Source organism: Streptococcus sp. HMSC034E03 (genome assembly GCF_001811505.1).
Lineage (GTDB): Bacteria > Bacillota > Bacilli > Lactobacillales > Streptococcaceae > Streptococcus.
Map to the genome: position 1 here is coordinate 20,758 of NZ_KV804982.1, position 44,952 is coordinate 65,709.

Annotated in this window: 40 protein-coding genes; 6 read left to right on the forward strand and 34 right to left on the reverse strand. The window is 37.4% G+C overall.

Annotated features, from left to right (window positions below):
* Positions 1 to 117: 117 nt before the first annotated feature.
* The 7 genes from HMPREF2805_RS04920 to HMPREF2805_RS04950 all read right to left on the reverse strand — a co-directional run bounded on the left by HMPREF2805_RS04920 (position 118) and on the right by HMPREF2805_RS04950 (position 11,101).
* Positions 118 to 840, reverse strand: coding sequence for a TipC family immunity protein (locus tag HMPREF2805_RS04920; RefSeq protein ID WP_075231635.1), 723 nt, complete (start codon positions 838 to 840; stop codon positions 118 to 120).
* A 264-nt stretch (positions 841 to 1,104) separates the two neighbouring features.
* Complete coding sequence (locus HMPREF2805_RS04925; protein WP_075231636.1) at positions 1,105 to 1,863, reverse strand: ABC transporter ATP-binding protein; 759 nt, start codon at positions 1,861 to 1,863, stop codon at positions 1,105 to 1,107.
* Positions 1,860 to 2,726, reverse strand: coding sequence for an ABC transporter permease (locus HMPREF2805_RS04930; RefSeq protein ID WP_075231637.1), 867 nt, complete (start codon positions 2,724 to 2,726; stop codon positions 1,860 to 1,862). Before HMPREF2805_RS04930 ends, HMPREF2805_RS04925 begins: the two co-directional genes overlap by 4 nt.
* Before the next feature lie 61 nt (positions 2,727 to 2,787).
* A complete protein-coding gene (gene trpX / locus HMPREF2805_RS04935) occupies positions 2,788 to 3,789 on the reverse strand; it encodes a tryptophan ABC transporter substrate-binding protein (RefSeq protein WP_000792189.1) in 1,002 nt (333 codons plus the stop codon).
* A gap of 434 nt (positions 3,790 to 4,223) precedes the next feature.
* Positions 4,224 to 7,049 carry a phosphoenolpyruvate carboxylase gene (gene ppc, locus HMPREF2805_RS04940; protein WP_075231638.1) on the reverse strand — a complete coding sequence of 942 codons (2,826 nt, stop codon included), beginning with the start codon at positions 7,047 to 7,049 and terminating at the stop codon, positions 4,224 to 4,226.
* Positions 7,050 to 7,074: 25 nt separating this feature from the next.
* Positions 7,075 to 8,286: a cell division peptidoglycan polymerase FtsW gene (gene ftsW, locus HMPREF2805_RS04945; RefSeq protein ID WP_075231639.1), complete on the reverse strand. Its 1,212-nt coding sequence runs from the start codon at positions 8,284 to 8,286 to the stop codon at positions 7,075 to 7,077.
* Positions 8,287 to 8,446: 160 nt separating this feature from the next.
* Positions 8,447 to 11,101: an SEC10/PgrA surface exclusion domain-containing protein gene (locus HMPREF2805_RS04950; protein ID WP_075231640.1), complete on the reverse strand. Its 2,655-nt coding sequence runs from the start codon at positions 11,099 to 11,101 to the stop codon at positions 8,447 to 8,449.
* Positions 11,102 to 11,240: 139 nt separating this feature from the next.
* Here HMPREF2805_RS04950 and HMPREF2805_RS04955 point away from each other — a divergent pair, with 139 nt between their 5' ends.
* Positions 11,241 to 11,579: a helix-turn-helix domain-containing protein gene (locus tag HMPREF2805_RS04955; RefSeq protein ID WP_075231641.1), complete on the forward strand. Its 339-nt coding sequence runs from the start codon at positions 11,241 to 11,243 to the stop codon at positions 11,577 to 11,579.
* Positions 11,580 to 11,625: 46 nt separating this feature from the next.
* Here HMPREF2805_RS04955 and prsA read toward each other — a convergent pair whose 3' ends face one another.
* The 20 genes from prsA to ybeY all read right to left on the reverse strand — a co-directional run bounded on the left by prsA (position 11,626) and on the right by ybeY (position 31,205).
* On the reverse strand, positions 11,626 to 12,567 hold the full coding sequence (gene prsA, locus HMPREF2805_RS04960) for a peptidylprolyl isomerase PrsA (RefSeq protein ID WP_075231642.1): 942 nt from the start codon (positions 12,565 to 12,567) through the stop codon (positions 11,626 to 11,628).
* A 73-nt stretch (positions 12,568 to 12,640) separates the two neighbouring features.
* The gene (locus HMPREF2805_RS04965; RefSeq protein WP_075231643.1) at positions 12,641 to 13,354 is read right to left on the reverse strand and encodes an O-methyltransferase; all 714 of its coding nucleotides are present in this window, start codon (positions 13,352 to 13,354) and stop codon (positions 12,641 to 12,643) included.
* 5 nt (positions 13,355 to 13,359) lie between these two features.
* Complete coding sequence (gene pepF, locus HMPREF2805_RS04970) at positions 13,360 to 15,162, reverse strand: oligoendopeptidase F (protein WP_075231644.1); 1,803 nt, start codon at positions 15,160 to 15,162, stop codon at positions 13,360 to 13,362.
* Positions 15,163 to 15,180: 18 nt separating this feature from the next.
* Positions 15,181 to 16,137, reverse strand: coding sequence for a competence protein CoiA (locus HMPREF2805_RS04975; RefSeq protein ID WP_075231645.1), 957 nt, complete (start codon positions 16,135 to 16,137; stop codon positions 15,181 to 15,183).
* Positions 16,138 to 16,228: 91 nt separating this feature from the next.
* Positions 16,229 to 17,377 (reverse strand): DUF1887 family protein, encoded by a 1,149-nt coding sequence (locus tag HMPREF2805_RS04980; RefSeq protein ID WP_075231646.1) that lies wholly within the window; start codon positions 17,375 to 17,377, stop codon positions 16,229 to 16,231.
* Positions 17,378 to 17,566: 189 nt separating this feature from the next.
* The gene (gene tehB / locus HMPREF2805_RS04985) at positions 17,567 to 18,427 is read right to left on the reverse strand and encodes an SAM-dependent methyltransferase TehB (RefSeq protein ID WP_075231647.1); all 861 of its coding nucleotides are present in this window, start codon (positions 18,425 to 18,427) and stop codon (positions 17,567 to 17,569) included.
* Between the two features lie 14 nt (positions 18,428 to 18,441).
* Positions 18,442 to 18,909, reverse strand: coding sequence for an SsrA-binding protein SmpB (smpB, locus tag HMPREF2805_RS04990; protein WP_001051741.1), 468 nt, complete (start codon positions 18,907 to 18,909; stop codon positions 18,442 to 18,444).
* Positions 18,872 to 21,214: a ribonuclease R gene (gene rnr / locus HMPREF2805_RS04995; protein WP_075231648.1), complete on the reverse strand. Its 2,343-nt coding sequence runs from the start codon at positions 21,212 to 21,214 to the stop codon at positions 18,872 to 18,874. The genes smpB and rnr overlap by 38 nt, the downstream gene beginning before the upstream one ends.
* Before the next feature lie 98 nt (positions 21,215 to 21,312).
* Positions 21,313 to 21,546, reverse strand: coding sequence for a preprotein translocase subunit SecG (gene secG / locus HMPREF2805_RS05000; RefSeq protein ID WP_000282514.1), 234 nt, complete (start codon positions 21,544 to 21,546; stop codon positions 21,313 to 21,315).
* A gap of 39 nt (positions 21,547 to 21,585) precedes the next feature.
* Complete coding sequence (rpmG, locus tag HMPREF2805_RS10650) at positions 21,586 to 21,735, reverse strand: 50S ribosomal protein L33 (RefSeq protein WP_001809104.1); 150 nt, start codon at positions 21,733 to 21,735, stop codon at positions 21,586 to 21,588.
* On the reverse strand, positions 21,735 to 22,934 hold the full coding sequence (locus tag HMPREF2805_RS05005; RefSeq protein ID WP_075231649.1) for a multidrug efflux MFS transporter PmrA: 1,200 nt from the start codon (positions 22,932 to 22,934) through the stop codon (positions 21,735 to 21,737). The genes rpmG and HMPREF2805_RS05005 overlap by 1 nt, the downstream gene beginning before the upstream one ends.
* The gene (gene coaE, locus HMPREF2805_RS05010) at positions 22,921 to 23,526 is read right to left on the reverse strand and encodes a dephospho-CoA kinase (protein ID WP_075231650.1); all 606 of its coding nucleotides are present in this window, start codon (positions 23,524 to 23,526) and stop codon (positions 22,921 to 22,923) included. Before coaE ends, HMPREF2805_RS05005 begins: the two co-directional genes overlap by 14 nt.
* A complete protein-coding gene (gene mutM / locus HMPREF2805_RS05015; RefSeq protein WP_075231651.1) occupies positions 23,526 to 24,350 on the reverse strand; it encodes a DNA-formamidopyrimidine glycosylase in 825 nt (274 codons plus the stop codon). Before mutM ends, coaE begins: the two co-directional genes overlap by 1 nt.
* Before the next feature lie 64 nt (positions 24,351 to 24,414).
* Positions 24,415 to 25,944 (reverse strand): DNA cytosine methyltransferase, encoded by a 1,530-nt coding sequence (locus tag HMPREF2805_RS05020; RefSeq protein WP_075231652.1) that lies wholly within the window; start codon positions 25,942 to 25,944, stop codon positions 24,415 to 24,417.
* A 3-nt stretch (positions 25,945 to 25,947) separates the two neighbouring features.
* Positions 25,948 to 26,715 (reverse strand): hypothetical protein, encoded by a 768-nt coding sequence (locus tag HMPREF2805_RS05025; RefSeq protein WP_075231653.1) that lies wholly within the window; start codon positions 26,713 to 26,715, stop codon positions 25,948 to 25,950.
* Entirely contained in the window at positions 26,705 to 27,823 is a 1,119-nt protein-coding gene (locus HMPREF2805_RS05030; protein ID WP_186822558.1) for an AAA family ATPase, read from the reverse strand. Before HMPREF2805_RS05030 ends, HMPREF2805_RS05025 begins: the two co-directional genes overlap by 11 nt.
* A 34-nt stretch (positions 27,824 to 27,857) precedes the next feature.
* Complete coding sequence (locus tag HMPREF2805_RS05035; protein WP_075231655.1) at positions 27,858 to 29,120, reverse strand: DUF262 domain-containing protein; 1,263 nt, start codon at positions 29,118 to 29,120, stop codon at positions 27,858 to 27,860.
* Between the two features lie 295 nt (positions 29,121 to 29,415).
* Positions 29,416 to 30,315 (reverse strand): GTPase Era, encoded by a 900-nt coding sequence (gene era, locus HMPREF2805_RS05040; protein ID WP_075231656.1) that lies wholly within the window; start codon positions 30,313 to 30,315, stop codon positions 29,416 to 29,418.
* Between the two features lie 16 nt (positions 30,316 to 30,331).
* Positions 30,332 to 30,727, reverse strand: a complete 396-nt coding sequence (locus HMPREF2805_RS05045; RefSeq protein WP_075231657.1) for a diacylglycerol kinase family protein — start codon at positions 30,725 to 30,727, stop codon at positions 30,332 to 30,334.
* Complete coding sequence (gene ybeY, locus HMPREF2805_RS05050; RefSeq protein WP_000275150.1) at positions 30,708 to 31,205, reverse strand: rRNA maturation RNase YbeY; 498 nt, start codon at positions 31,203 to 31,205, stop codon at positions 30,708 to 30,710. The genes HMPREF2805_RS05045 and ybeY overlap by 20 nt, the downstream gene beginning before the upstream one ends.
* A 104-nt stretch (positions 31,206 to 31,309) precedes the next feature.
* Here ybeY and HMPREF2805_RS05055 point away from each other — a divergent pair, with 104 nt between their 5' ends.
* A complete protein-coding gene (locus HMPREF2805_RS05055) occupies positions 31,310 to 32,965 on the forward strand; it encodes an Rqc2 family fibronectin-binding protein (RefSeq protein WP_075231658.1) in 1,656 nt (551 codons plus the stop codon).
* Positions 32,966 to 33,027: 62 nt separating this feature from the next.
* Positions 33,028 to 33,885: a YitT family protein gene (locus tag HMPREF2805_RS05060; RefSeq protein ID WP_075231659.1), complete on the forward strand. Its 858-nt coding sequence runs from the start codon at positions 33,028 to 33,030 to the stop codon at positions 33,883 to 33,885.
* Positions 33,886 to 33,979: 94 nt separating this feature from the next.
* Here the strand turns inward: HMPREF2805_RS05060 and nox are convergent, their stop codons facing one another.
* A complete protein-coding gene (gene nox / locus HMPREF2805_RS05065; protein WP_075231660.1) occupies positions 33,980 to 35,359 on the reverse strand; it encodes a H2O-forming NADH oxidase in 1,380 nt (459 codons plus the stop codon).
* A 318-nt stretch (positions 35,360 to 35,677) separates the two neighbouring features.
* Here nox and HMPREF2805_RS05070 point away from each other — a divergent pair, with 318 nt between their 5' ends.
* From HMPREF2805_RS05070 to HMPREF2805_RS05080, 3 genes are read left to right on the forward strand one after another with little or no spacing between them, the layout of a single operon-like run.
* Positions 35,678 to 36,598, forward strand: a complete 921-nt coding sequence (locus HMPREF2805_RS05070; protein WP_075231723.1) for an FAD:protein FMN transferase — start codon at positions 35,678 to 35,680, stop codon at positions 36,596 to 36,598.
* A 34-nt stretch (positions 36,599 to 36,632) separates the two neighbouring features.
* Positions 36,633 to 37,238: an NADPH-dependent FMN reductase gene (locus HMPREF2805_RS05075; RefSeq protein ID WP_075229439.1), complete on the forward strand. Its 606-nt coding sequence runs from the start codon at positions 36,633 to 36,635 to the stop codon at positions 37,236 to 37,238.
* Between the two features lie 17 nt (positions 37,239 to 37,255).
* On the forward strand, positions 37,256 to 38,491 hold the full coding sequence (locus tag HMPREF2805_RS05080) for an NAD(P)H-dependent oxidoreductase (RefSeq protein WP_049525810.1): 1,236 nt from the start codon (positions 37,256 to 37,258) through the stop codon (positions 38,489 to 38,491).
* A 240-nt stretch (positions 38,492 to 38,731) separates the two neighbouring features.
* On the opposite strand, the gene HMPREF2805_RS05085 is transcribed toward HMPREF2805_RS05080, so the two are convergent.
* From HMPREF2805_RS05085 to HMPREF2805_RS05110, 6 genes are all read right to left on the reverse strand, one after another.
* Positions 38,732 to 38,989, reverse strand: a complete 258-nt coding sequence (locus HMPREF2805_RS05085; RefSeq protein WP_000187071.1) for a DUF896 family protein — start codon at positions 38,987 to 38,989, stop codon at positions 38,732 to 38,734.
* 29 nt (positions 38,990 to 39,018) lie between these two features.
* The gene (gene glyS / locus HMPREF2805_RS05090; RefSeq protein WP_075231661.1) at positions 39,019 to 41,055 is read right to left on the reverse strand and encodes a glycine--tRNA ligase subunit beta; all 2,037 of its coding nucleotides are present in this window, start codon (positions 41,053 to 41,055) and stop codon (positions 39,019 to 39,021) included.
* A gap of 282 nt (positions 41,056 to 41,337) precedes the next feature.
* A complete protein-coding gene (glyQ, locus tag HMPREF2805_RS05095) occupies positions 41,338 to 42,255 on the reverse strand; it encodes a glycine--tRNA ligase subunit alpha (RefSeq protein ID WP_060955620.1) in 918 nt (305 codons plus the stop codon).
* Between the two features lie 913 nt (positions 42,256 to 43,168).
* Positions 43,169 to 43,591: a hypothetical protein gene (locus HMPREF2805_RS05100; RefSeq protein ID WP_075231662.1), complete on the reverse strand. Its 423-nt coding sequence runs from the start codon at positions 43,589 to 43,591 to the stop codon at positions 43,169 to 43,171.
* A 74-nt stretch (positions 43,592 to 43,665) separates the two neighbouring features.
* Positions 43,666 to 43,989, reverse strand: a complete 324-nt coding sequence (locus HMPREF2805_RS05105; RefSeq protein ID WP_075231663.1) for a hypothetical protein — start codon at positions 43,987 to 43,989, stop codon at positions 43,666 to 43,668.
* A 416-nt stretch (positions 43,990 to 44,405) separates the two neighbouring features.
* Entirely contained in the window at positions 44,406 to 44,822 is a 417-nt protein-coding gene (locus HMPREF2805_RS05110; RefSeq protein ID WP_075231664.1) for an immunity 70 family protein, read from the reverse strand.
* Positions 44,823 to 44,952: the final 130 nt, after the last annotated feature.

Genomic DNA, 44,952 nt, shown 5'->3' on the forward strand with positions numbered 1-44,952 from the left:
GTTATGAGTATGATTTTTAAAATTTTTTTCATTGACTTTTTCCTTACTTAAATCTTGGAGAAACTGATAAACAACATTATTCTTCTCTTTTAACAGCTCCATTGCTTGGGTATCATCCTATTCAGAAAAACTTAGTGGCACAATCTCTACATCCCCAAGATTATCAACGGAGTAACGTTGACTACCATTTTTAAACCAGCGTTCTAGAACAACATCATAGAGCATAAAGTGGGATTTTTCTTTAATCCAAGCTTTATCAATCCCATAAGGCTTTAAATACTCTAGTACTTCGTTGGGATTTGTTAGGTAAAAATTGGGTATCGAGTCCCCTGTTTTTGACTGACGTGATAATTCTTTATATGCCTCTAAATCTAGTTTTCCCCCATCCTTGTGTAGTATATTGTAACTAGCTAAGTCATATGCTACCGACCATTTAGAATCTGAGATTTCGACTGATTGGCTGAGTTTCTTATCATTGTAGTCATATTTTATATAAAGATATCTCCCATCAGATAATAGTTGCTGATATTCAATAATAAAAGTTTCTTCAAAACCTACAATCACTTCTAAACTTTCATTTTCAGACAAGCCTGCATCAAGTCCTATGGAAATTATCCTGTCTGGATCTCTAAACGATTGACTCCCGTCAACAGCTTTACTAAAATCAGCGAGACCAGGTAAAATACCACTATGGGTTTCTGCATAGTTCATTTCTAAAAAGACATTACTTAAAGATTCATACACTCCCTTATAATAATTCTTTTGATAGACACGATCTAGACTAAACAAAGTTAGAAAACCTACTACAGTTATGAGTATGATTTTTAAAATTTTTTTCATGACTTTTTCCTTATCTAGAACTTATTATAATTTACAAAGTAAAAATACATTTTAGATACCTTATTTTAGAGACAAGATAAAATTTAGACGCAAAACCCTTTTTTATAAGTTTTTTATCTTTAGCAACATTTTCCTTATAATCATTATACTATAAAATCTTAGACGGTGGAATCCAGACCATTTTTAGATAATCTCCCTTTAATACAAAAAACTTAGAAGCAAAAGCCTACTTCTAAGTTTTTTATCTCAATTATTTAAAATCAATTACTCAAACAGTTGATAGTAATCAGAAATTTTCATCTTGGCTTTTTCATCCTTGTTTAAATCTTGGATGATTCGCCCTTCCTTCATGACAATGAGGCGATTTCCATACTTGAGAGCATCTTCCATATGGTGAGTAATCATCAAAGCTGTTAGATGGTCCTTGTTGATAAAGTCATTTGTCAATTCCATCAAGGCGACACTTGTTTTAGGGTCAAGAGCAGCTGTGTGTTCATCCAGTAAAAGGAGCTCTGGACGCTTCAAGGTCGCCATCAATAGACTCAAAGCCTGTCTTTGTCCACCTGACAAAAATTCAATCGGTGTATCCAAGTGTTTTTCTAGACCATTTCCCACCTTCTCAATGGTTGCTTGAAATTCTTCCTTGTAAGCTGAGAGTCTTCTTGGAAAGAGACCACGTTTTTCTCCACGGAACTTTGCAATCAAGAGATTTTCTGCAACGGTCATACGAGGGGCAGTTCCCATTTTTGGATCTTGGAAGACACGAGAGAGATACTTAGCACGTTTCTCTGGGCTGAAATGAGTCACATCCTCACCCATGATACGAATGCTACCACTAGTCAAGGGTAGCGTTCCTGCAATGCTATTAAAGAGGGTTGACTTCCCTGCACCATTTCCCCCCAAGATTGTGATGAAGTCATGTTCATAAATATCAAGTGAAACATCGTTTAGAATAATCTTTTCTTCGTCAAAGCCATTTGTCACAATTTTTGTGGCATTTCTTAATTCTACAATTGCTGTCATTTGCTTAACTTGACTCCTTTCAAGTATTTATCCTTAAGGGTTGGAATTACCAAGCAAGTTGCTAGGATAAGAGCACTGTACAAACGGAGGTAGCTAGTGTTAAAGCCAAGAGCAATAACTCCCCATACCAAGAATTGATAGCTGATGGAACCAACTACAATAGTAACCAAGCGTTCTGCTAGGGTAAGACTCTTGAAGAGAACCTCACCGATAATCAAGCTGGCAAGACCAACTACGATAACTCCGATACCACGAGAGACATCCGCATAACCTTCTTGTTGAGCGATAAGTGCGCCAGCAAGTGCGATTACACCATTTGACAAGACCAAGCCCATAAGCTCCATACGTCCAGTATTGATACCAAAACTACGAGCCATATCTGGATTATCCCCCGTAGCGATATAAGCCTGTCCAAGTTTGGTATCTAGGAAGAAAAGCATGAGAAGGATAACCAAAGTCACAAAGATTAAACCTGTCAGTAATTGATTAACCTCAGATGAGAATGGAAGAACATCTTGGATTTGCTTGGTGTTTAAGAGTCCAAGGTTAGCCCGTCCCATAATCATGAGCATGATAGAATGACAAGAAGTCATGACTAGAATTCCAGACAAGAGTGTTGGAATTTTCCCTTTGGTATACAATAGTCCAGCTGCTAAACCAGCAAGACAACCTGCTCCTATGGCTGCTAAAGTAGCAAGAAAAGGATTGACTCCTTGGGTAATTAGAGTAACTGCTACTGCTCCTCCAAGTGGGAAGGAACCCTCAGTTGTCATATCTGGGAAGTTCAAGATTCGAAAGGTCATAAAGATTCCTAAACCTAGGATAGCCCAGACCAATCCCTGTGAAATAATAGATATTAGCATGTTTGATTCGTTTCCTTTATTCTAAAAATTGGAGGAGATGTCTCCAACTCCTCCTTTATTCTTATTCGATTACTTGACCAGCTTCTTTGAGAACTGATTCAGGAATAGTGATTCCAAGTTCTTGAGCAACTTTTTTGTTGATCACTGATTTACCAGTTGAGAAGACATTGACTGGTGTATCTGCAGGTTTTTCACCCTTCAAGACTTTGGCAATCATTTTACCAGTAGCAACACCAAGATCGTGTTGGTCAACAACGACTGATGCCAAACCTCCAGCTTCTACCATGGCAGTCGCACTTGGGTAGATTGGTTTTTTAGCTGTTTGGTTACTTGATACTACAGTTGAGAATGCAGATGCGATTGTGTTATCGATTGGAACCCAGATTGCATCTACTTTACCAGTCATAACGTTCACTGTTGAAGCAATTTCGTTAGTTGATGGAACTGCAAATGTTTCTACTTTCAAACCAGCTTTTTCAGCGTAGGCTTTGAATTCTTCAACTTGTGATTTTGAGTTATCTTCGCTACTTGAATAAAGCGCTCCAACCGTCTTGACATCAGGAGTCAATGTTTTGATCAATTCAACTTGTTGTTCAGCAGGGTTGTGGTCAGACACCCCAGTGATGTTCCCACCTGGTTTTTCCAAGTTTTGTACAAGGTTAGCACCAATTGGGTCTGTGATAGCTGCCATGATAACAGGAAGGTCTTTTGTTGCACTTGCAAGACCTTGAGCTGCTGGTGTTGCAATACCGACAACGACATCATTTCCATTTGCCACCAATTGTTTACTCATTGTCGCAACCTTACTTTGGTCACCTTCTGAGTTCATAAAGTCGATTTTGACTTGGTCACCTTTATAACCTTCTTCAGCAAGTCCATCTTGGATACCTTGGTAGATCAAGTCAAGCGATGGGTGGCTTACAAACTGAAGAACACCAACCTTAGCTGTTTTATTAGCTGTCTCAGTTTTAGTTTCTTGTTTCGTTAAGCTAGAATATACCAAGCTTCCTCCAACTACAAGTGCTAATGCTACGATAATACCGAGTAGACGTTTGTTTTTCATAATTTTCTCCTTATTTCTTCTTAACTTATTATTTTTTATTCAATCACTTATTCAAGCGACGCCATCGTTTGATTTCCATAATTTTTTCCTCCCCATAGAAAAAGTCCTCACACAAAAAACTTGTGTGAGGACGTCGATGCGCGGTGCCACCTCAATTATAGGAACTAGTCCTATCGCTCTTACTCGCTAAAACGAGTTGCACTGTAAGGTGTGCTCACCGAATTCTTATGATTTCAAATTCTTAATAACATTCAGCCCAATTTTCATCACTTTCACCTATCTGTTTCCACCAACCACAGACTCTCTAAAAAATTTCAATGATTACTTTCTGAATGCTTAAATTATATCATTTTACTAAAACTTGTCAAGGGTTTTCATAAAATATTTTAAAAAATTACGAAAATTCCTACGGTTTTTGGAAAATGGAGCTTATATCAACCTGAATTACGTAATCCTGTAGCAATTCCGTTGATAGTTGTATGGATCAATCGTTCTTCATCTGAAGATAGCTCACCACGACGTTGACGCTTAATCAATTCCAACTGAATATAGTTAAGGATATTGAAATAAGGCATGCGGTAGTTGAGACTGTCTTTCAAATAAGTATTTTCTGCCAACAGCTCCTCATGGCCTTCAATAGCCAAGATAACATCCTTAGTCAACTGCCATTCATCCAAGATAGTATAGTAGATTGCTTGTACTTCTTCACTTTCACACAGTTTAGCGTATTCAAAGGCAATGTTCATATTTGATTTTGACAAGACCATATCGACATTGGATAGGAGTGATTGGAAGAATGGCCAATTTTGATACATATCACGAAGGAATTCGATATTTTTAGGATCTTGATCGATAAATTCCTTAAAGCTTGAACCAACTCCATACCAACCTGGGAACATGACACGACTTTGTGACCATGAGAATACCCAAGGAATAGCACGTAGACCACCAATTTCAGTGATTGTTTTACGAGCTGCTGGACGAGAACCAATATTGAAACTTGAAATAGCCTTGATTGGACTAGATTCAAAGAAATAATCATAGAAATGGTCATTTCCGAATACGAGTTCACGGTAGATATCGTAACTACGTTCTACTACTTGATCCATGATTGCTTCATAGCGATTTGACGTATTGGTATCACTCTTCTTCTTGGTAATCATACGGTTGATAGCTGCTGAAACCAACATTTCAAGGTTATAGTAAGCTGCATCCTTGTTTCCGTATTTGTTTCCGATAACTTCCCCTTGCTCTGTCAATCGAATACGATCCTTAATTGACTTGAGCGGTTGAGAAGCAATGGCATCATAAGTAGGGCCACCACCACGGCCAACGGTACCACCACGACCATGGAAGAAGGTTACTTTGACTCCAAATTCGTCACCAATAGCTGTCAATTGTTGTTGGGCCTTATAAAGTGTCCAACAAGATGATAGATAACCGCCATCCTTATTACTATCAGAGTAGCCAAGCATGATTTCTTGGTAATTGTTTTTAGAAGCAATCCATTTCTTAGCAAGTGGTAGAGAGAAATACTTTCTCATTGTTTCTTCAGAATGGTCCAAGTCCTCAATTGTTTCAAAGAGTGGAACAATCTGAACACGCGCTTTTTCAGCATCTACCAGACCAACTTCTTTGAGCATGATAGCCAACTCAAGCATATCTGACACGCTGGTTGCATGAGAGATAATCGTTTGACGAATGACATCTTCTCCTAAACGGTCTTTTAATTCACGTGCCGTTTTGAAAATAGCTAATTCTTTTTCGAGAAGTTCAGACTTCTCAGCATGAGTTGCAGACAAGATTCGAGGATCTTCTAACAATTCATGTAAAAGCAAGTCGCATTTTTCATCTTCTGATAAATCACTATAGTGGTCATTGATTCCAGCAGATGCCAACAATTCTGCTACACAGGCTTCGTGGACGCTTGAATCTTGACGCATGTCGATGGAAGCCAAGAAGAAACCAAATACTTCTACAGCTTCTAAAAGTTCTGCAAATTCACCTGTGAGTAAGGACTCTGCCTTGTTTTCAAGTAATGAATCCTTAATGGTATATAGATCTTTTTTAAACTCTTCAACTGTTTCGTAAAATGGTGGACGATCTTCAGCTAGCTCTTGAATAGCTCCTGAAAGTCGATTGCTAATATAATCTGTAATCACTCCTTGTTGATGCCCTTGAGTACCAAGAAGACGTTCAACAGGATGACGTTCATCAGCTGACGAGCCAACAACAGACCATTCTTTTAAATTCAAGAGAGTTTGAATCAATTTGGACTGAATCAAATGAAAGGCACGACGATAAGGTTCTTTTTCACGAAAGACTGATGTATCTCCAGACTGAGCAGCCATTTCTTCAACAGCTTTACTAGTTTTTGATAAATTCGTCGAGAGAGAGAAGGTACGATAGAGACTAGAAATCTTGCTAATATAGTAGTTCAAGATCACTTCACTTTGAATGGTAGCAGAACGCAGAAGTGTCTCAGCAGTTACAAAAGGATTTCCATCACGGTCTCCACCAATCCACATTCCCATAGTAATAGGTTTTGCTTGTTTAAGATCAATTCCTTGCTCTTTCGCTAGACGTTTGTACTCTAGCATCAAGTTAGGAACAGCCTGTAGGAAGGAACTATTGTAGTACTCCATCACATTAGTGATTTCGTTGGTTACTTTTAGTTTCTTCTCACGAATCATATCTGTCTGCATGATGATTTCAATATAGCGACGAAGATCATTATGCCATTTTTCCTTGTTAATGAGTCCCATTTTCACGTCACGATATTTACGTAAAAGGGTATGGATATGAGTGGTCAAATCCAACATACTCTTACGTTGAACCTGAGTTGGATGGGCTGTCAAAACTGGCACCACGTTCAAGTGTTCAAGAATCTCAGCAGCGTTTTCTTTTTCAGCCACCATTTTAATAGTTGTTGACAATTTACCCAGATAGTCTTGATCGACATTATTTAGATGGTTAATCTCATAAGCCAAGTCAACATCTTCTGAGATGTTAATTAAAAGAGGCAAAATAGAGAAGTATCTAGAAATGTAGACCATCTCATCATTTGAAAGCCCTGTTACTACTTTATCTAGCCCTTGATAGTCAAGTTTTGAAGAAAGTTCCTTCAAGTGCATAATCTTATCGAAGGTTTCAGCAGGAAGCATATTTTTTGTGATATCTTCCAGCATATCTGTCAAGATTTGCACTTCTTCTTGTACGACCGTTTTGTTACTATAATTTTCTAACTTTTGAAGAGACATTTTTTTCTCCTTGTTATATTATGTCTTAGAGTTGCGCTTCTAATTCGCGATAGAGTTTGGCACGTTTTTCACTGGCATCAATATTCAACACAAAAGCGATGGCTACTGATAGCACCAAGAGACTATTTCCTCCTTGCGATAGGAAGGGGAAGGTTACCCCTGTTGAAGGGATCAAGCCTGATATACCGCCAATGTTAACGAATACCTGTATCAGAATCATTCCACCAATACCGATTGCCACCATTGAGTTGAAAGGATCTCTCGCTCGAATACCTACCAAAATAATACGAAGAATCAAGAAGAATAGAAGAGCCAAAATAAGACTAGCTCCTACAAATCCAAACTCCTCTATCACAATCGAAAAGACAAAGTCTGTATGGGCTTCTGGTAGATAACCTCGTTTTTCAATGGAATTTCCTAAACCAAGACCAAACCAGCCACCATTAACCATTGCATAATAAGAATTAGCTAACTGATGTCCAGATCCTGCTAGGTCATTAAAGGGGTTGAAAAAAGCACTGAAACGCTTGGCAACATAACCAAAGACAGGAATCTTTGAGAATTTTTCAACACCGATAAAGCGAATGGCTGTTAAGGAAATCATAGAGACACCAGCTAGTAAGCCCAGAATAGTTGAGAACCAGCGATAGGCAATCCCACTAATGGTATACATGAGTAAGGATACTAAAATCAAAATGGTTGCATTTCCAAGGTCAGGGAAGATTGCCAAACTACCAATCATGACCAAGAGGACAAAACGCCAATCATTAAAGGCTCTTGGCAACCACTGATTGAGGGTTAAAACTTGGAAGTCATAAACTGCTATCTCATCTTGTTGTTTTGAAAAACGCTGAGCCAAGTACCAAATGATAATAATCTTTAGATACTCTGCTGGTTGAATCGTGATGGGACCAACCTTGATCCAGCCATATGCTCCATTGATGGGACTACCTATTAACCGTGCCAGAGCTAGGAGTATCAACTCGACAAACATAACGATAAAGAGCAACCGCTCATTACGAAGAAATCCTAATTTTAATTTATAGATTAAGGCTATTAAGAATAAACTGGCTATCCAGAAAATCCCCTGATTTCGCACTAGATATAATGCACTTTTCCCCTCCTGAATAAGGGTCGCACTAGTTGTCGAATAAACTACTATCAATCCTAAAACGGATAACAGTAAATAAGGAATCAAAATGGAATAATTCAGCAGGTGCCTTTTACTTATTTTCATATGTCACCTATCTTTCGGAAAAATATTTTTATTTTCCCTTATTATTTCTAGTTTTACATGCTATTATACCATTTTTTAGCCTAGAAAAAAACTCTTACAGTATAAACATTCGAATTTTACTCAAATATAGCATAAAAAGGGCAGTAACGCCCTTTCTATTTTATCTATATTTTCGTTTTCCAGCTAAAGCAAGTAGTCCAACACTTGCTCCAAGCAATGCTAAAAGTCCTGACTCTTTCGTTCCTGTATTTGGAAGCTGTTTCTTAGGTTCTGCTTTTGCATTTGTAGCTTGTGCAGGCGCTTGATAGGTTTTATCGTCTTTAGTTCCTACAGTAACTTGATCTACTGTGTAATCAACAACATTCCCTTTACCATCTACAACTGGTACTGGTTTGTAACCTGCTTTTTCAAGCTCTTTACGTTTTGCTTCTGCAAGTTCAGCCAAGCGTTTTGTTTCAGCTTCTTCAAACTTCGCTTTAGCAGTTTCGTAAGCAGTTTGAGCTTGGTCTGCTGCAAGGCTCTTAGCTTCGTAATCTAGTTTAGCTTTGTTTTGCGCCTTATACACATCTTTAAGCTCAGTTTCAGCTTTTTCAAGCTCTGCTTTCGCTTCGTTCAAACGAGTATGCGCACCTTTAAGATCTGCAAGCTCTTTTTCGGCTTGTTTAACTTCAACTTCAGCATCTTGAAGTGCTTTCTTAGCAAGAGATACCGCTTGAGCTTTGCTTGTAGCAACTGCTTCAAGCTCTTTCATCTTGTCTTCTTCTGCTTTCAGTTCATTTTGTGCAGTTTTAAGAACTTGCTCAGCATCTTTAAGTTTTGCTTGTGCATCTTTAAGAGCTTCTTCTTTTACAGACTGTGTAGCAGTCAATGTATTAACAAGAGCGTTCGCATTAGAAAGAGTTACCACTGCTTTGTCATGACGGTCTTTCGCTTCATCGAAAGCCTTTTGTGCATTCGCAAGTGGACTTTCACCATTCTTCAAAGCAGTCAAATTAGCTTCTGCGTTTGTAAGTGCAAGTTTAGCATCTGATTCTGCTTTTGTTGTTGCTTCAAGTTTGGCTTGTGCATTGTCGCGAGCAGTCATAGCATCAGCAAGGACTTGGCGAGCTTCGCTCAATTTACGCTCAATGACTTCATCACTTAGTGGGTTAGCAATAGGTGTTTTATCCCATTTAGAACCATCTACAAGAGAATCGTGAATAGAAGTCAAGAAGTGAGTAGTGTAAAAATCGTCTGTTTTACTTTGAGCGACTCCACCAAAATAGACAGTTTCTTTCGCATAGTCAAAATTAAGAATACCCTGAGTGTGTGCATAGTCACCTTTAGTTGACACAAGCATGATGAGATCATTATATAACTGCTCTTTCATTTCACCGAGAGTTTTACGATAAATCCCGTCAGCATCGTCAAAATCATGGAAAACATAAGTAGTTACAGTATTTTCATAATATTGTTCACCCTTGCTTTCTTCCTCGGCATCTGTTGTAGGCATGCCATATTCTTTGGCAACTTTGTTAACACCTTTAGCATAGTGACCGACACCACCTTTAGCGTAATAGCTTTCCTTCATAGCATTAGAGAAGTTCACTTTCAAATATTCTTTTGCAATCTTATCAGCAAACTCAAAAGAGGTTTTTGAAAGAACAACATCTGATAGTCCAAGTTGGTGGCGCATTTGGTTGATAAGGTCTACCACATAGTAATTCAACTCATCTTTAATCTCTTGTGGGAGATTGTTAATGTCATAACGAGTTTTATCGGATTGGTCTGCTTTGCTTGGAACATATTTATTGAGTTTCTTGTGTTCTACTTGTGAACCAACGATACGGTCATAAATGGCATCATTCTTAGCGTTACGCTCTTCCTCAGTCATTTCGACACCTGAACGGATTTGACGAAGGAACTCCATTTCATCTTTAACGGCTTGAATGAAAGCTGGTGAAAGAGTAATGGTTTGTTTCTTAGAGCTATCTTGAAGTGCGTCAAGAGTAGATACCGCTTGGTTGTAAGTAGCAAGAGCGTTATCACGATTTGTTTTCGCTTCTTTAGCTTCGTTTTCAGTACGCTCTACATCTTGTGTAGCAGTTTTAACAGTGGTTTCTGCTTGGTTCAGTTGTTCAGCAAGCTCACCATCCAACTTCTTAGCAGCATCAAGAGCAGTTTGTGCATCGGCTTGGGTTTGTTTGCTTGTAGCTTCTTCTTTAATCGCTGCGTCTTGCTTTTCTTTAGCATCAGCAAGACCAACACCCTTCAAAGCATCCTCTGCATTTTTAACGGTTGTTTTCGCATCAGTAACTCTGTTTTGTGCTTGAGTCACTTCTGCTTGTTTAGTCCCAACAGTTTTGCCTTGAATAGCAACGTTACGGTCTGCATCATCTTGTTCAGTTTGCGCAGAAGATACCCCTTGTTCAGCAGTTGGAACTTTTGCTTTAGCAGTTTCCACTTTCTTCTCAGCATCTTTGATAACTTCAGGTGTTGCTTTGTCAGCAGTCTTTTGAGCATCGTCTTTAGCTTGTTTTAAGTCAGCGACTTTCTTTTCTGCCTTATCAGAATTTTCATTCGCTTGATCCAAGACTTCTTTTGCTTTGTCTGTATCTTCTTGAGTTTGTTTAGCAGTAGCACCAAGTTCAGCGACTTCTTCCTTAGTAGGAGTTTTCACTTCCACTTTCTTAGGCGCTTCTTTCTCTACTAAAGCTGGTTCGGTTTGAGCAGTTGTAGGCAATGGAAGCTCTACCGTATCTGCGTGAGCTGTTCCGATTGTTCCGACAAGACCAGTTGCTGCGATGGCAGTCAAAGCAATCAATTCTTTTTTCATAGGTTTCCCCTTTTTATTTTTTTATACCTTCATTATACCACAATGTACAACTTTTTAAAGTTATTTTATTAAAATGTAACTATTTAAAGTCTAAAAAATGCAGTCGTTTGACTGTATCATGTAAGTAGCGAGGTACTACATGGTCAAAAATAAAAGTAATTTGCAAGACTACATTTCTAAACGCATCCGTTTACTCAGACTAGAAAGAGGATATACCCAAGAACAATTAGAGGAAATGGCTGACTTAGGAACAAATTATGTTTACAAATTAGAAAATCTATCAACAAACTTAAAGATTCAAACTCTAGAAAAAGTCATGGAAGCATTAGAAGTAGATTTAGACACTTTCTTTGATATCCAACTGAAAGAAGAAGACCCCAAAATATCCCGTCTGATTGACGAATTGAAACTTCTTCCTACAGAACAAAGATCTCGTGTACTAGATGCACTACTGCTAATTCTGAAAGAAGTCCAATAGAAAAAACTATCTACTTTCTAAAAAAGAAAGATAGATAGTTTTTTTATTAGTTTGAGGCGCTACTGCTGCTGTCAGAAGTTGTTTCGCCTTTGATGTATTGTGTAAAGATATTTTGGAAGGCCTGGTCTTTAACTTTAATGTTGGCATCTTGTAATTCTTTACTAATAACACCTTGAACAAAGGTTGCATCATTTTGTTTTTGAGTCAAAATGATTGTTTTAAGTTTTTCTTTATAATCATCCAAGTTAGAAGATTTTTCTGACTTCTTCGTCAACTTAACAATGTAGAAACTACTTGTATAAGCTTGAGTTCCTGGAGCAGTGATAACATCTGAAATTCCGTTGACATCAAGTGCAAAAGCTGCTTTCTTAACTACATCTGGTAATTCTGTTGATGCAGAGTCAAAAGTAATTTCTCCACCATTTTCTTTTGTCTTTTCGTCTGTAGAATTGTCTTTTGCAAGTTGTGCAAAGTCAGATCCAGACTCTTTTGCTTTGGCAAGAACTTCCTTAGCCTTATCTTCACTGTCAAGTTTAATAATTTGAGCCGTTACTTCTGGAGTATACTCTTCAAAAGCTTTTTTGTAGTTTTCATCTGTTAATTCAGCTTCAGCGGCTTTCTTAACAGCATACTCAACTAATTTACTTGTACGAATTTGAGCTTTACGGCTTTCTGCAGTCATACCTGAACGGGCGAGAATCGTTTGATAGCTATCACCGTATTTCTTTTGTTCTTCTGCAACTGCATCATCTACTTCTTTATCACTTACTTCTGAACCATATTGTTTTTCAAAAACTTTTTGAATGGTCATATTCAGCAAGACTTGTTGAGCAGTAGCATTATTTTTGACTTCTTCAAAGAATTGATGCTCAGTAATAACATCGCCTTTCATGCTAATCAAGTCAGTTCCTTCAGAACTGTTTGAACAAGCAGCCAAAGTAGCTACTGACAACAATGTGATGGCTCCTGCCATTAGTTTTTTCTTCATGTTTACTCCTTTTGTATACTAAATAAAGGTTTACCTTATCTATTTTACCAAATTGTCTTAAAAATATCTGAAATCAATCAATATCAGGCAGTTCTACTTCTGCTTGATTCTTTCTTAGCATGAGAATCCCATCTCCAAGAGGAACCAAAGTAGCGGTTAATCCTGGATTGTCCAAAGTCGCATCAAATAATCTTTGCAAGCCACGATAAATCGTCCGTTGTCCACGTCGGACTTCCATAATATCCCTCGCAATATCTCCTCCTTGGAAAATATCATCCAAGACAACGACTCCACCTACTTCGAGGTGTTTGAGGATTTCTGGTAGAAAGACGATGTATTTGGACTTAGCAGAATCCATAAATACAAAATCATAGGTCTCAGTCAACGTTGACAGGACATCTACCGCATCACCTTCTAAGAGAGTGATTTGTTTGCGGCTATCAAATTTTGCAAAATTTTCCTTGGCAAAACCAATCATCTCAGGATTTCGGTCAATAGTGGTAATTTTTGACTTAGGTAAATGCTCTGCCATTAAAAGTGCTGAAAATCCAATAGCCGTCCCGATCTCTAAAATGTTTTTTGGTTGAATGGTTTCCATAAGGAAACGAAAATAAGCGACGGTTTCATGAGGAATGATAGGGATATTCTCCTTGCGAGCAAAGTTTTCTAGCTCTTTTAGAGAACCCGTCACCTGCTTTTGTCTGTGGCGCATGAACTCGACAATCTCATGCTTGACAACAGGACGTCGCATGTTATGATTGGCATTTTTACTATAAGACTTTACCATCTGTCTTATGCCAATCCTAATTTTTCAACAAGAGCTTCAAACTCATCTAAACGACGTTCAAAGACAGCAAAGGCATCGTTGAGGTAGTCTTCCTTCTCCATATCAACGCCTGCTTTTCTCATGACATTAAGTGGATAGTCTGACTTCCCTGCCTTGAGGTAATCGATATAGCGATCACGATCTTCTTGGCTACCATGAACAATCTTTTCAGCCAAGGCTGAAGCTGCTGCAAAGCCTGTTGAATATTGATACACATAGTAGTTGTAGTAGAAATGTGGAATACGGGCCCATTCATATTGAATTTCAGGATTGTCTTCCTTACTCAAACCATAGTAAGCTTCATTCAAGTCGGCATAAAGCTCATTTAAGAACTCACTAGTCAAAACTTCTCCATTTTGGTCAGCTTGGTGGATAGCGTGCTCAAATTCAGCAAACTGAGTTTGACGGAAGACTGTACCACGGAATCCATCTAGGAAGTTGTTTAAGATTGCAAAGCGTGTTGCATCATCTTGAACTTCTTGCAATAATTTTTCTGTCAGGATGTTTTCATTAGTAGTTGAAGCAATTTCTGCTAAGAAAATTGAATAGTCTCCATAAACGTATGGCTGGGTTTCACGAGTATAGCTAGAGTGCATACTGTGTCCAGTTTCATGGACAAGAGTAAAGAGATTATCTAGATTGTCCTGCCAGTTAAGAAGCATGAAGGCGTTGGTATCATAAGAACCGCCAGAATATGCACCTGAACGCTTGCCTTGATTTTCATACACATCAATCCAGCGTTCGCTAAAGGCACGTTTAACACGGCTCAAGTAATCTTCACCAAGAACTGCCAAAGCATCTTCTGCCTTCTTTAAGGCTTCCTCGTAAGTAAAGCTGTAGTCTACTGAAGAAAGTGGTGTATAGACATCATACATCTTGAGGTCTGGAATACCCAAGATTTTTGAACGTAGTGCAAGATAACGATGTAAGAGTGGCAAATGCTTACGAACAGCAGATACTAGGTTGTCATAGACACTTTCTGGAACAAAGTTGGCTGCAAGAGCTGCTTCACGCGCACTCTTGTAGTTACGAACTTTAGCACGGTAGTTTTGGACTTTGACATTGGTCTGTAGAGTCTTAGCATAGGTGTGCTGGAACTGCTCGTAAGTTGCATAAAGTGCTTCATAGGCACAACGACGTACCTCACGATTTTTTGATTCCATCAAACGTACGTAGGTTCCGTGAGAGAGCTGCACTTCATTATCTTCGTCATCCAAAACGTAAGGGAAAGTAAGATCAGCATTGTCTAGAATAGCAAAGGTTTCACTAGCCGAACCAAAGATTTCACTGGCTCCTGCAAGCAATTCTTCTTCACGCTGTGAAAGAACATGATCTTTCTTTTGTAAGAGCTGATCAAAAAAGTGTTTATAAAGCTCAAGTTTAGGTTCAGCAGCCAAGAAAGCAGTCATTTGTTCCTCGGTAATCTCCATAAACTCTGGCTCGTAGAAAGAAAGTGCCTGATCCAGCTGGCTATAAAGCGTCATAGCCTTAGCATAGTATTCTTGATACTTAGCTTCGCGGGTGTCTTGGTCATTTTTCATATGTGCATAGACATATAGCTTTTCCAACTGGCGTTCTAACTCTAGAGAACGTTCAGTGATTTCAAGCAAGCTCTGAGCACTGTCTAAAAGATGACCTACATATTGGTCAACTGTTTCCACTTCCTCTGACAGTTGGTTGAGTGCTTCTTCCCAAGCCTGATCAGTAGCAAAGATCGTTGATAGATCCCATTTGTTTTTTTCATTTATTTCATTTCGTTGTAATACCATAAGATTCCTCCATCCTTTCTATTTTACCACATTTTTTAAGAAATATTGCTGATAAAAAGCTGGGGGATAGAGCTTTTGTAACTCTGTTTGAGGATTTTTTTGATAATAAATTCGAAAGTTACGATAATAATCACTAATATCCTGTTTAATTTGACAAAAAGATCCGTTTTCTATCGGCCTTACTTGAGGATACCAGTCCTGATTCTTCAGATTCAAAAGGTTCTCCCCTCTCAAGTAGGCCTTGGCTTGTTGCTTCATCCAATAGGGATTTTGATAGTAGAGTTGTTTTTGAATATACTGACAAATGTTCTTATCTTGTTCGACCGAAAAAGTGCTAAGATTTTGTTGCTGATAAGGAGTCCGTAATATTTCTAGAAGATTTCCTTTGTCATAAGAAAATTCCTTGACTTGATAATGGAGTTTCCCTTTCAAATCTTGATGAAGGAGGTACTTGAGTCTCAAAACCTGTTTTTTATGGTCTAACTCCCAAATATGAAAGCCCATGTTATTACTAAAGTAAAGAAAATCTCTCTGAAGTTGAGTTAGTCGCTCTTTTATCCATAGTTTTTCTCCAAGTAACCACAAAACTTGAATCCCGAGACTTCGATAACCATTGCTTCTCTCCCTTAAAAGTTCACAAGAAATGGGACTACACTGAATTTCTAGAGCTAGTTGCTTGTTGATAAAGATATCAGCAATCTGCTTCAGTTCAGGTATAGGATATTCCATCTCTACTTCAGCATCTTTCTTAACCCAATTAAAAAGTGCCACCTTATTTTCCAAATGTTCTGGTCCTTCATTTTCATGAAAAAAATCACATTTTTTGAGACTTTCATGCGCAAAATGCCTTCTCACATTTTTTCCTTTTCTCATGCGAACACTTGTTCCACAAGCTGGACAATAATAATCTTGTTTGACTAGTTCATCCTCCAAGGCATTGACTAGGCGCCCGTTTTTATCTCTAGCTAAAAACATAAAACCTCCTTTTCTACTTTATTCGAAAAGAATAAGAAAAAGGCTGAGAAAAACAGCCTCATGGATTATTTAACGAATTAATAGAGGAATCTTATCCCCTTTTTCTTTTTAATTTCTTTTCCAACATCGGAATGATGTTAGAAATCTGATCATTTTTTATGACCAAGACTCCGTATTCATGGCAACGATTGATGTATACTGGATTTATTTTCCCAGAACAAACAATTAGTTTTAGACAACTTTCCCCGGCAAAATGGGTGGCATAAAGTTCTAATTCATTTATAGCCTCTACTGATAAGTCTGTCATTTTACAGGAAATAAAAACAATGGACCTACCTTTACGAAGGACAACATCAATCTCATTTTGTACATTATCAGCCTCAGGGAAAATACCATTCCAATCAATTTCAGCCCCTATCATACATTCATCAAAATACTCTGACTCTAGCGCTAGAAGGTAAAGATAGAGTTCTAAAATATGGCCTTTGCTCCGACAAAGCAGTTGGGCCTCGGGGGTAGAAAAAGTATAACTAACCTGTTTAGAAGTTTCCTCTTCAATATGGAGCAAGTCAGCATCTGTTAATAGGGAAATGATAGATTTAGGGTAAGAATAACGTTTCCCATTATTCTCTAGCTCTTTTCCTGTTTCAGAATGAAGATTACTTGTCCTTGCCGAAGCAAAAAATTGTGTTACTTTTAACCACTCTTCAGGATTTGTAAGGGCAAAATTTGCCAGTTTTTTGATAGCAGCAATCTGTTTAGGTGTATGGAAAGGTTGCTTGGACTTTAGTAGTTTACCACCACGTAGGGCAATCAACTGCTGGATGGATAGAGTCGGAACCACCAGGTTCTTTTTCTCCAATTTTCCAAGCTTCCAGTCATACTGTAGACCATGGTCAACATCCATCGCAAGAAGTTGTATCTTTCTGTCCAAAGCATACTGATAAAGAGATAGAGCTAGTAAAGAGTCGCCTCCAAAAACATCAAAGGTTATTTGTTTGTCATTTGTGAGGATAATATCCAGATTCTCTGCTAGATTTTCAAGACTTAGTTGCCTAAAGTGAACCTGTTTTATACGTGGGACTTGCTTCGTCAAAAAATGTTTCAATGACAACTTTTCTTCTTCGGAGATTTTCTTCCTAGCAAGAAATAGGATCTCGTCATAGTCACTCACGAAGGCTGGATAAACATTTTTCTCTAAAGAATGGCGATCATAGATTTCTACTAGCAAACCGGTCATGCTACTACCTCCCTATACAAACATTGGTTGTTGGCATGGAAACTTCTAAATGTTTGAAAATATCCATAAAAATTCTGGCTACTTAAACTTTTTGCCTACACTTCTAGTATAGCATAAATTGAGAACTTCCTTTCTTATTAGGGTAACAAAAAAGGAAATAGAAAAATCCTTTTCTATTCCCTTAGTCTTTTATTTTACTTTTCTTGCCAACATGGTCGCAAAGCGTAGTTGGATACGATTTCCGTTTTCATCACGACGGTGCAAATGACCAGGATTTTCATTATACTTCACTAACTCCCAGTCCTGGTAGTAATTTGCTAATTCCCCCTCTTTAAAGGTAAAGGGAAAATTAACTGAACATGGATAATCTTCCGTATCCATGGCACAAACAATCAAATTGTAGCCACCGATAGAGGTTTGTTCCTGCATGTTTCGGATAATAGCAGGAATACGTTCTGCTTGTAAAAACATGAGCACAACCGTTGATACGATAAAATCATAAGTTTGTCCAATGCTAGCTGAATTGATATCGTAGAGACCTACAGGCATTTCTAAATCTTCTTGCTCTACGATACTTTGCAACATTTCAAGGGATAGCTCATTTTGATCTACAGCTGTGACATCAAATCCATGTTGAGCGAGAAAGAGGGCGTTTCTTCCTTGACCACATCCTAGGTCAAGTGCCTTACATGGCTTCACCGTCTGCATAGCTTCTAAAACCTCCGAATGAACTGGATTGCTATTGTATTTCTTTGGGAAATAATCCTCTGGTTTACAATAAAATTCCAGATACCATTCTACATCATCTGTGGCAGCTTCCACTCTGTGCCAAGCTTGAGGTTGCGCCATAGGATTATCGGCACCTGCTTCAAAGAGGTGCTCAGCTATAACTTCCCCCTCCTCAGTCAATTCAATAAACTTAAGAGCCCCTTTTAATACGGTAATCTTGCCCCAGGTTCCGACCTTAGTATTGTGTTTTCTTTGAACAGCTTCTGGCATGGTGTCTTTATTCCAGACAGGCATGCGTTTATAGGCAACTAGTTTTTCCATTTACTTCACTCTTTCTATCGATGGTTAACTGCTTTCATAACACGCGCGATATCACGATCTTGCTCGCGTCGTTTAATCGACTCCCGTTTATCGTAATCGTGTTTCCCTTTTGCAAGTCCTAAGAGTAACTTGGCATAGCCATCTTTGATATAGACTTTTAGAGGAACCAGCGTCATCCCTGTTCCCTTTGTTTCTTGCTCTAACTTCTGGATTTGCTTTTTATGAAGGAGAAGTTTACGACGACGTTCTGGTTCCTGATTCCAGATATTCCCTTCTTCATAAGGAGCGATATGGACATTACTCAGCCAGACTTCCCCATTTTTCACTTGGGCAAACCCATCTTTCAGATTGATGCGGGCTGCTCGAACACTCTTGATCTCAGTTCCTGTCAGGACCATTCCTGCTTCTAGCGTATCTACGATTGTATAATCGTGGTGCGCTTTTTTATTTTGCGCGACGACCTTTCCCTCGCCCTTTGCCATGCTTGGCTCCTTTCTTTGCTACTTCCTTGTAAAAAGGTTTCTTGCTCTTTTTCTTCTTGTCTTTTGGAGAATGCTTGCGCTTATCACCTAAGCGACCAGATTTTCTCTTGTCTTCTTTCTTATCTGAACGACGCCCTCTATCCTTACGGTCAGAGCCTTTCAAACTTTTTTCAATGACATCAAATTCACTTGGAATAAAGGAGAAATCAATCTCACCAGTCATCTTATCAGCTCTTTCAACGCGAATACGGATCTGCTGTCCCACTCGGAAGGTAATACCAGATTTCTCCCCACGAAGGGTTAAATCGCGTTCATTAAAATGGTAAAACTCAGGTAGATTGGTAATGTGAATCAATCCCTCAACTGTATTTGGTAATTCAACAAAAAGACCAAATTTAACAATACTTGAAACAACTGCATCGTACTCTTCACCAACATACTCTTCCATGTATTCAGCTTTTTTCATAGCTTCGACTTCACGCTCGGCCTCGATGGCACGGCGCTCACGGTTTGAAGATTGAGTCGCAATCTCTGGAATCACTTGTTCAAAATGCTCCGCTACTTCTTTAGAACGCCCATAGTCACGAATCATACGGTGAACAAGGAGGTCAGGATAACGACGAATTGGGCTGGTAAAGTGAGTGTAGTAGTCTGCAGCTAATCCATAGTGACCGTGATTATGCTCAGAATAACGAGCCTGCTGCATAGAGCGCAGAAGCATCATGGACAATACATCCGCATATGGCTCTCCTTCAACAGCACGCATGATATCTTGGAGGGCTTCCTGACTTATCTCACTGGCAGTCCCATAGATTCGTAATCCAAAACTTGAAGCGTAATCAATAAACTTCTGAACTTTCTCAGCCTTAGGTTCCTCGTGAATCCGATAGATAAAAGGTAGGTCCAGCTTACTAAAGTGCTCGGCAACTGTTTCGTTGGCAATCAGCATAAAGGACTCAATCATACGTTCTGCAGTCCCACGATGACGAAGGACAATATCAACTGGCTTACCTTTTTTATCTACTAAAATCTTAGCTTCATTGGTATCAAAATTAAGAGCTCCACGCTTAATCCGCATACTTTCCAAAGTCTCATGGAGCTTAGCCATTAACTCGATACTAGGAACGATTTTCTTATAGTCTTGTCTCTTCTTCTCATCACCTGCTAGGATATCATTGACATCGCTATAGGTCATACGAAAACTGGTCTTGATAACTGTTTGTGTAATGGTGTAGTTGACTACACGACCATGTTTATCAATCTCCATAATGGCAGACTGGGTCAGGCGATCAACTTGGGGATTGAGAGAGCAGACTCCATTTGACAGTCGTTCTGGAAGCATTGGAACTACACGATCTGTCACATAGACAGAAGTCGCACGATTAAGGGCTTCCTTATCAAGAGCAGAACCTTCCTTTACATAATAAGAAACATCCGCGATATGAACTCCAAGTTCAAAATTTCCATTCTTCAAGGGCTTGATGTGAACTGCGTCGTCCAAGTCCTTAGCATCTGCTCCATCTATGGTAAATGTAATTTCATCTCTCAGGTCCAGACGGCCTTCCAGGTCTTTTTGGGATGGAGCATCAGGTACACTTTCCGCTTCTTTAAGAACAGCCTCTGGAAATTCTGAGACAATATCCATAGACTCTAGGACTTCAAGAACATCAATCCCTGCATCTGTTGAATGTCCCACAACATCTAAAACACTCGCCACAAAGAAATCGTGTTTCTTACTTGGGTACTTATCGATAAAGACCTTGAGAACTTCTGTGCCTTCCAATTGAATAGCTGGTTTTTTAACGTAGATCGGTTGACTAATTTTTTGATTTTTTGAACGGATATAGCCCGCATACTTGGGCTTTTCCTCATCAAGAACGATTTGCCCAACAACTGTCGTTAGACTGTGCTCTAGGATGTCGATAATCTTTGCTTCTGCGGCGGTTCCTTTGTTACGGTCAGCAACTTTCTTAATGACAACTTCAACAGTATCGCCATCAATGGCATAGTTAACATCACTTTTCCCAACAAAAAGATCGTCTTCTTCGCCTTCAAGACTTACAAAACCAAAGCCATTTTTATGGGCATGAAAAGTTCCTTTAAGAGTAATCTCGTGTTTCTTCTTTTGGTTCAAGGTGAGACTACCATCTTCTTCAAAGCGAATTTGGTGCTTTCTCTCCATCAGTGAAAGAGTTTTGATTAACTCACGGAAGTCCTTGGAACCATCCTTTCCAAGAACTTGAGCCAAGTCATTGACTGTGACTCGCCCCTTCTCTTGTAAATATTCTTTTATTTTATCTTTCATGTTTACTTTCTAGATTTATAATATTTTCTTTTTGGTGTAAAACCTTATTTCTTTTAAAAATAAAAATAGGCAAAGACCTAGTCCCGCCCATTATTTTCTTATCTACTTGATAATACCGTCAATGCTAAGGCAATGGCTAGCCAGAAAAAGACTAAAATTCCTGTCAAACGTTGCATCACAGCTTCAAAACCGCGCGCTTTGCTACGTTCAAACAAATCACCTGCACTGGCATCAAATACATTGCTAGATTGGTTTTTAGTTGGTTGCATGAAAATTGCAATCACAATCACAACAGATAATACTAATAGAATGGTTAATAATAGGTTATACATATCAAACTCCTTAAAATCCCTATTATTCTACCATAATTTCTACTTAGATTCAAGATGTAGAGTCACTTTTCTTTCTTTAGGGCAATACTTTAAGACCTCAATCTTGTCTGGATGGGTTTTGGAGTTCTTACTGGTTAGATAATTGATGCTGCCACAAGAGGAGCATTTGAGATTGATTTTTACTCGCACTAGATTTCCTTCACTTTTAATAATGTTTTAAATTGGATAAGGTTAAATAAACAACTGAGAGCTACACAAAGAGCTGTTGCATAAAATACTGAGTGATAGCCAAATTGTCCCGCTACTGCTGATCCTGCTAAGGGACCTATCACTCCTCCTAGATAAAAGAAGACTTGATTAAAGGCAAATACCCTTGAAATGCCAACTTTAGGAGTCATTTTACTTAGGAGAGCATTGACACCAGGGATCAGAGCTCCTGTCCCCAGACCAAATAGAAAACGATAGAAGCCTAATTGGAATGGGCTAGTCGCATTTGCACATAATAGATATATGAAAACTGAATATACCTGAGCTACGACAAGGAGTCGATGATTCCCCACTTTATCACCTAGTTTCCCCATGACTCCTGCACTCATCATACTTGAAAATCCCATGCTGGATACAATCAAACCAGAGACAAAGAGGAGATTCTCTTTCTGTCCCAGATCTCGTACATACAGGGCAAGGATAGGACCGATAGATTGGGCAGCAAATTGAATCACAAAGCTAGTTAGAAATAAATTTATCAGGAGAAAAGGATATTTAACAGAAGCAAAGAGCTCTTTTGTAGGGAGTGCTTTTTCTTTCGGCACAGGTTGAAAGTCCTCTTTGATAAAAAGAATGGTTAAGATAGCTGCCAAAAACAAGAAACCGCCAACCAATAAAAAGACATTCCGAATGCCAAAAATTTCGGCAATGAAACCACCGACAAAGGGACCAGTCAAAGTTCCAGCGACAACACCAGTTGATAAAGTCCCTAGAGCGTATCCCGACCTATCTTTGGGGACTTGACTTGCAATTAAAGCTGTCGCATTGGGTACAAATCCTGTAAAAACACCATTAAGAAAGCGTAAGAACAAGAGCCAGAAAACGTTTGGAACAAAGGCCAGACCACCCATAGTAATAGTCATGGCTAGCCCTGCACGAATCATCATGGGTTTTCGACCATACTTGTCTGCTAAGATACCCCAAATTGGTGATACAACGGCTGCAGAAATGGCTGAGACTGATATAGCTAACCCTGAATAAAAGGCAACTTGATCTCCTTCAATTCCTAACTGTTCGACAAAAATAGGCATGAAAGGAACAACGAGAGAAATGCTGGCTCCTGTTAAAAAGCAACCAAACCAAGCAATACGAAGATTATCCTTCCAACTAATCTTTTGCATGGGCATCGCCTCCTTCAAGCAAGGTCACTACTTGACTCAAAAGCTGCTCTCGACTGTCATTATTGTCTAATATATAAGTAGCAAATTTCTTCTTTTCTTCTAAAGGCCACTGTGAAGCTAAACGAGTTTCAGCTGACTCTTTGGATAACTGATCACGGTTCATTAAGCGATCTAGTTGGGTATCTCGGCTTACATAAACTAGCCAAGTTTCATCAAACCAAGGAGCATAGTCCTGCTCAAAAAGCAGGGGAATATCCATGAAAAATACATTCTCAGTCTGAGCTAGCTTGTCTCTCAAAGAGCCCAATTCTTCACGGATGATTTGTCCTTGAGTTTCTTTAGACCATTCTCTCTCATCAGAGTTAGAAAAGATCAGACTGGCAAGTAATGGTCGATTCAATTCCCCATCTTCTAGAAGGACTTTTTCACCGAAATGCTCTACTAAAATCTGAAAAAGTCGTCCACCAGGTTTTTGAAGTTGGTGAACAAGAGCATCCGCATCTACCACTTCAAACCCTTTTTGTCTTAGAAAATTTGTGACGGTGGACTTCCCGGATGCAATACCACCAGTGATTCCAATAATTTTTCCCATCACTTTCTCCTTTGACATTTTGGGCAAAAATGGGTTCCACGACCACCGAGTTGAATCTTTTCGATCATGGATCCACAACGTGAACAAGCTTGTCCAGCTTTATCATAGACCTGATGAAAGTCCTGCATGGTCCCATCTTCGCCAAATGCATTGGTATAGGTGCGAATGGTTGAACCGCCTTTTTCAACAGCCTGTCCCAAAACAGCAATGGTCTGGTCATGAATGGCTGTCGCTTCTGCTACTGTCAAAGTTTGGGAAGCTCTAGCTGGATGAACCTGAGCCCGCCAGAGGACCTCATCCACATAGATATTGCCAAGTCCAGCCACCAAGGTCTGGTCTAGGAGATGGGATTTGATAGGCTTTTTAGATTTGGCTAGGGCAGCTTGGAAGGTCTGCAAATCAAAGTCCTTCTCTCTTGGTTCGGGGCCTAATTTTTTAGAAACAAAGTAGGCTTCCAATAGGTCGGGTGCCAGCAGTTCCATCGTGCCAAACTTGCGTACATCCTCATAAACAAGCGTGCCTCCATCTTTAAACCGAATGAAAACATGGGCATGCTTACGTTCAGGAACCTGGTCTGGATAGTAAAAATACTTGCCTTCCATTCGCAGATGGGAAATCAAGACCTTGTCTGTCAGGTAAAAAAGTAGATATTTTCCACGACGTCCCATTGACTCAACAATCTGACCAGGCACTTCCTTTTGAAACTCGTCCAAATCTGTCTTGATCATCTTAGGATAAGCAATCTCTATATTAGAAATCTTCTTTCCCAAAATCAATTTTTCTAAGCCACGACGAACCGTTTCAACCTCAGGTAATTCAGGCATAAGGCCTCCTTCTGTAAAAACAAGAAGCAGGCATGAGCCCACCTCTACTTAGTATTCTTTTTTATTATTCTATTAACAGTTGTCTTACTTTCTTTGCTATTATTGAGGCTAATAAAGGAGGGACTGCATTACCTACTTGTTGATATTGAGAATCTTTTGTTCCATAAAATACAAAACTATCTGGAAAAGATTGTAATCTTGCAGCTTCTCTAACACTTATTGATCTATCCAAGTTGGGATGAACCCACATTGATTTTCTAACATTCACAACTGTTCCTGAGACACTATTATAATCTAATCTTTGATAGATAGTATTTTGTGTCCTACCAGAATTAGTATATGTAGATTTTAGTTCAGCTGGCAAATCATGAAAATTTTGTCCTTGTTTAAGATTTTTAAAACGTTTTAAAGCAATCTCACTCGTTTCCGTAACTATGTGATTGTATATTAAATTGCTGTTTGCAATTCTCTTTAAATAATCATTCTGTCTAGAAATAGATAAATTTTTATATTTTGGAGGGGAATCCGCAATGTTTGTAGTTACTGGAACGTCTTCCAAATCTTTAATAGCATCTCCAATAGTATAGCTTTTGCTAGTACAATCCGTAAAATCAAGCTTTGTATCTTGACCAAAATATTTTTTGTTTTTACCTATTAGAAAGAAACGTCTTCTATTTTGTGGAATTCCATAATCACTAGCATTTAAAATAAAACTTTGTAGAAAAAAATCTTCCAAAACAACCTGTTCCATATATTCTCTAACAGTATAACTTTTTAATATGAATATATTATGACTTTCTTTAAATGAATATACAATATTATTTTCATAAAGTGATTTTAAAAATTTTATTGACTTATCTAAATCTATATATTTTTTTATGAGTATATCATTTTCTTCTGATATCAGTTGATTAGAAATGGACTCTTCTATAGCGACTTTATAGTCAAAAAACTCATCATGAAATTGTTGCTTTAAAATTAAAGATTCGATTTTAGAAAGATTCTTCTTGAAATAAGATTCTTTAGCATCTTCATTTTTTTTACATAATATTTTTAATATTCTTGCTAGATCTTCCTGAATCAAATAAGTAAATATTCTAGAATCTATACAATCATTTAATATAAATGTTTTTAAAAATTTATTATTTTCTTCAAATAATGATAGTTTAAACTCCTTATCAGTTGTTTTAATATTAAAATTCTTTTCATCTTCCTTGGTCATAAAGAACAAATGACTATCCGATAGAATGGAGCTAACATTTTCTAACACAAAAACTTTTGGAGAAATTTCTTTTACTACTCTAAAATACTCCTTAACTAACAAATTATTATTATTAATAAATTCCGATTTATTTCTATTTGCATTTGAAAAACCTTGACAAGGTGGTCCACCTATAACAACATCAATATCTTTATCACTAAAATGTAAATCAATAATATTATCAAAAATTTCTACTTCATTCGAGTGATTCTTTTTATAGGTTTCCTTTGCCCATTTATTATTTTCTACTGCTTTTTTTATCACAAACCCTGCTTGTTCGAACCCCAAACTTAACCCACCAGCTCCTGCAAATAAATCAATTACTTTATACATTTATTATGTCTTAAATCCTTTACTATCCAAAAATTTTAGAATCTTTTTGTGTAGCTTGTATTTTTTATCATGTTCATCATGCTTATATAATTCACAATCAGGAAAGTTCTTATCGATTAAAAATAAAGTCACACCATAATACGGTTTGTTATCTATAAAATGTATGTGAGGGAATTTAGAATGTTCCTTTGCATCTTTGAAATCAAACCTTTTTATGTCATTGTTAAATTCTTGTTCCAAAAAACGACCAATCTTTTTTGCATTTTCAAAATAAGATTTAATATATAGATTCTTGAAATTAATCAAATCTGTTTTTTGAATAATATGCTGATTATGTTTTATTGAAGAAAAACTCCCATTATCTAATGATAAAATTAATTGATTTGAAGATAATTGATTGAGTTTCAATTCTAAATCGTCCTTATCACTAATATCCTTTACAAAATTATATAAGTCACTATCTACATTTCCTGAATATTTTTTATATTGTTGTATACTAACAATCAGATGTTCTATATAAGTTTTATCTGGATTACTAGAATTTATTGTTTCGTATATAGTATAGAGGTTTTTATCTTCTAACCATAAATTATACAAAAAAGACATGTCCAAATTTATAATTTTATTTCTATCAAATTCAACAGCACCTATTATATTTGAAAAAGTTCGTATGGTGTTAAAAAAAACGGATTCATTCGTATATGTAATTTGAGAACTTTTATTAAAAGCAATCTCATATAATAAAGTGATTTTATTATAATCATTCGTCATCATCATCACCTAATAATTCTTCGAATTCTTTCTTTAATAGTGCGAACTCTTCATCAGACAACGTGTCTTCTTCTTCTGCTTCTTGGTGATCAAATGTTAAATCATCTTCAACATTAAGCAACATTTTTCTTAAATCCTTGCTAAACTGATCAAAAAGTTCTTCTTGCATATTTTCGATAGTTCCGAATTTTCCCATTTCAATATTAATAGAAGTTGTATTCCCATCTTCTTGATAGAAAAAGTAGACTTTCTTACTATCATCAGTTGGATTTTGAGATTTTGTAACACGTACTGCATTAAAAAAATGATCGCTATGCGTTTCTATAATGATTTGTCTATTGTGCTTAGACAACCAAAAGTAAAATTCAGCCAGTTCATTCTGTGCTTTTGGATGTAAATGCAGTTCTGGATTTTCAACAATAATAATATCACCTTCTTTTGATAATAAAGAAATAATCAATTGCTCAAGTATATACGAAACACCTGTACCTACATGCTGAGGACGATACTTAATAGAATATTCAAATTCTTTATTGAAAAGAACTCTGATAACATTAGTATCAACTATGTGTTCTACCTCAAAAATATAACCCGTTAATTTTTTTAACCAATAATTTACAATAGATTCATAGATAGGTTTTTCATTAAACGGCAATAAATCTTCATAATATTTTTCACTAAACTTTTTATCTTTATTTTCTAAAAAATAGTCAAAAGTGTAACTGCCATTTTTACCGATTTTCTGATTATGTTCTATATTTTTAGGATAAGTATCCATAACCGATGCTCTATTTGCACTAATGTAAAACACATCTTTCTCATAAAAAAAACTTGTGGTTGATCTCTCTCTACTACCTACTTGTTCTTCAGCAGAAACACTACATTCCAATGCAGTACCATCTTCCATATACAGAGAGATTTTAGTGGACTCACCTTTACCTACTCCTTCATTTATTATATTTATAGGAGTTCCTAGTGAGATTGCTTTACCATTTAGAATATCGTTTTCATTTCGTTGAGACATTACAAGCAAAGATTGAATAAGTGAAGATTTACCACTAGAATTTGTTCCAGTAATAAGATTAAAATTTGTAAAATTTAATTTCATGTCTCTAATTGACTTAAAATTTTTTATTTCCACTCTATCTATCATTTATTCTTTCCAAAATCCCTTCAACATACTTAAATCTATAATTAATTCGTTCCTCTTGATCTCTCAAATAAAGAATCTTGTCAATAAACTCTTCATCATTAATCATGTGGGTGTATTCATCACATAAACTATCAATAATTTTCTCACTATTTTCGTCAAAATCAATAGAATCCATTAAATACATCCATACTTCAAATATGTTCATATTAACTACTCTACTCTCTCCACGAGAAAATTGAGCTCTCTTTAATTTTGCGGATATTATTTGACTTTTATCATATGCTTCGCAAAATAAAGTATAAAGCCTATCTGAAAAATCTTGAGAATTTTTATTAATGTACTTCATAGTCAAATCAAATAGCACATCTACATTAAATTTATCAATTCCCTGTTTTTCAATCTGTTCCATATACCAACTAATAAATTCTTCATCTTTCCTAAAAAGATAGAAAGAAAAAAATCTTAAAGCAATATATTGATCCTTCTTCCTCTTTTTAGCAACAAAATCTATATTTTCATTTTGAGATATGTTATTTAATAACCTAGTGCTTTTTCCTTGATTTAAAGCATTACGGATTTCCTGCTTATTTAGAATAATACCTCCTCGGTTTACTCTTAAGAATATTTCATTCTGTATTACTGGAGATGTAGTCGAAGATACTATATAACATATTAACTTAAAATCTTCAAATTTATTTCTTAATTTGGCTTCAAAATCCTCATGTGTTGCTATACTTTTGTTATTAACTAACGCCTTTAAATTTTTCCCAAGTTTCATCCCTTCATGCATAAATTTAAAAAATGTTGTTAATCTTTGTTTTCCATCTACGACAATATAATTTCCATTTCTATCTTCAGAAAAATAAAATGCCGGTAAAGGAATACCTAACAGAACACTCTCAATCAATTCTTGTCGCTTTGTTAAACTCCATACATTATCCCTTTGAAATTCTGGTTCAAGTATAATTAACCCTTCCTTCTCTTCCTCTTTTTCTCCATTTTTTTTCCACTCCAAAAAACGCAAATACTTTCTATACAAATCAAATATGCTATTTGGTTCATTAATTATCCTCACTTCTTTTCTCAAGTCAGTAGCAGATGAGGAAATCCAGTTATTCTTTAAATTCTCTTTTTCATCATCACTAAGTTGTTCATAATCTTCATCGTTCAAAGCAGATAAATTTGATACCTCTTCTGCCCCTTCAAAATCACCTATTTGTTCCTTAAATTTTTCTGTAAAATTTTGTTCCATAGTAACTCCTCTAACAACCTTAATTTTCTATTATAATTCCCCTATCACTAATTATAATGTTCCCTACAATTTCACATAAAACAATATATTAAAACTAATTAAACTATACACATTCATTGACTATATTTTATTAAACATAAATTTTCAAAAATCTGTAGACAATTACTCTTATTTATTAAATATCAATCACTAAATTTTTTAACACTAGTTTAGATTTACATAGAAAAGTTTCAAACTCCTATTCCTTTTTAGAAACTAATTGAAAAATAGCCTAATAAGGCAAAATCACCTCTACTTAGTATTCTTTCTCATTATAACCAAAGTCAGCCAAATCTAGCTTCTTATCTCGCCAGTTTTTCTTAACCTTGACCCAAGTTTCTAGGAAAACCTTGTCCCCTAGCATAAGCTCGATATCACGACGGGCCATAGTCCCAATTTTCTTGAGCATGGCACCACCTTTACCGATGACAATCCCTTTTTGGCTATCACGTTCGACCATGATAGTTGCTCGGATATGAACCTTGTCTGTATCCTCGTCTCGTTTCATAGAGTCCACCACTACTGCAACTGAGTGTGGAATTTCTTCACGAGTTAAGTGTAAGACCTTTTCACGAATCATCTCAGAAACCAAGAAACGCTCTGGGTGATCTGTGATTTGATCTGCTGGAAAATATTGGAAACCTTCTTCAAGATTTTCACTGAGAATATCGATTAGACGAGAAACATTATTTCCCTGAAGGGCTGAAATCGGAACAATTTCCTTAAAGTCCATTTGATTACGGAAGTCATCGATTTGAGCCAAAAGTTGATCAGGGTGTACCTTATCAATTTTGTTGACCACAAGAATAACCGGAACCTTAGCAGCCTTGAGTCGTTCGATAATCATGTCATCACCCTTACCACGTGGCTCGTCTGCAGGAACCATAAAAAGAACAGTATCTACTTCACGAAGGGTGCTATAGGCTGACTCTACCATAAAATCTCCGAGTGCTGTCTTAGGCTTGTGAATTCCAGGAGTATCGATAAAGACGATTTGCTCCTTATCAGTGGTGTAAATCCCCATGATCTTATTGCGCGTTGTCTGCGCCTTATCACTCATGATAGCAATCTTTTGCCCCATAACGTGATTTAAAAACGTTGACTTCCCTACATTTGGACGTCCTAAAATGGCTACAAAGCCTGATTTAAATGTCATAATTTCCTCTTACTGTTTAAAATAATAAATCCCAAATCCGTGGGAGAAAGATGAGTGCACCTGTCAAAGCGGCAAAAAGTGAGACTACGAGCACGGCACCAGCTGCCATGTCTTTAGCTTTCTTTGCCAACATAGAAAAGTGATAGTGACTAGCCAAATCTACTACATTTTCAATAGCTGAATTAATAATCTCAAAAGCTACTACCATGAAAATGCTCAAAAGCAGAAATAACCATTCGATTCGTGACACCTGAAAAACAAAACCTGCAAGGACAACTACAAGAGCTGTTGCTGCATGCTTTCTCATATTACGTTCTTCCTTAATCGCAGTAAAAATCCCTGTAATGGCAAATTCTAAACTGGAGATTAGGTCACGATTTTTCCATTTTCGTTTATTGTCTTGTGAGTCCATAGGCTGTCAAAATTTCTTCTTGTAAACCGAACATCTCCGCTTCTTCCTCGGGAGTGTAGTGATCATAGCCGTTAATGTGTAAAAAGCCGTGCACTGCCAAGAAGCCCATTTCACGTTCAAAACTATGACCGTACTCCTCAGCTTGCTCATGTGCCTTATCAATGGAAATGAAAAGCTCACCGATATAAGCATCAAATTCTGACATCATATCTGCCAAGTCGGGATCATTTTCCAGATCTTCCTCATCAAAGGCAATCTCTAACTCCGGCTTGTATTCAAGACTGATGACATCTGTTGGACGATCGGTATCACGAAACTCTAGATTGAGTTCATGGCTTCGTTCGTTGGTCACAAATGTGACCGCCATTTCCTTGTCTTCTTTTCCAATTTTTTTTGCAGCAAATTCTAAAATTTCCTGTGTTTGTTCTAAAATTTCTTTTGAAACTTGTCCAGTTTCATCTACCATTTCAATATACATGTGCTTCTCGATTCTCTTTACTTGGCTTTATTATATCACATTTCTATGATTTTATTCTACCTTTTTGATATAATACTATGGAATACATTCACGAGGAGAGAACCATGTCATTTGATGGATTTTATTTACACCACATGGTTGAGGAATTGCGAACTGAGTTACTAAATGGTCGCATTCAAAAAATTAATCAACCCTTTGAACAAGAACTGGTCTTGCAAATCCGTAGCAATCGCAAAAGTCATCGTTTGCTCCTGTCTGCCCATCCTGTTTTTGGACGCATCCAGTTAACAGAGTCAACCTTTGAAAATCCTGCTCAGCCATCTACTTTTATTATGGTATTGAGAAAATACCTTCAAGGAGCAGTTATTGAGTCAATCGAGCAGATCGAAAATGATCGTATCGTGGAAATAACGGTTTCCAATAAAAACGAGATTGGGGACCATATCCAGGCCACACTCATCATCGAGATTATGGGCAAACACAGTAATATTCTACTTGTGGATAAGTCTAGTCACAAAATCCTTGAAGTTATCAAGCATATTGGTTTCTCTCAAAATAGCTACCGTACCTTATTACCTGGTGCTACTTATATTGCTCCTCCAGGCACAGAGGCTCTCAATCCTTTTACCATCAAGGATGAAAAATTGTTTGAGATTCTACAAACTCAAGAACTAACTGCCAAAAATCTCCAGAGTCTCTTTCAAGGTATAGGGCGAGATACGGCAAACGAATTGGAAAAATTATTAACGAATGATAAACTATCCAATTTCCGAAGCTTTTTTAAGCAAGAAACCAAACCTTGCTTAACAGACAAGTCTTTCTCTTGTGTGCCTTTTTCTAGCAAAACAACGGAGAATTTTGATAGCCTTTCTCAATTACTTGATGTCTATTACAAGGATAAGGCAGAGCGTGATCGAGTTAAGCAACAGGCTAGCGAACTCATTCGCCGAGTTGAAAATGAGCTACAAAAAAATCGTCAAAAACTTAAAAAACAAGAAAAAGAACTCCTTGCTACTGAAAATGCAGAGGAATTTCGTCAAAAAGGTGAATTGCTAACGACTTTTCTTCATCAAGTTCCCAATGACCAAGATCAGGTCATTTTGGAAAACTACTACACCAATCAACCTATCACGATTGCACTTGATAAAGCTTTAACACCAAACCAAAATGCTCAACGTTACTTCAAGCGTTATCAGAAATTAAAAGAAGCTGTTAAATACCTGACTGAACTAATCGAAGAAACCAAGGCTACTATTCGTTACCTAGAAAGTGTAGAGACAGTTCTCAACCAGGCTGGACTAGATGAAATTGCTGAAATTCGTGAGGAATTGATTCAAACAGGATTTATCCGCAGAAGACAAAGGGAAAAAATCCAGAAACGACAGAAACCTGAAAAATATCTTGCAAGCGACGGAAAAACCATTATCCTAGTTGGTCGTAACAACCTTCAAAACGACGAGTTAACCTTTAAAATGGCTCGTAAAGAAGAACTCTGGTTCCATGCTAAGGACATCCCTGGAAGTCACGTTGTTATCACTGCCAATCTCAATCCGACTGATGAGGTTAAAACAGACGCTGCAGAACTTGCAGCCTACTTCTCTAAGGGGCGTCTCTCAAATCTCGTTCAGGTAGATATGATTGAAGTTAAAAAACTCAACAAACCAACTGGTGGAAAACCTGGTTTTGTCACCTATACTGGGCAAAAGACCCTCCGTGTCACACCAGACCCTGAAAAGATTCAGTCCATGAAAATCAAATAAAGTCTTGTATACTGGTGGGCTGTTACTGCTATAGACTCAAATAAAAATGGGAGGTGTGTTCAATGCTACGGCATATCAAATCTATTTTAACTATTATATTCGGAGCTGCCATTTATGCCTTCGGACTCACGTATTTTGTTGTGCCCCACCACTTATTCGAGGGTGGAGCAACAGGAATCACCTTGATTACCTATTATCTCTTTAACATCCCTATCTCCGTGATGAACCTCATCATCAATATCCCATTATTCATTCTAGCCTGGAAAATATTTGGTGCGAAGACCCTGTACAGCAGCCTACTCGGAACCATTTCCTTATCCATTTGGTTAGCAATCTTTGAAAAGATTCCTCTCAGCTTTAATCTTGAGGGAGATCTGGTCATCGTTGCTTTAGTTGCGGGTGTTCTTTTAGGACTTGGTCTAGGTATTATCTTCAATGCTGGTGGTACCACTGGAGGGACAGATATCGTTGCTCGAATCCTGAACAAGTACACCAATATCTCCGTAGGGAAATTACTCTTTGCACTAGACTTCCTCATCTTAATGCTCATTTTAATTATCTTCCAAGACCTTCGTCTCGTTACTTATACACTTCTATTTGACTTCATCGTTTCAAGAGTTATTGACTTGATTGGTGAAGGCGGATATGCTGGAAAAGGTTTTATGATTATCACTCAAAAGCCTATGGAAGTGGCAGATAAAATCAATGAAGAGTTAAGTCGAGGTGTCACCTTCATATCTGGACAAGGTTACTACAGTCAAAAAGATTTAAAAATTATCTACTGTATCGTAGCAAGAAATGAAATGATTAAGATGAAAGAATTGATTCATACGATTGATCCTAAAGCCTTTATCACCATCACTGAAGCTCACGAAATTCTTGGAGAAGGCTTCACCTTTGTAAAAGAAGAAACTTCCTAATACATAGACAACAAAAATAGTAACTTCGAATTTGAAGTTACTATTTTTTTTGATGATAAAAACGGAAGAAGCAAATCTTCCGTTTTACAAATCATTATTTTTCAGCTGTAAGTGCAGCCATTGTGATGTAATTGTATGGTTTGTTAAAGTGTGGCAAGAAGAATAGGTCTGTCAATGCCAATTTTTCAATTGTAACATGTTCTTGGATAGCCAATGAGAACATGTGAATTCCCATGCTGATTGCTGAATCACGAGATACCATTTGAGCACCAAGGATTTCACGGCTGTCTTTATCAAAGACAATCTTGATTGCTACTTCATAGTTGTCATGTTTCATAAATTCTGGTTTTTGAAGATCGTTGAAGCCTGTTTCAACAGCATTGTATCCTGCTGCTTTAGCTTTTTCAAGAGTCAAACCAGTTGATACCATGTGAAGACCATAGATAGAGATACCGTTTGATCCTTGAACACCGATTCCTTCAAGTTCATGTCCACAAGCATTGTAAGCACCTACGATACCAGTACGTACAGCATTTGATGCAAGAGCGATGTAGCTAGTGTCTTTACGAGCGTTGTCATAAACAGTCGCACAGTCACCTACAGCGAATACTCCTGGAAGTGATGTTTCTTGTTTCTTGTCTACAAGGAAGGCACCGTTGCGGAAAAGTTCAATCTTGCCATCAGCAAGAGCTGTGTTAGGACGGAAACCAACTGCAAGAACAACCATGTCAACATCGAATGTTTCTTTGTCAGTGATCAAGCGTTCAACTTTACCGTCACCTTCGATAGCTTTAACAGTTTGTCCAAGTGCCAAACGGATGTTGTGGTCTTCCAAGTTCTTAGCCATCAATTGAGTGAAGTCTTTGTCGTAGTAACCGTTCAAGACTGTGTCTACGATGTCAACAAGGACAACTTCTTTTCCAAGACGTTCGAATGCTTCGGCAAGCTCAACACCGATGTATCCACCACCGACAACAGCGATACGTTCAAGGTGTTTGCTCTTGTCAGCAAGTTTATTGATAACTTCTTCAGCGTTTTGGTACAATTTAACGAATTGTACATTTTCAAGAGTTGCTTTGAATTCGCGGTTACCTTTAACAATTTCAACACCTTCGATTGGTGGTAAAATTGGAGTTGAACCAGTCGCAAAGATCAATTTTTCGTATGATTCTTTGTGTTCTTTTCCATCAACTTCAGCAGTAACAACTTTATTATCATAGTCAATTGAAAGAACTGGTGAGTTCATGTAAACTTTAGCACCTTTTGCTTCCAATTTTTCTTTATCTGAGTAGAAGAGACCTTCAGGACCATCGATTTGCTCACCAATCCAAAGAGCCATTCCACATCCAAGGAATGAAATGTTTGAGTTTTGGTCAAATACAACGATTTCGTTTTCGTTTCCAAAATTGTCCAACATAGTGTTGATACATGCAGTTCCAGCGTGGTTAGCACCCACGACTACGATTTTACTCATTAGATAATTCCTACCTTTTAATTTTTATTTACTCCTCTAGTATATCATTATCTGTGAGCGTTTACAAGTTTTTTACTTATTTTCCCTTATTTTTGAAAATATTGAAAACATATATTAACTTATTTCCAGCGTTTTCGAATCAAATTTCAAGGGAATTTAGTTTGTTTGAGCATATTTCTTGACTTTTTGTAAAAAATAATTTGTGAAAACGCTGACTTTATGATATTCTATTTATATGGAAATGAAATTTAAATCTTCAGATTGCTTTCATATCTGGATTTACAACTATTTCCAATTGATTTGAAGGGAGTTGATTTTTTGCCTCTCAGTTCATTATCTGAACGGTTAATGGGAACTACGATTACTATTTCCTTGGTACATGAACAAGCGGATAATCTTCTCCGTCAAGCTTTTGATTTGCTCAAGGAACTTGAATTTCGATTTAATGCGAATAGCACCGAATCGGAATTGATGGAAATTAACTATCAGGCAGGAATTGCCCCAGTTAAGGTCCACCCTGATTTGTTTGAACTGATTTCTTTAGGATTAGAACACAGTCTAGCCTCTGGAAGCAATCTCAATATCAGCATCGGTCCCTTGGTACAAACCTGGCGTATTGGTTTTTCCGATGCAAAAGTTGCTAGTCCTAAAGAAATTTCTTCGGTTTTACCATTGATAGATCCCCGTTTTATCAAACTCGATTCAATTTCTTCTACTGTTTTCTTAGAAAAGAAAGGAATGAAAATTGATTTAGGTTGTCTAGCGAAGGGCTATAGCGCAGATAAGGTTGCTACTTTCTTAAAAGAAAATGGTGTCACTTCTGCTCTTATCAATCTCGGGGGAAATATCCTTACCATTGGTAATAACCAGGCCAGAAATGGACAACCTTGGCAAATTGGTATTCAAGACCCTAATCATCCACGTGGTAATCATCTGATGACCTTATCTATCACTGGAAAATCTGTTGTTACTTCTGGAATTTATGAACGGCATCTTAAAATCGATGGAAAGGATTATCATCACATTTTCGATAGTGAAACTGGCTATCCTATTGAGACGGATTTGGCTAGTTTAACGATTATATCTGACCGCTCAGTTGATGGTGAGATATGGACCACACGATTGTTTGGCCAACGTAGCGCTTCTATCATGTGGCAAATCGAAAATATCGATGGAATTGAAGCCATCCTTATTGATAAAGATGGACATATCGCTTGTTCATCCGGTATCCAAAGATAAATAATAAATAATGCAAAAAGAGAAAGGAAAGCTCATGCTAAAACTTATTGCTATTGTAGGAACTAACTCTAAACGTTCCACAAACCGCCAACTGCTTCAATATATGCAGAAACACTTTGCTGATAAAGCAGAAATCGAATTGGTCGAAATTAAAGATCTTCCAGTTTTCAACAAACCAGCCGACAAACAAATCCCTGCTGAGGCTATGGAAATCGTAGCTAAAATCGAAGCAGCTGATGGTGTTATTATCGGTACTCCAGAATACGACCACTCAATTCCAGCTGTACTTATGAGCGCCCTTGCTTGGATTTCTTACGGAGTATTCCCACTTTTGAATAAACCAGTCATGATCACAGGTGCTTCATATGGTACACTCGGTTCATCACGTGCTCAATTGCAACTTCGTCAAATTTTGAATGCTCCTGAGATTAAAGCGACAGTTCTACCTGACGAATTCTTGCTTTCTCATTCTCTTCAAGCATTTGATAAGAATGGTGACTTGGTAGATCTTGATGTTATTAATAAATTAGATGCCATCTTTGATGACTTCCGTATTTTTGTCAAGATTACTGAAAAATTGCGTAGCGCGCAAGAATTGCTTCGCAAAGATGCAGAAGAATTTGACTGGGAAAATTTGTAAGATAGGAGATCGAAAGAATGAAATTTGTTGGACTTGTTGGATCAAACTACGATCAATCATATAACCGCAAACTCTTGGAATTCATCCGTCGTAACTTCAAACTAAAATTTGAATTAGAAGTTCTTGAAATTGATGAAGTTCCAATGTTTAATCAAGATGAAAAATGGGATGAAAGCTTCCAATTACGTCTTCTTTACAACAAAATCACTCGTGCTGATGGTGTCATTATTGCTACTCCAGAGCACAACCACACTATTTCTGCTTCACTTAAGTCAGTCCTTGAATGGCTTTCATACGAAGTTCATCCATTTGAAAACAAACCAGTTATGATTGTGGGTGCTTCATACTACGATCAAGGAACTTCACGTGCTCAAGTTCACCTTCGTAAAATTCTTGATGCACCAGGAGTAAATGCCTACACATTACCAGGTAATGAATTCCTTCTTGGAAAAGCCAAAGAAGCTTTTGATGCAAACGGAAATATTATTAACGAAGGAACTGTTAAATTCCTTGAAACTTGCTTAGATAACTTTGTCAAATACGTGGGAGTCGTTTCTAAATTGAAAAAACCAAAACCAATTGAACCAGAAGACTTGGATTGTGGAAAACCAATCGCTACAACTATTACAGAAGTTGACCCTGATGATCCAGAATGGGTAGAAAAAGTTGCAGAAATCACAGGTGCTGTTTCAGGTGATACATACGTTAAACTTGACCATGGTATCCTTACAGTTAACCAAATTGATATGTTCTTGAAAGCTATGCCATTTGAATTGACATATGCTGACGATAACAACCAATTCCTCTACTACAACAATGCTCACCAAGATCCTGATACGATGTTTGCTAAACGTGTACCATCTCAATCTGGTAGCCGTATGTCAACAGTTCATGGATCACTTCCACCAGCACGTATGAAAAACGTTGAGTGGGTTATTGGTACGCTTCGCAATGGCAACCAAGAATACGTACGTACAATTGTTCCAGGTTCACCTGCAGGTGTTATCAATACTCACAACTACCAAGCTATGTACTATCCTGATGGATCATATGCTGGTATCAATGAAATTGTCTTTAACTTCCAACCATGGCTTGACTGGTACTTGAAAGAAACTGGTCAACGTTTGGTAGGAGGAAGCGGTCCGTTTGCTCCTGCTGGAGGCCACGGTGACGCAGATGCTACTTCTGGTGCTTCTGACTCAGCTGACGGAGGCCATGGAGATGCGGATGCTACTTCTGGGGCAAGTAACTAATACTCAATGAAAATCAAAGAGCAAACTAGGAAGAGAGCCGCAGGTTGCTCAAAGCACTGCTTTGAGGTTGTGGATAGAACTGACGAAGTCAGTAACATATATACGGCAAGGTGAAGCTGACGTGGTTTGAATTTGATTTTTGATGAGTATAAAATTTTAAAAAAGGAACCTCTTTAGGTTCCTTTTTTTAAAACAAAAACTCGGTTAGATTTTACTAACTGAGTTTTCTATATCTCAAAATTATGAATTTGGATCGTCAAGACTACGACCATGCAAGCCTTTTTCACGTTGTACCTGACGAAGTTTCTCAGGAGTCACATCATTTCCATCTTCATCTACGATTTTGATTCCTTCAATGTGATGACGAACAGAACGACGATAGCCTTCGATATATTCCTCACGAAGTTTAGCTTGTTCTACTTTTTCTTCTGCAGTCAAGCCTTCTGTTTTTTTCTTTTTAGCAAGCTCATTAATACGAGCGATTTTTTCTGGTGTCATATTTGGACCTCCAATCTACTTTTTAATTTCTATTTTGTATTAAGAAGATTAAAAGCAGCGACTGTTTTCGCTTTATTCACAAGTTCAGTTAGAATAGCTAGACGATTATTCTTAACATCAACATCCTCTGCCATAACCATAGTATTGTCAAAGAAAGCATCAATTACTGGACTAAGAGCAAATAGTTGCGTTAATTTATCGTTAGCTGAGCCCTTCAATTCTAGATTTTCTACTGCTTGAGCTAGTTCTTTTTCTTGTTCATTTTCAAAGAGGCTAGTATCAACTTTGACTAAACCTTCTGCTTTTTCCGCTAGGTTGAAGGCACGAGATAATGATTCAACTGATGATTTGTAGTTTTCAGTTTTTGCAACTTCAGTTAAGGCTTCTGCTGCTTCAATCATATCTGCAACAACAAAGTTTGAACTTGCAAGAACAGCCTCTTTAATATCTTTTGCAGTAGAACCCATCATCTTATCAACACGAGCTTTGATGAAGTTAAGCACTTCTTCTTGATTATCGTAAGTTAGGCTATCAAATGATAAAGCATAAAGGCTAGCAATCAATTCGTCCATTGGAATATTCCAGCCGAAGTCTTCTAAGATACGGACAATCCCTTGTGTTGCACGACGAAGAGCATAAGGGTCATTTGAACCAGATGGAATCAAGCCAACAGAGAAGAAGGACAAGAGAGTATCCAATTTATCAGCTAGTGCAAGGATAGCTCCGACTTTAGACTCAGGAAGAGCACCATCTGCAGAATCTGGAAGGTAGTGTTCACGAATAGCTTGTGCTACTGCTGCATTCTCACCAGCGAGAAGAGCATATTTCTCACCCATGATCCCTTGAAGCTCATCAAATTCACCAACTATACCAGTCAAGAGGTCAAACTTATAAATGGCTGCAGCACGAGCAAGATCAACAGTTTCATCAACTGATAAACCTGCTTTTTCTGCCAAAAGGATAGCAATTTGCCCTGTACGAATCATGTGCTCACGAAGTGAACCAATCTTTTCATGGAAGGTTACGTGTGATAATTTAGCTACAAGATCTTCAATCTTGAGTTTTTGGTCTTCACGCCAGAAGAATTCACCATCTTCAAGACGTGCCACCAAGACTTTCTCATTTCCTCGGATAACATTATCCAAATACTCTGCATTTCCGTTACGAACAGAAATAAAGTTTGGTTTTAGATTTCCATCAAGGTCACGAACTACAAAGTAGCGTTGATGAGTCTCCATTGAAGTGACCAAAACTTCTTCTGGAACCTCTAGGTACTTAGGGTCAAAATTCCCCATGAAGGCAGTTGGGTATTCAACCAAATTCAGAACTTCATTCAAGAGTCCTTCATCAATTTGTACCTGAACACCTTCTTCAGCTTCAATAGCCTTAATTTGCTCACGAATCATATTTTCGCGCTCAGTGCTATCAGCAATAACATAAACTTTGCGCAGGTCTTCTTCATAGCTGTCAGCATGCTGAATTTCTACTTCGTGACCAAGGAAACGATGTCCACGGCTAACTCTTCCTGAGTGAATATCTAAGAAATCCATATCGAGTGCCATATCATTCAAAAGAACTGTCAACGTATGGACTGGACGGATATATTCAAAGGTATTGTTTGCCCAGTGCATACTTACTGGGAAGCTTAAGCTAGCTAAAACTTCTGGAATTCCAGCAAAAACTTCCTCAGCTGGTTTTCCAGCTTCATGCTTAGTCACGTAGACATATTCTTCACCTTTGATTTCACGAAATTCGATATCATCTACAGTCAAGCCTTTGCCACGGACAAAGCCTTGCGCTGCTTTAGAGAAATTTCCTTCTACATCCAAAGCAATTTTTTTAGAAGGTCCTTTAAAATCTTCAGTCAAATCCGTTTGTTGGTCTGCTAAACCAAGTACGCGAACAGCCAAACGACGTGGAGTTGAGAAGGTTTGAATCCCTTCATATGAAAGGCGGTTGTCATCCAAGAAGGCTGCCATTTTTTCGCCTAGTTGTTTTTCACTTGGTGTGACAACGTAGGCTGGTAACTCTTCGAGTCCTAGTTCTACTAATAAGTTTTTTGTCATGTTTTTTCCTTTAAAAAATTTCTTCTTTTTGATAGGCACCTTAGGTACTGGGGACATTGCTAACTAACTTTGTGAGTCTATGGGGAAATCTTCTGTCTTCTTGACAAAGATTTCCAACAGTCTCATCAAAGTGGATTTAGGCAACTGATTTTTGAACCCAAAGTTTCAAAAATCCCCAGATAGCAGTACGGCGGTGCCTATTCCTTTAGCAAGTCTTTGACTTGCCTTTGGGTGCCATACGGGCTCACTTTGTTCGCCCTTTTTCTATTCTTGTAACTGTTTTTATTCTTCCTCTTCTGCTAGGAGTTTTGCGCGTGTAGCTTCGTCAAGAAGTGGGTATCCAAGTTTTTTGCGTTCTGCTACGAATGTTTTAGCTACGACACGGGCTAAGTTACGGATACGGGCGATATAACCAGCACGCTCTGTAACGGATACTGCTCCACGAGCATCAAGCAAGTTGAAGGTATGTGAACATTTCAAAACGTAGTCGTAGGCTGGATGCACAAGACCTAGTTCTAATGCACGTCCAGCTTCTTTTTCAAATTTTTCGAAGTTTTCAAGAAGCATGTCTTGATCTGAAACTTCAAAGCTGTATTTTGAATGCTCGTATTCAGGTTGAAGGAAAATTTCTCCGTATTTAACACCAGGAGCCCACTCGATATCATAAACAGAGTCTACTTCTTGGATATAAGAAGCTAAACGTTCCAAACCATAAGTAACCTCGGCTGTAACAGGACCAGTTGCCAAGCCACCGACTTGTTGGAAGTAAGTGAATTGAGTGATTTCCATACCGTCAAGCCAAACTTCCCAACCGAGACCAGCTGAACCAGTTGATGGGTTTTCCCAGTTATCTTCAACGAAACGAATATCGTGTTCCAAAGGATTGATTCCCAATTTCTCCAAAGACTCAAGGTAAAGCTCCTGGATATTTGCTGGAGAAGGTTTCATAACCACTTGAAATTGGTGGTGTTGGTAGAGACGGTTTGGATTTTCCCCGTAACGACCGTCCGCTGGACGACGAGAAGGCTCAACATAAGCTGCGTTCCATGGTTCAGGACCAATGGCACGAAGGAAAGTGTAAGGACTCATGGTTCCCGCACCTTTTTCATTATCATAAGCCTGCATAAGCATACAACCCTGATCATTCCAGTATTGTTGCAAAGTCAAAATAATCTCTTGGAAGGTTAGTTTTTTAGACATTATTAACTCCTTTTTTATCTAATTTCTTGCGACCTAGAATACAAAAAGAACCGTGTCTTTGCTCCTAAGTCAAGTGACCTAGGGGCGTCAGAAACGCGGTTCCACCCTGATTTATTACTTCATTGTTTTGAAAATACTACAGAAAGCGCCACACTTATCTCTCAATCACCTGACTCTCACTATCTCAGGCTCGCTTAGGATTTACTGATAAGATATTCTTTCTTGTCTCTATTATAACAAAAAGGAATAAAAAAGTAAAATTATTTTATCATCACTCTTGTATTTTTCTCGGTATTAAATCTTAGCGATCTTTGCAATTCTTTAGAATATTATAAATATCATTCACCGATAGTATTCCTAAAACTAAATGATACTAAACAAACAGTTACTACAAGAAGGTATGATAAAAAAACACGGCGATAGCTTCTAGACGAAATGGTCTTCTACTTTCTGGAAGCATTTCTAAATGCTTCTTCGTTATTATGGAAAAACTTCTCTTTCTTGCGACTGAAAAATTACTTATAGAATAGACAACAATCGGATATCCATCTTTTGCGATAGTTTTTTCAATAAGAAAATTGCTTCATACCTTGTACCTAGATGATCCCACCTCTTCTTGAACGATTTCAATTCTAGCTATCCAGTTCTCGTCATATGTCGATTTTGACTGAAGGACCAGTCCTTCAGAATTTCCTTTTAATCATAGCTATATTTTCCAAATTTCTAGCCTCAAAATTATCTTACCATTCATCCTGTGTCTATTCACATATTAAAGAAATCTCAAACTCTTTTGGAACAAAGCTGATTTCACTGTCTCATCGTCAATCTTCAAGTCAGATTCTCACTAAGTCCTAACTAAATCATTTCAAAAAATGAGAGAATTTCCTAGTTCAACCATTAATCATTATCAAAACTAAACCTTCCAAAAGAAGTTCTGTTCACTTACTAAAACCTTAGAGACTTGAATATCTTGGCATACAATATCAATTAACATACTTGATAAAGTAATTGTTGCCTGTATCATATTATTTTTCTCTTCGATAAGTCTAATATCATGCACAGTGTGAGACATGAGATTTTCAAAAGGAATATCCTTCATATTGAAATTTCTTGTACCAGTCTCAGTTTTCCAACATGTCCAACCAGCGTCCGTCTCATAGTTTACCTTAAAGCAACGGTAGAAAACAATCTCCCAGCAATACTGATCCGATTGTCCATTTTCAACTTCAATATAGAGTCTACATTCATCTCCAAAAAATGAAGCTCTAAAGTCTAATGCATAGGCGTCCCAGTAGTTCGTACCCTCAATCTCTTCCTCTAGCTTTAAAATGTCCACTAGTCTCTCCCCTTCAATTTTTTAATTAAAATCTAAAAAATGTATACATCTATAGAATAAACGAGAAACGCTTGCTAAATCATTACATTTCTAGTTTGTTCATCATGTAATATTACTGCCCTTTTATAGTCTTTTGAAAAAATTCTAGGCAAATGATTTCTAAAATGCTTTAGATTTTCCAATTGAGTTTTGACATAAAATTGACATCGATGGAGCCCCTCGTCATTATCTGCTACTTCCATATCCACTTCAATATTTAACTCTTCTTTTTCATTAATAGGTGCAAAAGTAAAAACAAAATAACCACTTCCACCAACCCTATCATCTCCAAAAATGATCTTTCTTGCTAGATTAGGATTTTCTATATAGTCATCCATGGTCAGTAATACCTTCGTCATCTCATCCTCAAAGAGATAGCATACTTGATAAATTGTTAGAAACTTTGTTTCACAAGTAAGCCTAACTTCGCAAAAATTTTCCGATTCATCGAACCACTCACTTCGTAGTACTATATTATCCAGTTTCTTCCCTCCTCTACATAATTACATATAATAAATCGCTCTATATTATAAAATTTAACAATAAAAATATGACCATAGATAGGTGATTTAGCGTTTAGCATTTCAACAAATAGTTTCCATGATAGTTTAATAAGTCAGATTTTATTTACGGCTGTATTCAAAATGATGACATTTCAAAAATCTCCAAAATCAGTTTATTTTTTTACACCTTAGAGTTATATGAAATAATAAAAATCGGTGTTTCAATAATTTTAATGGTTAAGTGGACTTTAAAAATTGTAGAAAATCCATCTTCAAATACTTTTTACAACTACATTTTGACCTTCCTCGAGTGCGAATCTAAAACAAGTTAACATAACTTCAAATAAATCACTGCCTGAACTAGTTATGAAATATTGTGATAAATTTGTGATATGGGAAGCAATATGATTACCCCAAGGAGGAGTGACTGACAAATCTTCAAAATCCCATATGATGTCGTGAGGTGGAAATTTTTTCAACTCTTCTTGGATAGATAACAACTCTGCAATTCCACTCTCAATATCTTCCAAAGGAATATCGCCCCAATAAAGTTTATTCATGATAACGGGGTACTTACTTCCCCAGTCTTTATTCTCCAACTGAACATATATAGTCGAAAAGAATGAATTAAAAAAGCTCCCTTCTCCTACTGTCCACCAATTATAACCTACCATTAAGCCTACAGACATAAAATCCACCTCCAAATTATTCTTAAATATTACTTCTACATCAACAGATGTCCTATTATTGTTAATAAAATCATCTGTCTACTGAAGATTAGCAAATGCTATCCCCTTTTTTCTATCTATTATGCACTAT

What these genes read in the sequence shown, in the direction of transcription:
- HMPREF2805_RS04930 (WP_075231637.1), bottom strand. Translation starts at nt 2,726, where the DNA reads ATGCTAATATCTATTATTTCACAGGGATTGGTCTGGGCTATCCTAGGT.
- mutM (WP_075231651.1), bottom strand. Translation starts at nt 24,350, where the DNA reads ATGCCTGAATTACCTGAGGTTGAAACGGTTCGTCGTGGCTTAGAAAAA.
- trpX (WP_000792189.1), bottom strand. Translation starts at nt 3,789, where the DNA reads ATGAAAAACAAACGTCTACTCGGTATTATCGTAGCATTAGCACTTGTA.
- HMPREF2805_RS05005 (WP_075231649.1), bottom strand. Translation starts at nt 22,934, where the DNA reads ATGCAAAAGATTAGTTGGAAGGATAATCTTCGTATTGCTTGGTTTGGT.
- era (WP_075231656.1), bottom strand. Translation starts at nt 30,315, where the DNA reads ATGACATTTAAATCAGGCTTTGTAGCCATTTTAGGACGTCCAAATGTA.
- rnr (WP_075231648.1), bottom strand. Translation starts at nt 21,214, where the DNA reads ATGAAAGATAAAATAAAAGAATATTTACAAGAGAAGGGGCGAGTCACA.
- HMPREF2805_RS05085 (WP_000187071.1), bottom strand. Translation starts at nt 38,989, where the DNA reads ATGACACCAGAAAAAATCGCTCGTATTAATGAGCTTGCTAAAAAGAAA.
- glyQ (WP_060955620.1), bottom strand. Translation starts at nt 42,255, where the DNA reads ATGTCTAAAAAACTAACCTTCCAAGAGATTATTTTGACTTTGCAACAA.
- HMPREF2805_RS05045 (WP_075231657.1), bottom strand. Translation starts at nt 30,727, where the DNA reads ATGGACTCACAAGACAATAAACGAAAATGGAAAAATCGTGACCTAATC.
- HMPREF2805_RS05020 (WP_075231652.1), bottom strand. Translation starts at nt 25,944, where the DNA reads ATGTATAAAGTAATTGATTTATTTGCAGGAGCTGGTGGGTTAAGTTTG.
- smpB (WP_001051741.1), bottom strand. Translation starts at nt 18,909, where the DNA reads ATGGCAAAGGGCGAGGGAAAGGTCGTCGCGCAAAATAAAAAAGCGCAC.
- HMPREF2805_RS05105 (WP_075231663.1), bottom strand. Translation starts at nt 43,989, where the DNA reads ATGACGAAGGTATTACTGACCATGGATGACTATATAGAAAATCCTAAT.
- HMPREF2805_RS04955 (WP_075231641.1), top strand. Translation starts at nt 11,241, where the DNA reads ATGGTCAAAAATAAAAGTAATTTGCAAGACTACATTTCTAAACGCATC.
- HMPREF2805_RS05030 (WP_186822558.1), bottom strand. Translation starts at nt 27,823, where the DNA reads ATGAAATTAAATTTTACAAATTTTAATCTTATTACTGGAACAAATTCT.
- HMPREF2805_RS05035 (WP_075231655.1), bottom strand. Translation starts at nt 29,120, where the DNA reads ATGGAACAAAATTTTACAGAAAAATTTAAGGAACAAATAGGTGATTTT.
- HMPREF2805_RS05075 (WP_075229439.1), top strand. Translation starts at nt 36,633, where the DNA reads ATGCTAAAACTTATTGCTATTGTAGGAACTAACTCTAAACGTTCCACA.
- HMPREF2805_RS05055 (WP_075231658.1), top strand. Translation starts at nt 31,310, where the DNA reads ATGTCATTTGATGGATTTTATTTACACCACATGGTTGAGGAATTGCGA.
- HMPREF2805_RS04920 (WP_075231635.1), bottom strand. Translation starts at nt 840, where the DNA reads ATGAAAAAAATTTTAAAAATCATACTCATAACTGTAGTAGGTTTTCTA.
- HMPREF2805_RS04965 (WP_075231643.1), bottom strand. Translation starts at nt 13,354, where the DNA reads ATGGTAAAGTCTTATAGTAAAAATGCCAATCATAACATGCGACGTCCT.
- prsA (WP_075231642.1), bottom strand. Translation starts at nt 12,567, where the DNA reads ATGAAGAAAAAACTAATGGCAGGAGCCATCACATTGTTGTCAGTAGCT.
- HMPREF2805_RS04980 (WP_075231646.1), bottom strand. Translation starts at nt 17,377, where the DNA reads ATGACCGGTTTGCTAGTAGAAATCTATGATCGCCATTCTTTAGAGAAA.
- ybeY (WP_000275150.1), bottom strand. Translation starts at nt 31,205, where the DNA reads ATGTATATTGAAATGGTAGATGAAACTGGACAAGTTTCAAAAGAAATT.
- nox (WP_075231660.1), bottom strand. Translation starts at nt 35,359, where the DNA reads ATGAGTAAAATCGTAGTCGTGGGTGCTAACCACGCTGGAACTGCATGT.
- ppc (WP_075231638.1), bottom strand. Translation starts at nt 7,049, where the DNA reads ATGTCTCTTCAAAAGTTAGAAAATTATAGTAACAAAACGGTCGTACAA.
- secG (WP_000282514.1), bottom strand. Translation starts at nt 21,546, where the DNA reads ATGTATAACCTATTATTAACCATTCTATTAGTATTATCTGTTGTGATT.
- HMPREF2805_RS05110 (WP_075231664.1), bottom strand. Translation starts at nt 44,822, where the DNA reads ATGTCTGTAGGCTTAATGGTAGGTTATAATTGGTGGACAGTAGGAGAA.
- pepF (WP_075231644.1), bottom strand. Translation starts at nt 15,162, where the DNA reads ATGGTATTACAACGAAATGAAATAAATGAAAAAAACAAATGGGATCTA.
- HMPREF2805_RS05025 (WP_075231653.1), bottom strand. Translation starts at nt 26,715, where the DNA reads ATGACGAATGATTATAATAAAATCACTTTATTATATGAGATTGCTTTT.
- ftsW (WP_075231639.1), bottom strand. Translation starts at nt 8,286, where the DNA reads ATGAAAATAAGTAAAAGGCACCTGCTGAATTATTCCATTTTGATTCCT.
- HMPREF2805_RS05080 (WP_049525810.1), top strand. Translation starts at nt 37,256, where the DNA reads ATGAAATTTGTTGGACTTGTTGGATCAAACTACGATCAATCATATAAC.
- coaE (WP_075231650.1), bottom strand. Translation starts at nt 23,526, where the DNA reads ATGGGAAAAATTATTGGAATCACTGGTGGTATTGCATCCGGGAAGTCC.
- HMPREF2805_RS04975 (WP_075231645.1), bottom strand. Translation starts at nt 16,137, where the DNA reads ATGTTTTTAGCTAGAGATAAAAACGGGCGCCTAGTCAATGCCTTGGAG.
- HMPREF2805_RS04925 (WP_075231636.1), bottom strand. Translation starts at nt 1,863, where the DNA reads ATGACAGCAATTGTAGAATTAAGAAATGCCACAAAAATTGTGACAAAT.
- HMPREF2805_RS04950 (WP_075231640.1), bottom strand. Translation starts at nt 11,101, where the DNA reads ATGAAAAAAGAATTGATTGCTTTGACTGCCATCGCAGCAACTGGTCTT.
- HMPREF2805_RS05060 (WP_075231659.1), top strand. Translation starts at nt 33,028, where the DNA reads ATGCTACGGCATATCAAATCTATTTTAACTATTATATTCGGAGCTGCC.
- glyS (WP_075231661.1), bottom strand. Translation starts at nt 41,055, where the DNA reads ATGACAAAAAACTTATTAGTAGAACTAGGACTCGAAGAGTTACCAGCC.
- tehB (WP_075231647.1), bottom strand. Translation starts at nt 18,427, where the DNA reads ATGGAAAAACTAGTTGCCTATAAACGCATGCCTGTCTGGAATAAAGAC.